Annotated in this window: 59 protein-coding genes, 1 tRNA gene and 1 pseudogene (1 of these 61 only partly in view); 34 read left to right on the top strand and 27 right to left on the bottom strand. The window is 63.3% G+C overall.

Annotated elements, in window-relative coordinates:
* Positions 1-901, top strand: the 3' portion of a protein-coding gene (locus tag NKJ91_RS16995; RefSeq protein ID WP_352456514.1) for a DegQ family serine endoprotease. Its footprint begins 617 nt before the window's first position; 901 of the gene's 1,518 nt are visible here — the last part of the coding sequence; its start codon lies off the left edge, out of view; the stop codon is at positions 899-901.
* 47 nt (positions 902-948) lie between these two features.
* Here NKJ91_RS16995 and NKJ91_RS16990 read toward each other — a convergent pair.
* Positions 949-1,520 (bottom strand): annotated as a pseudogene (locus tag NKJ91_RS16990) (GNAT family N-acetyltransferase).
* Positions 1,517-2,404 carry a phosphoserine phosphatase SerB gene (serB, locus tag NKJ91_RS16985; RefSeq protein WP_352456513.1) on the bottom strand — a complete coding sequence of 296 codons (888 nt, stop codon included), beginning with the start codon at positions 2,402-2,404 and terminating at the stop codon, positions 1,517-1,519. The pseudogene NKJ91_RS16990 and the gene serB overlap by 4 nt, the downstream one beginning before the upstream one ends.
* On the opposite strand from serB, the gene miaA reads away from it, so the two are divergent.
* The 3 genes from miaA to NKJ91_RS16970 all read left to right on the top strand — a co-directional run bounded on the left by miaA (position 2,394) and on the right by NKJ91_RS16970 (position 4,780).
* Positions 2,394-3,362, top strand: coding sequence for a tRNA (adenosine(37)-N6)-dimethylallyltransferase MiaA (miaA, locus tag NKJ91_RS16980; protein WP_352456562.1), 969 nt, complete (start codon positions 2,394-2,396; stop codon positions 3,360-3,362). The two genes, serB and miaA, sit on opposite strands and share 11 nt — an antisense overlap.
* A 104-nt stretch (positions 3,363-3,466) precedes the next feature.
* Positions 3,467-4,261, top strand: a complete 795-nt coding sequence (locus NKJ91_RS16975) for a GGDEF domain-containing protein (protein ID WP_023676688.1) — start codon at positions 3,467-3,469, stop codon at positions 4,259-4,261.
* Positions 4,262-4,393: 132 nt separating this feature from the next.
* Entirely contained in the window at positions 4,394-4,780 is a 387-nt protein-coding gene (locus tag NKJ91_RS16970; protein ID WP_352456512.1) for an ester cyclase, read from the top strand.
* 36 nt (positions 4,781-4,816) lie between these two features.
* Here NKJ91_RS16970 and NKJ91_RS16965 read toward each other — a convergent pair whose 3' ends face one another.
* Complete coding sequence (locus NKJ91_RS16965; protein ID WP_352456561.1) at positions 4,817-6,643, bottom strand: ATP-binding protein; 1,827 nt, start codon at positions 6,641-6,643, stop codon at positions 4,817-4,819.
* A 150-nt stretch (positions 6,644-6,793) separates the two neighbouring features.
* Between NKJ91_RS16965 and NKJ91_RS16960 the strand changes: the two genes are divergently transcribed.
* The 13 genes from NKJ91_RS16960 to NKJ91_RS16900 all read left to right on the top strand — a co-directional run bounded on the left by NKJ91_RS16960 (position 6,794) and on the right by NKJ91_RS16900 (position 20,519).
* On the top strand, positions 6,794-7,360 hold the full coding sequence (locus tag NKJ91_RS16960) for a helix-turn-helix domain-containing protein (protein ID WP_352456511.1): 567 nt from the start codon (positions 6,794-6,796) through the stop codon (positions 7,358-7,360).
* 1 nt (position 7,361) lies between these two features.
* Positions 7,362-7,673, top strand: a complete 312-nt coding sequence (locus NKJ91_RS16955; protein WP_352456510.1) for a hypothetical protein — start codon at positions 7,362-7,364, stop codon at positions 7,671-7,673.
* A gap of 21 nt (positions 7,674-7,694) precedes the next feature.
* Entirely contained in the window at positions 7,695-8,222 is a 528-nt protein-coding gene (locus tag NKJ91_RS16950; protein WP_352456509.1) for a GNAT family N-acetyltransferase, read from the top strand.
* 219 nt (positions 8,223-8,441) lie between these two features.
* Positions 8,442-9,602: a PcfJ domain-containing protein gene (locus NKJ91_RS16945; RefSeq protein ID WP_352456508.1), complete on the top strand. Its 1,161-nt coding sequence runs from the start codon at positions 8,442-8,444 to the stop codon at positions 9,600-9,602.
* Positions 9,603-9,954: 352 nt separating this feature from the next.
* Entirely contained in the window at positions 9,955-11,706 is a 1,752-nt protein-coding gene (locus NKJ91_RS16940) for an acetolactate synthase 3 large subunit (RefSeq protein WP_352456507.1), read from the top strand.
* Between the two features lie 66 nt (positions 11,707-11,772).
* Entirely contained in the window at positions 11,773-12,345 is a 573-nt protein-coding gene (ilvN, locus tag NKJ91_RS16935) for an acetolactate synthase small subunit (protein ID WP_023676680.1), read from the top strand.
* Positions 12,346-12,405: 60 nt separating this feature from the next.
* Complete coding sequence (locus NKJ91_RS16930) at positions 12,406-13,002, top strand: LysE family translocator (RefSeq protein ID WP_352456506.1); 597 nt, start codon at positions 12,406-12,408, stop codon at positions 13,000-13,002.
* 169 nt (positions 13,003-13,171) lie between these two features.
* Entirely contained in the window at positions 13,172-14,419 is a 1,248-nt protein-coding gene (locus tag NKJ91_RS16925) for an efflux RND transporter periplasmic adaptor subunit (RefSeq protein WP_352456505.1), read from the top strand.
* Positions 14,416-17,574, top strand: a complete 3,159-nt coding sequence (locus NKJ91_RS16920) for an efflux RND transporter permease subunit (protein ID WP_352456504.1) — start codon at positions 14,416-14,418, stop codon at positions 17,572-17,574. Before NKJ91_RS16925 ends, NKJ91_RS16920 begins: the two co-directional genes overlap by 4 nt.
* 56 nt (positions 17,575-17,630) lie before the next feature.
* On the top strand, positions 17,631-18,236 hold the full coding sequence (gene nthA, locus NKJ91_RS16915; protein WP_352456503.1) for a nitrile hydratase subunit alpha: 606 nt from the start codon (positions 17,631-17,633) through the stop codon (positions 18,234-18,236).
* Positions 18,233-18,892 carry a nitrile hydratase subunit beta gene (gene nthB / locus NKJ91_RS16910; RefSeq protein ID WP_352456502.1) on the top strand — a complete coding sequence of 220 codons (660 nt, stop codon included), beginning with the start codon at positions 18,233-18,235 and terminating at the stop codon, positions 18,890-18,892. Before nthA ends, nthB begins: the two co-directional genes overlap by 4 nt.
* A gap of 19 nt (positions 18,893-18,911) precedes the next feature.
* Entirely contained in the window at positions 18,912-19,244 is a 333-nt protein-coding gene (locus NKJ91_RS16905; protein WP_352456560.1) for a nitrile hydratase accessory protein, read from the top strand.
* A 147-nt stretch (positions 19,245-19,391) separates the two neighbouring features.
* Complete coding sequence (locus NKJ91_RS16900) at positions 19,392-20,519, top strand: ATP-dependent DNA helicase (protein WP_352456559.1); 1,128 nt, start codon at positions 19,392-19,394, stop codon at positions 20,517-20,519.
* Positions 20,520-20,529: 10 nt separating this feature from the next.
* On the opposite strand, the gene NKJ91_RS16895 is transcribed toward NKJ91_RS16900, so the two are convergent.
* On the bottom strand, positions 20,530-20,934 hold the full coding sequence (locus NKJ91_RS16895; protein ID WP_352456501.1) for a SpoIIAA family protein: 405 nt from the start codon (positions 20,932-20,934) through the stop codon (positions 20,530-20,532).
* Between the two features lie 115 nt (positions 20,935-21,049).
* On the opposite strand from NKJ91_RS16895, the gene NKJ91_RS16890 reads away from it, so the two are divergent.
* From NKJ91_RS16890 to NKJ91_RS16880, 3 genes are all read left to right on the top strand, one after another.
* A complete protein-coding gene (locus NKJ91_RS16890) occupies positions 21,050-21,790 on the top strand; it encodes a pyridoxine 5'-phosphate synthase (RefSeq protein ID WP_352456500.1) in 741 nt (246 codons plus the stop codon).
* 97 nt (positions 21,791-21,887) lie between these two features.
* Entirely contained in the window at positions 21,888-23,807 is a 1,920-nt protein-coding gene (locus tag NKJ91_RS16885; protein WP_352456499.1) for a potassium transporter Kup, read from the top strand.
* 158 nt (positions 23,808-23,965) lie between these two features.
* Positions 23,966-25,885: a potassium transporter Kup gene (locus NKJ91_RS16880; RefSeq protein WP_352456498.1), complete on the top strand. Its 1,920-nt coding sequence runs from the start codon at positions 23,966-23,968 to the stop codon at positions 25,883-25,885.
* A gap of 41 nt (positions 25,886-25,926) precedes the next feature.
* Here NKJ91_RS16880 and NKJ91_RS16875 read toward each other — a convergent pair whose 3' ends face one another.
* Positions 25,927-26,817 carry an SDR family oxidoreductase gene (locus NKJ91_RS16875; protein ID WP_352456497.1) on the bottom strand — a complete coding sequence of 297 codons (891 nt, stop codon included), beginning with the start codon at positions 26,815-26,817 and terminating at the stop codon, positions 25,927-25,929.
* A 136-nt stretch (positions 26,818-26,953) separates the two neighbouring features.
* Between NKJ91_RS16875 and NKJ91_RS16870 the strand changes: the two genes are divergently transcribed.
* A complete protein-coding gene (locus tag NKJ91_RS16870; RefSeq protein WP_352456496.1) occupies positions 26,954-27,364 on the top strand; it encodes a winged helix-turn-helix transcriptional regulator in 411 nt (136 codons plus the stop codon).
* A gap of 74 nt (positions 27,365-27,438) precedes the next feature.
* Positions 27,439-28,677 (top strand): FAD-dependent oxidoreductase, encoded by a 1,239-nt coding sequence (locus tag NKJ91_RS16865; protein WP_352456495.1) that lies wholly within the window; start codon positions 27,439-27,441, stop codon positions 28,675-28,677.
* Here the strand turns inward: NKJ91_RS16865 and NKJ91_RS16860 are convergent.
* Positions 28,625-29,350 carry a glutathione S-transferase family protein gene (locus tag NKJ91_RS16860; protein ID WP_352456494.1) on the bottom strand — a complete coding sequence of 242 codons (726 nt, stop codon included), beginning with the start codon at positions 29,348-29,350 and terminating at the stop codon, positions 28,625-28,627. The two genes, NKJ91_RS16865 and NKJ91_RS16860, sit on opposite strands and share 53 nt — an antisense overlap.
* A 1-nt stretch (position 29,351) precedes the next feature.
* Positions 29,352-29,657, bottom strand: a complete 306-nt coding sequence (locus NKJ91_RS16855; protein ID WP_352456493.1) for a Rieske (2Fe-2S) protein — start codon at positions 29,655-29,657, stop codon at positions 29,352-29,354.
* A 100-nt stretch (positions 29,658-29,757) separates the two neighbouring features.
* Here NKJ91_RS16855 and NKJ91_RS16850 point away from each other — a divergent pair, with 100 nt between their 5' ends.
* On the top strand, positions 29,758-30,210 hold the full coding sequence (locus tag NKJ91_RS16850; RefSeq protein ID WP_352456492.1) for a MarR family winged helix-turn-helix transcriptional regulator: 453 nt from the start codon (positions 29,758-29,760) through the stop codon (positions 30,208-30,210).
* Positions 30,211-30,247: 37 nt separating this feature from the next.
* Here the strand turns inward: NKJ91_RS16850 and NKJ91_RS16845 are convergent, their stop codons facing one another.
* On the bottom strand, positions 30,248-30,676 hold the full coding sequence (locus NKJ91_RS16845; RefSeq protein WP_023676664.1) for an anthrone oxygenase family protein: 429 nt from the start codon (positions 30,674-30,676) through the stop codon (positions 30,248-30,250).
* A 153-nt stretch (positions 30,677-30,829) separates the two neighbouring features.
* Here NKJ91_RS16845 and NKJ91_RS16840 point away from each other — a divergent pair, with 153 nt between their 5' ends.
* The 6 genes from NKJ91_RS16840 (at position 30,830) to NKJ91_RS16815 (ending at position 35,510) form a co-directional block, all read left to right on the top strand.
* Positions 30,830-31,483, top strand: a complete 654-nt coding sequence (locus tag NKJ91_RS16840; protein ID WP_352456491.1) for a TetR/AcrR family transcriptional regulator — start codon at positions 30,830-30,832, stop codon at positions 31,481-31,483.
* A 135-nt stretch (positions 31,484-31,618) separates the two neighbouring features.
* Positions 31,619-32,638 carry a ketol-acid reductoisomerase gene (gene ilvC / locus NKJ91_RS16835; protein WP_023676662.1) on the top strand — a complete coding sequence of 340 codons (1,020 nt, stop codon included), beginning with the start codon at positions 31,619-31,621 and terminating at the stop codon, positions 32,636-32,638.
* Positions 32,639-32,703: 65 nt separating this feature from the next.
* On the top strand, positions 32,704-32,850 hold the full coding sequence (locus tag NKJ91_RS16830; RefSeq protein WP_352456490.1) for a hypothetical protein: 147 nt from the start codon (positions 32,704-32,706) through the stop codon (positions 32,848-32,850).
* Positions 32,851-32,895: 45 nt separating this feature from the next.
* Positions 32,896-33,873 (top strand): DUF3592 domain-containing protein, encoded by a 978-nt coding sequence (locus tag NKJ91_RS16825; protein WP_352456489.1) that lies wholly within the window; start codon positions 32,896-32,898, stop codon positions 33,871-33,873.
* 499 nt (positions 33,874-34,372) lie between these two features.
* A complete protein-coding gene (locus NKJ91_RS16820; RefSeq protein WP_023676659.1) occupies positions 34,373-34,894 on the top strand; it encodes a hypothetical protein in 522 nt (173 codons plus the stop codon).
* The gene (locus NKJ91_RS16815; protein WP_352456488.1) at positions 34,887-35,510 is read left to right on the top strand and encodes a hypothetical protein; all 624 of its coding nucleotides are present in this window, start codon (positions 34,887-34,889) and stop codon (positions 35,508-35,510) included. The genes NKJ91_RS16820 and NKJ91_RS16815 overlap by 8 nt, the downstream gene beginning before the upstream one ends.
* A gap of 11 nt (positions 35,511-35,521) precedes the next feature.
* On the opposite strand, the gene NKJ91_RS16810 is transcribed toward NKJ91_RS16815, so the two are convergent.
* The 3 genes from NKJ91_RS16810 to NKJ91_RS16800 all read right to left on the bottom strand — a co-directional run bounded on the left by NKJ91_RS16810 (position 35,522) and on the right by NKJ91_RS16800 (position 36,756).
* Positions 35,522-35,806: a PilZ domain-containing protein gene (locus NKJ91_RS16810; protein WP_352456558.1), complete on the bottom strand. Its 285-nt coding sequence runs from the start codon at positions 35,804-35,806 to the stop codon at positions 35,522-35,524.
* A gap of 176 nt (positions 35,807-35,982) precedes the next feature.
* Positions 35,983-36,567, bottom strand: a complete 585-nt coding sequence (locus NKJ91_RS16805) for a BA14K family protein (RefSeq protein ID WP_352456487.1) — start codon at positions 36,565-36,567, stop codon at positions 35,983-35,985.
* A gap of 51 nt (positions 36,568-36,618) precedes the next feature.
* Positions 36,619-36,756 (bottom strand): hypothetical protein, encoded by a 138-nt coding sequence (locus NKJ91_RS16800; RefSeq protein ID WP_156937338.1) that lies wholly within the window; start codon positions 36,754-36,756, stop codon positions 36,619-36,621.
* Between NKJ91_RS16800 and NKJ91_RS16795 the strand changes: the two genes are divergently transcribed.
* Positions 36,755-37,867 carry an endonuclease/exonuclease/phosphatase family protein gene (locus NKJ91_RS16795; protein ID WP_352456486.1) on the top strand — a complete coding sequence of 371 codons (1,113 nt, stop codon included), beginning with the start codon at positions 36,755-36,757 and terminating at the stop codon, positions 37,865-37,867. The two genes, NKJ91_RS16800 and NKJ91_RS16795, sit on opposite strands and share 2 nt — an antisense overlap.
* 7 nt (positions 37,868-37,874) lie before the next feature.
* On the top strand, positions 37,875-38,603 hold the full coding sequence (locus tag NKJ91_RS16790; RefSeq protein ID WP_352456485.1) for a hypothetical protein: 729 nt from the start codon (positions 37,875-37,877) through the stop codon (positions 38,601-38,603).
* Here the strand turns inward: NKJ91_RS16790 and NKJ91_RS16785 are convergent.
* From NKJ91_RS16785 to NKJ91_RS16770, 4 genes are all read right to left on the bottom strand, one after another.
* Positions 38,600-38,842 carry a hypothetical protein gene (locus tag NKJ91_RS16785; RefSeq protein WP_023720771.1) on the bottom strand — a complete coding sequence of 81 codons (243 nt, stop codon included), beginning with the start codon at positions 38,840-38,842 and terminating at the stop codon, positions 38,600-38,602. The genes NKJ91_RS16790 and NKJ91_RS16785 overlap by 4 nt on opposite strands.
* A 114-nt stretch (positions 38,843-38,956) precedes the next feature.
* Positions 38,957-40,174, bottom strand: a complete 1,218-nt coding sequence (locus NKJ91_RS16780; RefSeq protein ID WP_352456484.1) for an ABC transporter permease — start codon at positions 40,172-40,174, stop codon at positions 38,957-38,959.
* 2 nt (positions 40,175-40,176) lie between these two features.
* Positions 40,177-40,884: an ABC transporter ATP-binding protein gene (locus NKJ91_RS16775; protein WP_352456483.1), complete on the bottom strand. Its 708-nt coding sequence runs from the start codon at positions 40,882-40,884 to the stop codon at positions 40,177-40,179.
* A gap of 2 nt (positions 40,885-40,886) precedes the next feature.
* Positions 40,887-42,176, bottom strand: a complete 1,290-nt coding sequence (locus tag NKJ91_RS16770) for an efflux RND transporter periplasmic adaptor subunit (RefSeq protein WP_352456482.1) — start codon at positions 42,174-42,176, stop codon at positions 40,887-40,889.
* 111 nt (positions 42,177-42,287) lie between these two features.
* Between NKJ91_RS16770 and NKJ91_RS16765 the strand changes: the two genes are divergently transcribed.
* Entirely contained in the window at positions 42,288-43,193 is a 906-nt protein-coding gene (locus NKJ91_RS16765; protein WP_352456481.1) for a PhzF family phenazine biosynthesis protein, read from the top strand.
* 105 nt (positions 43,194-43,298) lie between these two features.
* Positions 43,299-43,374: transfer RNA gene (locus tag NKJ91_RS16760), tRNA-Lys, on the top strand.
* A gap of 94 nt (positions 43,375-43,468) precedes the next feature.
* Here NKJ91_RS16760 and NKJ91_RS16755 read toward each other — a convergent pair.
* From NKJ91_RS16755 to cbiE, 8 genes are read right to left on the bottom strand one after another with little or no spacing between them, the layout of a single operon-like run.
* Entirely contained in the window at positions 43,469-44,209 is a 741-nt protein-coding gene (locus tag NKJ91_RS16755) for a hypothetical protein (RefSeq protein ID WP_352456480.1), read from the bottom strand.
* A 26-nt stretch (positions 44,210-44,235) separates the two neighbouring features.
* Positions 44,236-45,246: a nicotinate-nucleotide--dimethylbenzimidazole phosphoribosyltransferase gene (gene cobT, locus NKJ91_RS16750; protein ID WP_352456479.1), complete on the bottom strand. Its 1,011-nt coding sequence runs from the start codon at positions 45,244-45,246 to the stop codon at positions 44,236-44,238.
* 24 nt (positions 45,247-45,270) lie between these two features.
* Positions 45,271-46,032, bottom strand: coding sequence for an adenosylcobinamide-GDP ribazoletransferase (locus NKJ91_RS16745; RefSeq protein ID WP_352456478.1), 762 nt, complete (start codon positions 46,030-46,032; stop codon positions 45,271-45,273).
* Positions 46,029-47,342, bottom strand: coding sequence for a cobyrinic acid a,c-diamide synthase CobB (locus NKJ91_RS16740; RefSeq protein ID WP_352456477.1), 1,314 nt, complete (start codon positions 47,340-47,342; stop codon positions 46,029-46,031). Before NKJ91_RS16740 ends, NKJ91_RS16745 begins: the two co-directional genes overlap by 4 nt.
* Positions 47,339-48,145, bottom strand: coding sequence for a uroporphyrinogen-III C-methyltransferase (gene cobA / locus NKJ91_RS16735; RefSeq protein ID WP_352456476.1), 807 nt, complete (start codon positions 48,143-48,145; stop codon positions 47,339-47,341). The genes NKJ91_RS16740 and cobA overlap by 4 nt, the downstream gene beginning before the upstream one ends.
* Positions 48,142-48,906: a precorrin-4 C(11)-methyltransferase gene (gene cobM, locus NKJ91_RS16730; protein ID WP_352456475.1), complete on the bottom strand. Its 765-nt coding sequence runs from the start codon at positions 48,904-48,906 to the stop codon at positions 48,142-48,144. The genes cobA and cobM overlap by 4 nt, the downstream gene beginning before the upstream one ends.
* Positions 48,903-49,283: a cobalamin biosynthesis protein gene (locus NKJ91_RS16725; RefSeq protein WP_023676642.1), complete on the bottom strand. Its 381-nt coding sequence runs from the start codon at positions 49,281-49,283 to the stop codon at positions 48,903-48,905. The genes cobM and NKJ91_RS16725 overlap by 4 nt, the downstream gene beginning before the upstream one ends.
* Positions 49,280-50,521 (bottom strand): precorrin-6y C5,15-methyltransferase (decarboxylating) subunit CbiE, encoded by a 1,242-nt coding sequence (gene cbiE, locus NKJ91_RS16720; RefSeq protein ID WP_352456474.1) that lies wholly within the window; start codon positions 50,519-50,521, stop codon positions 49,280-49,282. The genes NKJ91_RS16725 and cbiE overlap by 4 nt, the downstream gene beginning before the upstream one ends.
* 1 nt (position 50,522) lies before the next feature.
* Here cbiE and NKJ91_RS16715 point away from each other — a divergent pair, with 1 nt between their 5' ends.
* A complete protein-coding gene (locus tag NKJ91_RS16715; protein WP_352456473.1) occupies positions 50,523-51,305 on the top strand; it encodes a cobalt-precorrin-6A reductase in 783 nt (260 codons plus the stop codon).
* Here the strand turns inward: NKJ91_RS16715 and NKJ91_RS16710 are convergent.
* The 4 genes from NKJ91_RS16710 to cobG are packed head-to-tail and all read right to left on the bottom strand — an operon-like array spanning position 51,269 to position 54,583.
* Positions 51,269-52,033, bottom strand: a complete 765-nt coding sequence (locus NKJ91_RS16710) for a precorrin-3B C(17)-methyltransferase (protein WP_352456472.1) — start codon at positions 52,031-52,033, stop codon at positions 51,269-51,271. The two genes, NKJ91_RS16715 and NKJ91_RS16710, sit on opposite strands and share 37 nt — an antisense overlap.
* Positions 52,030-52,788 (bottom strand): precorrin-2 C(20)-methyltransferase, encoded by a 759-nt coding sequence (locus NKJ91_RS16705; protein ID WP_352456471.1) that lies wholly within the window; start codon positions 52,786-52,788, stop codon positions 52,030-52,032. Before NKJ91_RS16705 ends, NKJ91_RS16710 begins: the two co-directional genes overlap by 4 nt.
* Complete coding sequence (locus NKJ91_RS16700) at positions 52,785-53,432, bottom strand: precorrin-8X methylmutase (protein ID WP_502903603.1); 648 nt, start codon at positions 53,430-53,432, stop codon at positions 52,785-52,787. The genes NKJ91_RS16705 and NKJ91_RS16700 overlap by 4 nt, the downstream gene beginning before the upstream one ends.
* Positions 53,429-54,583: a precorrin-3B synthase gene (gene cobG / locus NKJ91_RS16695; RefSeq protein WP_352456469.1), complete on the bottom strand. Its 1,155-nt coding sequence runs from the start codon at positions 54,581-54,583 to the stop codon at positions 53,429-53,431. Before cobG ends, NKJ91_RS16700 begins: the two co-directional genes overlap by 4 nt.
* Between the last annotated feature and the right edge of the window lie 143 nt (positions 54,584-54,726).

Below are 54,726 nucleotides of genomic sequence, written 5' to 3'. Positions count from 1 at the left end.
GGCACGCAATCGCGACATCAATTCCGGCCCGTATGACGACTTCATCCAGACCGATGCCGCGATCAACCGCGGCAATTCCGGCGGACCGCTGTTCAACAGCAGCGGCGAGGTCATCGGCATCAACACGGCAATCATCTCGCCATCGGGCGGCTCGATCGGCATCGGCTTCTCGATCCCGTCGCAGCTTGCCTCGGGCGTCGTCGACCAGCTTCGCCAGTTCGGCGAGACGCGGCGCGGCTGGCTCGGCGTGCGCATCCAGCCGGTGACCGACGACATTGCCGAAAGCCTGGGCATGGCGACCGCCAAGGGCGCGCTGGTCGCCGGCGTCATCAAGGGCGGGCCGGTCGACAACGGCACAATCCAGGCCGGCGACGTCATCATCAAATTCGACGGCAAGGACATCCATGAAATGCGCGACCTGCCGCGCGTCGTGGCGGAGAGCCCGGTCGGCAAGGCGGTCGACGTGATCATCGTGCGCAAAGGGGTCGAGCAGACCGTCAAGGTGACGCTCGGCCGGCTCGAGGACGGCGAAAAGCTTGCCAGCGGCGGTGAAAACGGCAACACCGACCAGGACGATGCCGACAAGGCGCCTGCGGTTTCGACGGCTGCCGTGCTCGGCATGACGATCGGCGAGCTCAATGAGGAGACGCGCACGAAGTTCGGCATTGCCGCCGACGTCTCCGGCGTCGTCGTGACCGACGTCTCCAAGGATTCGGCGGCTGCCGAACGCGGCATCCAGCCGGGCGAAGTGATCACCGAGATTGCGCAGGAATCGGTCGCAACGCCCAAGGACGTCATGGACCGGATCGGCGCGCTGAAGGAGCAGGGGCGCAAGAACGCGCTTTTGATGCTGGCGTCGAAGACCGGCGAGCTGAGGTTTGTGACAATCCGGATGGATTGAGTCCGGAAGAGCCTGCAACACTCTGATCTTGAAACGAAAAAGGGCGGCTAGCGGGCCGCCCTTTTTCTTGCCTGCCAGTCTGTGCGTGGCAGCCTGTAGAAGACATGTCGCCTGAGTGCGGTGTGGCTGTCCGGAACACCGGGATGGTCGAAGTCGGAGGCCGGGTCGGCGATCATGCCCAGGCGCTCCATGACGGCAGTGGACCGGCTGTTATCCTTGACTGCGAAGGACACGATTTCGTCGAGGCCAAGTCTTTCAAAGCCATAGGTGAGCCAGGCTTCGGCTGCTTCGGTGACATAGCCGCGGCCCCAGAATTCGGGTGCCAGCCGCCAGCCGATCTCGATCGTGCCGGGCGGCAGGAATGGCAAATGATCGGTTCGGTTATGCCGACGAAGCCGATGCATTCACCTGTGGCTGCGATCTCAGCGGCCGCGAAGCCGAAGCCGTCGCGATCGATAGCCGCGCGCAACTCCTCCATCTTGGCGTCCGACTGGGCACGGTCGCGCCGAAACGGAAAGAATTCCATGACGCGCTCGTCGGAATTGATGCGATGGAAGAGCTCGCGGTGACGATCTCCCCAGTTGCGCAGGATCAGGCGCTCGGTGCGGATCGGCGTCATTCGAAAAATTCCTCCCGGCGATAACCCTGCAGATAAAGCAAGGCGGTGAGGTCGCCGTGGTCGATGCGGATCTTTGCCTCGGCTGCCACGGCCGGCTTGGCGTGCAAGGCGACGCCGATGCCGGCAAGACGGATCATGTCGAGATCGTTGGCGCCGTCGCCGACGGCAATGGCATCGGCAGGCGTCAGGCCGAGGCGGGCGGAAATCTCGATAAGGGCTTCGGCCTTGGCGGCGCGGCCGAGGATCGGTTCGGCGACCAAGCCGGTGAAGCGGCGATCCTGCTCGATCAGGCGGTTGGCGCGATTTTCGTGAAAGCCGAGCAATGCTGCGATGCGGGTGGTGAAGATGTCGAAACCACCGGAGATCAGCGCCGTCCAGGCGCCATTGGCCGCCATTGTCTGGACGAGCGTGCGGCCGCCGGAGGCTAGCGTCAGGCGATTGTCGATGATGCGGTCGATGATTGCGGCATCGAGATCCTTGAGCAGCGCCACACGCTCGCGCAAGGCCGGCTCGAATGCGATCTCGCCGTTCATCGATCGCGCCGTGATGGCGGCGACGCGATCCTTGACGCCGATCTCGTCGGCAAGCTCGTCGATGCATTCCTGGTCGATCATTGTCGAATCCATGTCGGCGATCAGGATCTTCTTGCGCCTGTTCTCAGCCGGCTGGACGGCCACGTCGATCGGTTCGGAAGCAAGCGCGGCCTGCAGGCGCGCCGTTATTTCGGAAGCGTCGGCGGTCTCCGGCAAGTCGAGTTCGCAGGCGATGCCTTCGGCCAGCCAGCGAACAGCGCTTGCGCCGACCGACCGCGAGGCCATATTCGCTAGCGTCGGCGTCAATGCGCGGCCGGCGGGATGGGATAGAAGCGTGGCGATCAGCGGCATCGAAAATTCCAGCGGACAGGCGGGCGAAGGCCGCGTGAAGAACGCGATCCTGATAGCCGGGCCGACCGCCAGCGGCAAGTCGGCGCTCGCACTCGACCTCGCCGAGCGCAATGGCGGTGTCATCGTCAACACCGATTCTATGCAAGGCTATTCGGTGCTCGACGTGCTGACGGCGCGGCCTGGTCCTGCCGAACTCGCCCGCGTCCCCCACTTTCTTTATGGACACGTCGATCCGTCCACCGCCTATTCCACCGGCGCCTGGTTGCGTGATGTCACGAAGCTCATCGACGACGGCACGCTCTCGGAGCGGCCAGTGATTTTCGTCGGCGGTACCGGGCTTTATTTCCGGGCGCTCACGGAAGGTATCTCGGAGATGCCCGACATTCCGAAGTCGATCCGCGATCGCTGGCGCTACGAGCTCCAGGAACAGGGCGCAGTGAGATTGCACCGCATCCTGTTGCGCGAGGATTCTGCGGCCGGCATGATGCTTAAGCCGACGGATGGCCAGCGCATCGTGCGGGCGCTGGAGGTGCTCGACGCGTCGGGGCGTTCCATCCTGGACTGGCAGGCCGCGCGTGGCCGGCCGTTGATCGACAGGAGCAGCGCGCGCTTTTTCGTCATCGAGCCGGAGCGAGCGGCGCTGGTGGAGCGGATCGATGCTCGCTTCGACCGCATGCTGGACAAGGGGGCACTGGACGAGGTGAAACAGCTTTCAGCGCTCGGCCTCGATCCCGACCTGCCGGCGATGAAAGCAATCGGTGTTCGCGAGCTTCAGGCCGCGCTGGCCGGCGCCTTCAGTTTTCCCGAGGCCATCGAGCGCGCGAAAATCGCGACGCGGCAATATGCCAAACGGCAGGCGACCTGGTTCAGGCACCAATTGGGCCCGGAATGGCAGAGATTGCGTCCTGGTGAGGGGATCGACTCGATGCTCTCACTCCCTCATTCGAGCGCAACCTGAAAAGTCGACACCGAGGGGACATTTCGCGTTGAAGTTGTCCAGGTTAACTGTCCGTAAGTTCCCGCATGCCATAAGATCGTTACGAACTTTCCAACGGGGAGCAGATGCGTTTCCACAAGGCGGAATCAGCCTTTTTCGTCTTTATTTTTGTGATCCTGGCCGCCGGCCTGGTGACGCTTTACGCCTATGGGCTCCTGCAAACCCTGGCCGCCGACATTAGCAATACGCCTTCGGAACTCGATGAAATCGTCTATCTCAACAAGCTGCTGTTTGCGACGGGCGTGCTGCTGGCGACTGCGCTGTTCTTCGGCATTTTCTTCATCTACCCGCTGATCCGAAAGCAGGCGACGGAAGAAGGCAAGCTGCGCGCCATGACCGTTTCGCTCAGCGCGCGTTCGGAGACGCTAGAGCATGCGGCGCTCACCGACAGCCTCACCGGCATGCAGAACCGGCGTTATTTCGACGATGCGCTGAAGGAATATCTCGAAGAGTTCCGTCGCATCGAGAAACCAGTAGGGCTGATGATCCTCGACCTCGACCATTTCAAGCAGGTCAACGACAGCCACGGCCACGATGTCGGCGACGAGGTGTTGCGGGCGGTCGCCAACTGTCTCAAGGACATGACACGCTATCACGACGTGGTGGCGCGCCTGGGCGGCGAGGAGTTCGCGGTGGTCACGCCCAATATGGACGCCGAGCTGCTATCCAAATTCGCGGAGCGCATCCGCAAGGCGATCGCCAACATGTCGGTGCTGACGGGCAATGTCCGACTGAAAATCACCACCAGCGTCGGGCTTGCCGTCTGGGATCGCAAGGAAACCGCCGAGGAGTTCTATCGCCGCGCCGATCGCCAGCTCTATGAGGCGAAGAGGCAAGGGCGCAACCGCGTCTGTGCCTGAAATTCCGTCATTGAATTCGTGATGCCGGCCGTCTGGTATCGTTTTCTGCGTTTCCGGTGCACGCAGACCGACGTCACCCAGTCAAGCTGAGATGCTGCTTTTGCGGGGCTTGCCGGAAATAGAGGTGTTGCCGTGACTAAATCCGATCTCTCCGGTCTTTACCGAGGCTATATTGCATGCCTGAACAAGCAGGATTGGCCAAATCTGGGGCGGTTTGTTCATGATGAAGTGACCCACAACGATCGCAAGCTCGGATTGTCCGGCTATCTCGAAATGTTGGTGAGAGACTTCGACGAAATTCCGGACCTTTACTTCGACATTCAGCTATTGGTTGCCGATCCGCCTTATATAGCGAGCCGGCTAAGCTTCGACTGCGCGCCAAGGGGAACGTTCCTTGGGCTCGATGTAAGCGGGAAGAGAATTTCGTTTGCCGAGAACGTATTCTATGAGTTTCAGAGAGGGAAAATTCGCCAAGTGTGGTCAATCATAGACAAGACAGCCATCGAAACTCAGCTTTGATATCTGCGAGCGCTGCCTAAAAGTCGCTCGGCTCAATCATTCTGGGGGACGCAGGCCGAAGGTCGCCGGCTTGAGGCCGTAGCGCAAGTCGAAATCGTCGTTCCGCTGGGTGCGTGCGGCCGACGGCTTGCGATAGTCCGAATCGCCGGCCTGCCGGCCCGGATCGACGACTTCCGCGAAAGGCATTGCCTGCTGTGATTTCGGCACGTTGCGGAGCCGTTCGACGATCGCCACGAGGTCGACCTCGTCGCCGGTTTCGGACCGCAAGGCGTCCGCGCGCTTGGCGGTGCCGGGGATCAAATCCTCGGAGAGCTTTTCGAACTTCATCCGCATCGTCGTCGCCACGCCTTCCCCGAAGGCAATGGCCTCGCGCTGGCCCATGGAAGACAGGAACGCCAGCGTCGAAGCCGAGGAGTCGGCGATCGCCGAGCGGATGATCGCCTGGTCCTGCTCGTTGGCGAGCCGCATGGCAAAGAACGTCGAGCACTGCGACAGGATGGTCGGGTCGAGTTCGCCCGGGCGCTGGGTGACGACGCCGAGATAACAGCCATATTTGCGGCCTTCCTTGGCGATGCGCGACAGCGCGTGCCGCGTCGGCGCGAAACCGAGGCGCGGATCGGCCGGCATATAGCGATGCGCTTCCTCGCACAGGAAGAGCAGCCGCAGGCGGCCTTCGCTCCACAACGCCAGGTCGAAGGCCAGCCGCGCCAGCACCGAGCATACGGAATTGACCACCTCGGACGGCATGCCGGCCATTTCGAAGCAGGTCACAGGGCGGCCGTGATGCGGCACGCGGAAGATGTTGCCGATCGTCTCGTGGATGGTGTCCTCGATCAGGCGCGAGTTGAACATGAAACGGTAGCGCGGATCGGATGCCGCCGATTCGATACGTGTCTTCAGTGACCTGAGGGTCGGGCGATCGTTCTTGCTTTCCAGCAATCCCATGCGTTCGTCGACCAGCTTGATGAGGTCGGCAATGCGATAGGGCACCGGCGCGTCGGCGGTCAGCGCATCGGTGCTGCGCCGTAGATAGTTGCCGGAGTTCGGATTGCGGTAGAGGTTCTTGGCCGCGGGAATGAGATCGCGCAAGGCGTCGACCTCTTCCGGAACCGTCTCGCGGCCGCGAAACAGCACCTCGGCAAACTCCTCTAGCTTGAACATCCAGAAGGGCAGGTCGAGCGTCGTCGAATCGACCCTGACGCAATATTCGGGCAACGACGCGGCGAACTCGTTGTGTGGATCGAGGATGAGCACGCGCAGGTCGGGCCGGGCGGCGATCGACTTGCGCAAGAGCAGCGAGACGGCGGTCGATTTGCCGACCCCGGTGGTGCCGACAATGGCGAAATGCCGCGCCAGCGTATCGTCGATGGCGATATTGGCGTCGATGGCCTCGTCCTGCGACAGCGTGCCGATGGTGATCGAATGACGACCGGCGAGATCGTAGACGGCCTGCAGGTCGCGGCTGCGGATACGATGGGCAATGGCGCCGATATGCGGGTAGGTTGTGATGCCACGGTCGAAGATCGGCTTCGCGCCGGGTTCGGCACCGTCGCGCACCTCGCCGATCAATTCGATGCTGACCTCGATCGGATTCTGGCCCTCGCTGCTCCAGGCACGATCCGACTTGGCGATTTCATAGACCAGGCCGACGGTTCGTGATGTACCGAGATTGATCGAGATCATCTTGCCGACGCTCCACAGGCCGGTGACCGTGCCTTCGATATCGTCGGCATAGGCGCTGATGGTGGCGCGCGCGCCGTCGCATTGCACGACATTGCCCAGAATGCGCTTGTCGTTCTGCTCGGCCCTGCGGCGCTCCAGCAAAGTCGGTTCCCCAATGGAGGCTTCGCGTTCAACGAGCATGGACACGCCGATCCCTTTTCCCAAGCGATGAGCCTAGGCGAACGGGGTTAAGGTGGGATGAGGCCGGATGGTTTAGCGGACATTAAGGAGTTTGCGAAAAATGGATGAAACGGCCGTTGCTCCGTAGAAAAATTTCGATATATTGGATTAATGGATGATATAGCGAACGACATCTCCTCGACCATCGGCAGAAGAATACATGCCGAAAGAGTGGCTCGAGGCTGGTCCCTGGCAGAGCTGGCGGAGCGGTCCGATGTTTCGAAAGCCATGCTGAGCACGGTAGAACGCGGCATGACCAGCCCGACGGCGGCACTCCTTGTGCGCATTGCGGCCGCCTTCGGCATGACGCTGTCCACATTGATCGCAAGGGCGGAATTGCAGGGCGGTGGCCTGCTTCGCGAACGTGACCAGCCGCTCTGGCGCGATCCGGCTACGGGTTATGTGCGGCGGCATCTTTCGCCGGTCTCCGACATGCCCCTCGAACTGATCCGGATCCAGTTGCCGGCCGGCGCCAAGGTAAGTTTCCCGGCGGCGTCCTATGCCTTCATTAGGCAACAGATATGGCTGATCTCCGGGCGGCTGGAATTCACCGAGGGGGACATCGTTCACCGGCTCGAACCCGGCGACTGCCTGGCGCTCGGCGCGCCATCCGATTGCGTCTTTCACGCTCCGGGGCCGGACGCCGCCGAGTATCTGGTTGCGTTGGCCAGGAGCTGAGGTGAAGGCGCGCCGTCCGAAACGCTCCGACAATGGCGGTCCGCCGCTCCACGACTATAACGGTCCGCCCTGGGGCAAGGGCGACCCCTATGTCTTTCTTGCCTGGCGGACCGCCCATGCCCAGGCATGGAAAGTGCCGAGCCGCGAGATCATGCTGATGCGGCTGGACAAGGCCGAGCGGCTGGGCCTGACCTATGAGGAATACACGCTCGAACTGCTGGAACGCGGGCGACATCTGCAATTGGAAGACGCCGATCGCATCGCGGAAATCCGGCGGGCCAGGAAGCGGAAGCGGATCAGTCATTTCGATTGACGGACGGCGCAGGGGAACCACATGAGTTCGATCGAAATCAGGCCACTCACCAGGACTGACGGAACGCAAAAAATGCTGGCGGATCTGCTGATCGTGACAGTCGCTGCCGGCGGCTCGGTCAGCTTCATGCATCCGCTGGCGCCGGAGATGGCCGCGGCCTTCTGGAACAGGTCGCTTCATGCGGCCGCCAGAGGCGAAAGGGCGGTGCTTGGGGCCTGGAACGGCGAGGCTCTGGTCGGCACCGTCACCTTGCTGCTCGACTGCCCTCCCAACCAGCCGCACCGGGCCGAGATCGCCAAGCTGATGACCCGCCTCGATTATCGCGGCAAGGGCATCGCAACCCGCCTGATGGAGGCGGCGGAAGCCGTTGCCGTGGAGAAAGGCCGCACGCTGTTGGTCCTCGACACGGCAAAAGAGGAGGGGGCTTCCGGCCTCTATGAAAAGCTCGGCTTCACGCTGGCCGGCGAAATACCGGATTATGCGCTGAAGCCGCATGGCGGGCTGACAGGCACCCTCATCTACTGGAAACGCGTCGGCCGGACACGGTGATGGCGACAACGATGCACCTTTGCAACACCCGTCAGACCATCGCGGGCATGGAAAGAATAGCTCTTGCGTCAAATTGGCGGCGAGCTTAGAGAAGCCGCCCATTCTGATCCGTCGTCCTGAAAGGAGACCTGTCAATGACCCGGCGATCCAGATCGACACATTCCGTGCCGACGCTGGAATTGCGTGCGGCCGACAGGGTTCCAATCAGGAAGAACGGCCATGGCAAAGTCCATGATCCAGCGCAGGCAGGATGCCGAGCGCGAACGCATTGAAGCATATGCCGTAACGCTGCGGCGGGTTTTTCCCGTCCCGCGTCCCGCTCCGGATTTCGAGCGGGCGCTCGACGAGGCACGTCGGGGCTTTGCCGGCATGGCGATCCGCGACGGCGCGCTGTGGCGTCCAAAGCTGAAGACGCGCGACCCCGCGCGGCTGCGGCTGGCCGCGGCGCGTCATCTCTATGCGCGCTACCCGGTTACAGCCGCGCTCGAGGGGACCTGGCTGGACAGCTCGGGGTTGAATGCCGGCGAGATTGCGCTTCGCAAGGCTTGGCATATCGCAGTGGCGCGTGGTGACTCGCTTTACAAGGCGGGCGCCTGTGCGTGGCTGTCTCGCAAGGAGGTGCATTGCTTCTTGAACTTGCCCGGCGATTTCACGTTCGACGAGGCATTTTGGGTGGCGATCGTCCGGTCCTACACGGATGATTCCGGGTTGGCGGCCCGACTTGCCAAGTCGAAAATCGCGCGCACGCCACGTAACGATCTGGCCTTCTGGCGCGAGGTGACACGGTTCTTCTGCGGGCAACCCGCGTCGAAGGAGGAGATCGACGATCTATGCGACTATATCGGCGCCGTGCACCAGCGCGATGCGGCGTACAGCCTGAAGGGTCGCACGCTCGCCTCGCTGCGTCGGCAGATGCTGGAATGGCATCGAGACATTGCCGCGATCGAACGCATCGAGGCAATGCGCCGCCGCGCTGCCGGGCGGGCCACGCATACTGCCGGGACGCAGTCGCAGGGTCGCGCCTGGGACGGCTCGCGCCTCGACGATTGGGACTGGCAGCCGTCGACCAAGGAGGCAAAGGCGCATGGCGAGCGTTTCTTCATCCGTCAGTTGAAAACAGCCGAGGATCTGGTCGCCGAGAGCCGGGCGATGCATCATTGCGTCTCGATATACGCGGCCAAATGCATCGCCGGCAATGCCTCGATCTGGGTGCTGCGGCGCTCGGCGCTCGGCAAGATCGAGCGGTTGCTGACGATCGAACTCGACCCGCAAAACCGTGCGGTGCAGGTGCGCGGTTTCGGCAATCGTCTCGCCTCGCTCGAGGAGCGCAAGATCATCGAGCGCTGGGCCAAGGCGAGGGGTGTGGTGCTCTGCGCCTGAAACGGAAGACCCGCGCGGCGGAAAGGCGGCGCGGGTGCACAATGGGCGGATGTGCCGACGTCAGGCCAAGTGCACATTCGCCGTTGACAGCGGCGTCAAACCAATTCTATTGTCCGCCACCATGAAAAAGGCACTCATTCTCGTAGGAAAGCGCGTGGGCGAGGCGGTGTAACCGCCGGGCGATGACCTCCCATGCGCAAGACACAGGCTCCCTCGGGGGCCTTTTTTATTGCCCGAAACACGACTAAACGACGAGCAATCGCCAGATGGCGAACAGTACGGGACCAGACCGATGAGCAGTGGACAGAATGAGCGGCGCGAAATGCCAAGAACCGAAATGCCAAGGAGCGAAATGACGGGCGCCGAAATGGTGGTGCAGGCGCTGAAGGACAACGGCGTCAAGCATGTTTTCGGCTATCCGGGCGGCGCGGTTCTGCCAATCTACGATGAAATCTTCCAGCAGGACGAGGTCGAGCACATCCTCGTCCGCCACGAGCAGGGCGCGGGCCACGCGGCGGAAGGCTATGCGCGCTCGACCGGCAAGGCCGGCGTCATGCTGGTGACCTCAGGGCCGGGCGCCACCAATGCGGTGACGCCATTGCAGGACGCGCTGATGGACTCGATCCCGCTGGTCTGCCTGACCGGCCAGGTGCCGACTTCGCTGATCGGCTCGGATGCGTTCCAGGAGTGCGACACGGTCGGCATCACGCGGCCCTGCACCAAGCACAACTGGCTGGTGAAGGACGTCAACGAGCTCGCGGCAACGATCCACGAGGCCTTCCATGTGGCAACCACAGGGCGCCCCGGTCCGGTCGTCGTCGACATTCCGAAGGACGTGCAGTTCGCCAAGGGTATCTATGTCCCGCCGCAGACGGCGCCGCGCACCAGCTACCAACCGAAGGTCCAGGGCGATCTGGAAAAGATCAAGGCGGCGGTCGAGCTGATGGCCGGCGCCAGGAAGCCGATCATCTATTCGGGCGGCGGCGTCATCAATTCCGGCCCGGAGGCGAGCCATCTGCTGCGCGAGCTGGTCGACCTCACCGGCTTTCCCATCACCTCGACGCTGATGGGCCTCGGCGCCTATCCGGCGTCGGGCAAGAACTGGATGGGCATGCTCGGCATGCACGGCACGTATGAAGCGAACATGGCGATGCACGATTGCGACGTCATGCTCTGCATCGGCGCGCGCTTCGACGACCGCATCACCGGGCGGCTGACGGCGTTTTCGCCGAATTCGAAGAAGATCCACATCGACATCGACCCGTCGTCGATCAACAAGAACGTCCACACCGACGTGCCGATCATCGGCGATGTCGGGCATGTGCTGGAGGATCTGGTGCGGCTGTGGCGGGCAACCGCCAAGGCCGACAAGAAAGCGCTTCACCCTTGGTGGGAGCAGATTGCCAAATGGCGCGCGCGCGATTCGCTCGCCTACAAGATGAACCACGAGGTGATCATGCCGCAATATGCCGTCCAGCGGCTCTATGCGCTGACCAAGGACCTCGACACCTACATCACCACCGAGGTCGGCCAGCATCAGATGTGGGCGGCGCAGCACTATCATTTCGAGAAGCCGAACCGCTGGATGACCTCTGGCGGACTGGGCACGATGGGCTACGGCCTGCCGGCCGCGCTCGGCGTGCAGATCGCGCACCCGGATGCGCTGGTCATCGATATCGCCGGCGACGCTTCGGTGCAGATGACGATGCAGGAGATGAGCGCCGCGGTGCAGCACGAGGCGCCGATCAAGATCTTCATCCTCAACAACCAATATATGGGCATGGTGCGGCAGTGGCAGCAGCTGCTGCACGGCAACCGGCTGTCGCACTCCTACACCGAGGCGATGCCGGATTTCGTCAAGCTCGCCGAAGCCTATGGCGGCCACGGCATTCGCTGCGACAAGCCGGACGAGCTCGATGACGCTATCAAGGAGATGATCGGGGTCAAGAAGCCCGTCCTGTTCGACTGCCGCGTGGCGACGCTCGCCAACTGCTTCCCGATGATCCCGTCCGGCAAGGCGCATAACGAGATGCTGTTGCCGGACGAGGCGACGGACGAAGCTGTGGCCAACGCTATCGACGCCAAGGGCAGGGAACTGGTGTAGCCTGGTTCAAGGAAGCTGTGCGAAAACAGCAGATTAGCGCAAAAGTTTGAAATCGAGATTGATGTCATGAACGCACAGTTGCAACCGACCGGCTCCGCCTATTTCATCGCCAAGGAGACGGAAAAACCAGAGAACCACACGCTTTCGGTCCTGGTCGACAACGAGCCGGGCGTGCTTGCGCGGGTCATCGGCCTGTTTTCCGGACGTGGCTACAACATCGAGAGCCTGACGGTCTCGGAAACCGAGCACGAAAAGCACCTGTCGCGCATCACCATCGTGACGCGCGGCACGCCGCACGTGCTGGAGCAGATCAAGCACCAACTCGAGCGCATCGTGCCGGTGCACCGCGTCGTCGATCTCACCGTGCGGTCGCAGGAATTCGGACAGGAGCGGCCATTGGAGCGGGAACTCGCGCTGGTCAAGGTCGCCGGCACCGGCGAAGCCCGCGTCGAGGCGCTCCGGCTCGCCGATGCATTCCGCGCCAGCGTCATCGATGCCAACACCGAGCATTTCATCTTCGAGATCACCGGCAAGGGCTCCAAGCTCGATCAGTTCATCGCCATCATGAAACCGCTCGGGCTGGTCGAGATCTGCCGTACCGGGGTGGCGGCGATGAACCGCGGCCCGCAAGGGATGTAGTCATCCAGCTTGGCTCTATCTCGTCGCTTTGCCACCGATCGCATTGATTAGGGGAACGGCATGACATTCGACGCATTCTTCGCCTTACTGGTCTATGCCTTCGTGACCTCGATCACGCCGGGCCCGAACAACTTCATGCTTCTGGCCTCGGGCGTGAATTTCGGCTTGGTCAAGACCGTGCCACACATGCTCGGCATCGACTTCGGCTTCCTCGTGCTGTTGCTTGCCGTAGGCTTCGGGCTTGGCGCCGTGTTGACGGCCTTTCCGGTGCTGCACACCGGGTTGAAGATCGCCGGCGGCCTCTACCTGCTTTATCTCGCCTGGAAGATCGCCATGTCGCGCTCGCTCGGCGGCGAAGGCGAGGCGAAGGGCCAGCCGATGCGGTTCATCGAGGCTGCGGCTTTCCAGTGGGTCAATCCCAAAGCCTGGGTGATGGCGATTACAGCCATGGCCGTCTATACGAACCCGGAACGCCGGTTTGTGTCGGTGGTGCTGATCGCGGCCGCGTTCGCCGTCGTTATGCTGCCGAGCATTTCGACCTGGGCCGGTTTCGGCATGGCGCTGCGCGGTTTTCTGGCGGATGCGGTGCGGCTCAAATGGTTCAACATCGCCATGGGCGTGATGCTTGCGGCGACGCTGTGGCCGATGCTGCGTTAGCTGCCGTTCTATTGTGCACTGCACATTAAATCTTCGTAATGACGGGTTTTGGCCCTTTTTCGCCTTCGGCATCCTCTATTATCTGGCAAAATCGCGGCAAGAGGCTGCGAGTTGAGCTAGAGTGCGACCAGCGGAAATCGGCGTGTCGCGTTGAGAAGGCCTTTTGTCGATGCGCGGAAAGATCGTATTAGCGGTGATCGCTGCAGCCTGCGTTGCCGCGGCGTGGCTCTATCTTTCGCCCAGCGCAATGAGCGGTCTTCAGCAGATGCTGTCGGCGAATCAGACGGCGACGGCGGACAAGCCCGCTGCAGCAGCAAATGCCGCGCGTACGACTTCGGTGGTTGCCGCCACCGCTACGACGGCCGATTTCCCGGTCCGGCGCTATGCCATCGGCTTTGTGTCCTCTCCTGCCGTGGTCAGCATCAACGCGCGGGTCTCGAGCCAGATCGTCGCAATCGCGGTCAAGGACGGACAGATGGTGAAGGCCGGCGACCTTCTTTTCTCGCTGGACGATCGCTCGTTGAAGGCGCAACTGGCACGCGATCAGGCGACGCTCGCAAAAGACCAGGCGCTGCTTGCCAGCGCCACGGCCGATCTTCAGCGCGCCAAAAATCTCGTCGCCAGGCAGGCCGGAACACAGCAGACCTACGATCAGGCCGTCGCGGCGCAGAAATCCGCCGCGGCCACCGTCGACGCCGACAAGGCAACGATCGATGCGGACCAAATCCAGCTTGGCTTCGCCACGATCAGGGCGCCGATCTCCGGCAGGCTTGGCGCAGTCAGCGTCGCCGTCGGCGATCTCGTCACCACCAGCAACGGCAGCAGCACGTCGACTCCACTGGTGACGATCACGCAGGTCGACCCGCTGCAGGTGAACTTCAATCTCCCCGAAAGCGATCTTGCCTTGCTGCACAAGGCGCTGGCAGCGCCGCAGCAAGGTGCGGTGACGCTGACCAAGGACGGCGACCCGAAGCCGATCGGCAAGGGAACGCTGGATTTCGTCGATTCCAGCGTAGACACGGCGTCCGGCACGATCGCAACGCGGGCCAGTGTGCCCAACGCCGATCTTTCGCTATGGCCGGGCCAATACGTCAACGTCGTGCTCGATGCCGGCATCATGCCACAAATGACGTCCGTTCCGACGGTCGCCGTCCAGCCCAGCCAGAAGGGCCCGTTCGTCTATGTAATCAAGCCGGACAACACCGTTGAAATGCGGCCCGTGCAGATCGCGCTGACAGAAGGCACCAACACCGCAATCAGCCAAGGATTGAAAAGCGGCGAGCGTGTCGTCGTCGAGGGTCAGACCAAACTGAAGAACGGCGCGGCGGTGCGCGAAGGCAAGGCTTCGACCGGCACAGGCGATCGGGCGGCTCCGAAGGTTGCCGAGGCTGACCGGACGGGCGGAACACAGCCATGATTTCCGAATTCTGCATCCGCAGGCCCGTCGCCACGCTGCTCATGTCGTTCGCCCTGGTTCTGGGCGGACTATTTGCTTACAAATTCCTGCCGGTCGCGGCGCTGCCAAGCGCCGAATTTCCGGTTGTCAACGTCTCGGCCTCGCTGCCCGGGGCTTCGCCGGAAACCATGGCGACCTCGGTGGCAACGCCTCTGATCAAGCAGTTTGCCACTATCGCTGGCATCGATTCGATCTCGACGACCAACTCGCTCGGCTCGACCTCGATCGCCATTCAGTTCGTACTCAACCGCGACATCGATGCAGCCGCCGCCGACGTGCAGGCAGCGATCGCACGTACGCAACGACAATTGCCGCCGGAGATGACCAGCCCGCCGAGCTACCGCAAGGTCAATCCAGCCGACGCGCCGATCCTGCTGATGTCGCTGGTCAGCGACACAATTCCGCTGACCGATCTCGACGCGTTTGCCGAGAATGTGATTTCGCCGTCGCTGTCGACGATCGACGGCGTTGCGCAGGTGTCGATCTACGGGCAGCAGAAATATGCCGTGCGCGTCCAGATCGATCCGACGGCGCTCGCCGCACGCGGCATCTCGATCGACCAGCTGCAGACGGCCATTGCCTCGGCCAACAGCAACACGCCGCTCGGCGTGCTCAAGAACAACAAACAGCAGCTGACGATCACCGCGAACACGCAGCTGACCGATGCGGCGGGATTCTCGAACATCATCATCGCCACCAAGAACGGCCATCCGGTGCGGCTCGGCGAGGTGACCCGCGTCATCGATTCGGTCGAGACCACGACGACGGCAAGCTGGTATGACGGCACCCGCGCCATCATTATGGCGGTGCAGCGCCAGCCGGATGCCAATACCGTCGACGTCGTCGACCGCGTCAAGGCGATGCTGCCTTCCTTCGATGATCAGATGCCGGCAGCGGCGAGCATCCAGTTGCTAAACGACCGCTCGACATCGGTCCGCGAGGCGGTCGATGACGTGCAGTTCACGCTCTTGCTCACCATCGCGCTGGTGGTGATGGTGATCTTCCTGTTCCTGCGCCGGGTAACGGCGACGGTCATCCCGGCCGTGGCGGTGCCGATTTCGCTCATCGCCACGCTGGGCGTGATGTACCTGTTCGGCTTTTCCATCGACAACGTCTCATTGATGGGGCTGACGCTGGCGGTCGGTCTTGTCGTCGACGATGCAATCGTCATGCTCGAAAACATTTTCCGCCATATGGAGGAGGACGGGCTCTCTGCCCTCGAGGCGTCGCTCAAGGGCGCGCGCGAGATCGGCTTCACCATCATCTCGATCTCGATCTCGCTGGTTGCCGTGTTCATTCCGGTGCTTTTGATGGGCGGCGTGATCGGGCGCATCTTCAACGAATTCGCGGTGGTGGTGACGGTCGCCATCCTGGCGTCGATGTTCGTCTCGCTGACGCTGACGCCGATGCTGTGCTCGCGGCTGTTGTCATTATCGAAAGCCGAGCAGAAAGCAGCGCACGGTGAAGGCCATAGACAAAACGTCTTCATGCAGGGCTATGACAGGCTGCTGACATTCTGCCTGCGCCACAATTTCCTTGTCTTCCTTGTCTTCCTGGTGACCGCCGGGCTGTCGGTGTGGCTGATCCAGATTTCGCCGAAGGGCTTCTTCCCGCAGGAGGATATCGGCCAGGTCTCGGTGACGACCATCGCGCGCCAGGACATTTCGTTTGACGCGATGGTGAAGCTGCAGGGGCAAGTGGCGGATGTCTTCACCCATTCGCCCTACGTCGCGCATGTCGGCTGGTCGGCGGGCAGTGGAAACAATGCGCTCAACCAGGGCCAGCTGTTTGTGCAGCTGAAAGACAAGGACCAGCGACCGAACATCGACAAGGTGCTTACGGACCTGCGGCGCCAGCTGGCCAATGTGCCCGGCATCGAAACCTACATGCAGCCGGTGCAGAACCTGCGGCTCGGCGCGCGTTCTTCGGCGAGTGCCTACCAGCTTGCCGTTCAGGGCCTCGATACCGGCCTGACGAACGTCTGGGCGCAGAGGCTGACGGACGCGATGGCTGCCGATCATGCCGCCTTCACCGACGTCACCAATGACCTGCAGAACAACGCGCTACAGGCGACGCTGGTGATCGACCGCGACAAGGCGGCGAACCTCGGCGTCGATACCGACACGCTGCGCTCCAGCCTCTATGGCGGTTTCGGCACCCAGCAGGTGTCGACCATCTTCGGTTCGGCCGACAGCTACGACGTGATCATGGAGCTCGATCCGAAGATCGAGTGGTCGCCCGAGCGGATGCTGGCCATCAAGGTGAGAACGGCGAGCGGCAGCCTGGTGCCGCTCGGTGCGTTCGCCCGCGTCGATCGGACCGCCGGTGCTTTGACCGTCAACCAGCTCGGCCAGCTTCCGGCAGTGACCATCTCCTACAATCTGCCGCAAGGCGTGGCCCTCGGCGACAGCGTGAGCCACATCAACGCGCTGAAGGACAAGATCGGCATGCCGCCGACGATCTCGACCGCCTTCTCGGGCACGGCCAAGACGTTCCAGGATTCGCTTTCCAACCAGGGGCTGCTGATCGGCGGCGCGATTCTGACCATCTATATCGTTCTCGGCATGCTCTATGAGAGCTTCATCCACCCGCTCACCATCCTGACCGGGCTTCCATCGGCGGTGCTCGGCGCGCTGGTGGCACTGCGGCTGGCGGGGATGGATCTTTCGGTGATCGCGGTGATCGGCATCCTGATGCTGATCGGCATCGTCAAGAAGAACGGCATCATGATGATCGACGTGGCGCTGGAACTCAGGCGCGAGGGGATGTCGCCTGTCGAATCCATCCACAAGGCCTGCCTGATGCGCTTCCGGCCGATCATGATGACCACGCTTGCCGCGCTGATGGGCACCATCCCGATCGCGCTCGGCACCGGCGCCAGCGCGGAATTGCGCCAGCCTCTCGGCGTGGCGGTGGTCGGCGGTCTTGTCGCCTCGCAGGCACTGACGCTGTTCGTCACGCCCGTCATTTACGTCTACATGGAGCATTTTTCCGGCTGGCTGGTCAGGCTGTGGGCACGGCGCCGGGGCGAGCCGAGCCCGGTCGAAGCGGTCGACCAGCCGTCACTGTTCGACGAGGAGGAAGAACCGGTGCCGCAGAAGGCGGCAGCCGAATAGCGCTGGCCCAAGCCGTGGTGCTTGCGGCCGGGGGTCCGCGATCGTAATTTGACGCCATGCCGCACAATCACGACCACGACAACGAGCTTCATCCTTTTGCGGCGCGGGTGCGCGCGCTGGAGACGATTCTCACCCGCAAAGGCCTGATCGATCCGGCGGCGATCGATGTTATCGTCGACACCTATGAGACCAAGATCGGGCCGCGCAACGGCGCAAAGGTGGTGGCGAAGGCCTGGGTTGATCCCGGGTTTGCCGCATGGCTGAAGCGTGATGCGACGGCGGCCATCGAATCGCTCGGCTACACCGGCCGGCAAGGCGAGCACATGCAGGCGGTGTTCAATACGGCCGACACGCACAACCTCGTCGTCTGCACGCTGTGCTCCTGCTATCCGTGGTCGGTTCTCGGCCTGCCGCCGGTCTGGTACAAGGCGCCGCCCTACCGTTCGCGCGCAGTGATCGATCCGCGCGGCGTGCTCGAGGAATTCGGTCTGACCTTGCCGGCGAGGACGACAATCCGGGTGTGGGATTCGACCGCCGAGCTGCGCTATCTGGTGGTGCCGATGCGTCCCCGGGGTACGGAGGGCTGGGATGAGGCACGGCTCGCCGATCTGGTGACGCGCGATGCCATGATCGGCACGGCGTTGGCGCGGGAGCCGGCATGAACGGGCCGCAGGATCTCGGCGGCCAGATGGGTTTCGGGCCGGTCGCGCCCGAACCGGACGAACCCTATTTCCATGCCGATTGGGAAAGGCGGGCGCTGGGCGTGACGCTGTGCGCCGGCGCCATGGGGGCCTGGACCATCGACGAGAGCCGGCACGCGCGGGAATCGCTGCATCCAGCGGATTATTATGCCTCCAGCTACTACCAGATATGGATCAAGGCGCTGGAGGTGCTGCTCAAACGCCATGGTTTCGTCAGCGACCGCGACCTGGCTACGGGCGACGCAGTCGACCCGGCAGCGACACCCAAGCGGGTGCTGAAGGCTAAGGACGTTCCGGCGGTGCTGGCCAAGGGCGGGCCCTGCGACCGGCCTGTCGCCGCGCCTGCGCGGTTCAAGGCGGGCGACCCCGTGCGAACCAGGAACTTTCATCCGACCGGCCACACCAGACTGCCGCGCTATGCACGCGGCAAGCGAGGCGTCGTCGAGGCTGTGCGCGACGGCTTTGTCTTTCCCGACACCAATGCACACGGCCAGGGCGAAAACCCGCAATGGGTCTATACGGTGGCCTTCACCGGCGGCGAAATCTGGGGCGAGGGCGCCGATCCGACACTTGTCGTGTCGATCGATGCCTGGGAGAGCTACCTTGAGCCGGCGTGAGACGGGCTCAGTCGCCGCCATGCTGCCCGCCGGTGTCGAGGCGCCTGTGTTTGCCGAGCCGTGGCAAGCAGAGGCCTTTGCCATGACGGTAGCACTGCACGACAACGGGCTGTTTTCGTGGAGCGAATGGGCGGATGCTTTGTCGGCAGAGTTGAAGCGGCCGGGCGCCGCGCGCGACGGTCACGATTACTACGAGCACTGGCTGGCAGCGCTGGAAAAGCTGCTTTTGGCCAAGGGCGTTGCCGGAAAGCGCGACGTCGATGCGCTCGCCGCTGCCTGGGAACGTGCCGCGCACGCAACGCCGCATGGCAAGCCGATCCAGCTGGAGAACGATCCACAGCGGGCCGGGTAAGCTGCGGTCGCCTGGCCTTGTTCTCTTTACGTTCCTGTTCGTCACTGATAGCCTGACCCTGTCGCAGCGGCGTGATTGCCGGCGATGAAAATTGATGGTGACGGCAGTCACCTTGTCTTTCCCTCGCGAATCCGGTCTGTCGCGCTGATGGAATTCTCTCCTCAACAGGACGAGGCGCTGAAGGCGGTGGCCGGCTGGCTGAAAACCGGCAAGCCGCAGCTGTTCCGGCTGTTCGGCTATGCCGGCACCGGCAAGACGACGCTGGCGCGCTATTTCGCCGAGCATGTCGACGGCCAGGTGCAGTTCGCCGCCTTTACGGGTAAGGCGGCGCAGGTGCTGCGTTCCAAGGGCGCGGTCAATGCCCGCACCATCCATTCGCTGATTTACCGGCCGAAGGGCGAAGAATCGGTAGCGGACGAGGTGACCGGCAAGACATCGATGTCGCCGACATTTTCGCTCAACCGGCAGAGCCCGATCTCGCGCGCCAAGCTCGTCGTCATCGACGAATGCTCAATGGTCGACGAGCAACTCGGCCGTGACCTGATGAGCTTCGGCACGCCGATCCTGGTGCTCGGCGATCCCGGCCAGTTGCCGCCAATCTCCGGCGGCGGCTTCTTCACGGACCATGAGCCGGACATTCTGCTCACCGAAATCCATCGCCAGGCGCGAGACAACCCGATCATCCGGCTTGCGCTTGACGTGCGCGAGGGCCGCGAGTTCATGCGCGGCGACTATGGCGCGGCGCAAGTGATCGGCAAGGAAGACGTCACCCAGGAATTGGTGCTGAAGGCGGACCAGGTGCTGGTCGGCACCAACCGCACGCGCCGCCGTTACAACCAGCGGCTGCGCGAGCTGAAGGGGTTCAACGCCGATTATCCGCAAGCCGGCGACAAGCTGGTGTGCCTGCGCAACGATCCGGCCAAGGGACTGCTCAACGGGTCGCTGTGGAAGGTGATGACCTCGTCGCGCGAGACCGTCAAGCCTGGCATCAATCTGCTGGTTTCGCCGGAGGAAGACGACCCGGATCGCGGCGTCGCCAAGATCAAGCTGCTCAAGGCGGCATTCGAAGATCCGGACGCCGACATCCCCTGGCAGCAGAAGAAACGTTTCGACGATTTCGACTATGGCTATGCGCTGACCGTGCACAAGGCGCAGGGCTCGCAGTGGAACGAGATCGTGCTTTTCGACGAAAGCTGGGCGTTCAAGGAAACCCGGCAGCGTTGGCTCTACACCGCTATCACGCGCGCGGCCGAACGGCTGACGATCGTCCGATAGGGCGGTCGTATCAGCGCTGGGCGATCGGGTTGGCGCCAAGCCATTCCCAGGCGGCGGCCTCGTCCTCGGCCTCGAAATGCCGGAGTTCGATAGGCAAGGAGGCAGGCAAAAAGGCTCTTGCCTCCGGTATCCAGTTCGGCTCACCGATCGCCGCGCAGCGGCCGATATGCTCCACGGCATGAGCTATGCCCTGTTCGATCGTCTCGTCCGATACGTCGGCCCAGTCGACACCCTCATGGTCGATCAGGCGCACCAGCACGTCGATCTTCGGATGCAGCGCATAGGCCGCCTCCAGCAATCCGAACAGGTTTTCGGCGTCAGCCGCTGCGACATGGCCGACAACATCGATGGCGAAAAGATCTTCGCGATCGGTGTCGATGCGGCGAACCGCCGGCACGGCCTCGAGAAAATTCAACAGGGAACTCCTTGCGCTCGATTTTCTTCGCACACCTTGGAACACCTGAAACCCTCTGTCTGTTCCCGTTAAAGGCGGTATAGATGCGCGCCAAGATCAGCCTGGAGCCGTGCAAATGCCTGCAAAGCTTTCCGTCAACCTCAATGCCATCGCCATGCTGCGCAACCGACGCGACCTGCCGTGGCCAAGCGTGACCGGGCTTGGACGCATTGCGCTTGCCGCCGGCGCGCATGGGCTGACGGTGCACCCGCGACCCGACGAGCGGCACACCAGGCATTCCGATCTGCCGCAGATCAGGGCGCTGATCGACGACGAGTTCCCGAATGCGGAATTCAACATCGAGGGCTATCCGACCGAGGATTTCCTGGCGCTTGTGGAAAAGCACCAGCCGGAGCAGGTGACGTTGGTGCCCGACGACCCGGCGCAGGCGACTTCCGACCATGGCTGGAACTTCGCCGCCGAGGCTGCGTTCCTGACACCGGTTGTCAAGCGCCTGAAGAAGGGAGGCTTTCGCGTATCGCTGTTTTCCGATCCGGATCCCGCTGGCATGAAAGCCGCTCGCGACACCGGCGCCGATCGGATCGAACTCTATACGGGTCCATACGGCAGCTATCATTCCGATTCGGCAAAAGCGGTGAAGGAATTGGAGAAATTGGGAAAGACGGCGGATGCCGCATTGGCTGCAGGGCTCCAGGTCAATGCCGGGCACGACCTTGTGGTGACCAATTTGCCGGCGCTGGCCAGGCGCATCCCGGCATTGGCCGAAGTGTCGATCGGACATGGGTTGACAGCCGATGCGTTGGAGTATGGCATGGCCGCAACGGTCAGGCGGTTTCTGAAGGCTTGTGGCTGGTAGAGAAAGGCGAGCCGATAGGCCGTGCGTTCCCGGCACGGCAGCGCGTCCTTTCCATCCCCGCAGCATAGAGCGCCGCACGTCTATGGGAGTGTCGTCCATGGCCCTTGCCAACGCTGGTAGCGAGGCGGAACCCATCGAACAATCCAGCCACTCCAAGGCCGAGCAGCACAGCACCAAGATCCTGATGCTCGGCGCGCTCGGCGTGGTCTATGGCGACATCGGCACCAGCCCGATCTATGCGTTCCGTGAGGCGTTGCATGCTTCGGCTGGCGGCAATGTCGCCAACCGCGGCGACATCCTCGGGGTGCTGTCGCTGATCATCTGGGCGCTGACCATCACTGTCACCGTCAAATACATCATGTTCGTGCTGCGCGCCGACAACCGGGGCGAGGGTGGCACGCTGTCGTTGATGGCATTGGCACGCGGCAGCTTCCCGAAGCGGTCGGCGGTGATCCTCGGCATAGGCATCGTCGGCTCGGCGCTTTTTTTCGGTGACGCAGTCATCACGCCGGCAATTTCGGTGCTATCGGCGGTCGAAGGCATGAACGTCGTCACGCCGGCGTTCCAGCCCTATGTGGTGCCGCTGACGCTGGTCATCCTGGCGATGCTGTTCGCGGTGCAACGGTTCGGCACGGGCGGCGTCGGACTGGTGTTCGGGCCCGTCACCGCGGTGTGGTTCCTGGCCATCGGACTGTCCGGCCTCAACCATATCATCGACGACCCGGAAATCCTGCTGGCAATCAGCCCACATTACATCGTTTCGTTCTTGGTCAACTCGCCTGACGTCGCCTTCGTCACGGTTGGCGCGGTCTTTCTCGCCGTTACCGGCGCCGAGGCGCTCTATGCCGATCTCGGCCATTTCGGGCGCAAGCCCATTGTACTCGCCTGGCTGGCGATCGTATTCCCTTGCTTGCTGCTCAACTATGTCGGGCAGGGGGCCTTCGTGCTGGCCAATGGCGGCGTTGTCGGTCATCCCTTTTTCGAGATGAACGAAGGCTGGACGCTCATTCCCATGGTCGTGCTGGCGACCGCCGCGACCGTGATCGCCAGCCAGGCGGTGATCTCCGGCGCTTTCTCGCTGACCAGGCAAGCGGTGCAGCTCAACATGCTGCCGCGTTTCGAGATCCAGCATACGTCGGAGAAACAGTCCGGCCAGATCTACCTGCCACGCGTCAACATGCTGCTGGCGCTGGTGGTGATGCTGCTGGTGGTCGGCTTCGGCGAATCCAGCAGGCTTGCCTCGGCCTACGGCATTTCAGTGACCGGCAACATGCTGGTGACCAACATACTGCTTTTTGTCGTCATGACCCGCATCTGGAAATGGCCGCTCGGCGTTGCAGTGGCCTTGACGGCGTTGTTCGCCTCCGTCGATACCGGCTTCTTTGCCGCCAACATTGTCAAGGTGTTCGAAGGCGGCTGGTCCTCGCTGGCGGTGGCCGCAGTGATTGTCATGACCATGTGGACCTGGATAAGAGGCACCAGATACCTGTTCGAAAAAACTCGAAGGAACGAGGTCCCGCTCGATTTCCTCGCCGGCAATCTGCTGAAGAAGAAGCCGCATCTGGTGTCGGGCACCGCGGTGTTCCTGACCAGCGACCCGCTGAGTGCGCCGACCGCGCTGATGCACAGCCTGAAGCATTACAAGGTGCTGCACGAGCAGAACGTCATCCTTTCGGTGGTGACGGCACCGCAGCCTGTCGTGCCCGACAGCGAGCGCGTCAAGATGGAGCAAATCAACGAGCTGTTCATGCGGGTGACGCTGACCTTCGGCTATATGGAGCAGCCCAACATTCCGCGCGCGCTGGCGATCTGCCGCAAGCAAGGCTGGAAGTTCGACATCATGACGACATCGTTCTTCCTGTCGCGGCGCTCTCTCAAGGCCTCGCCCAATTCCGGCATGCCGGTCTGGCAGGACAAGCTGTTCATCGGGCTGGCGCGCACGGCGGCCGATGCGACGGAGTATTTCCAGATCCCGACCGGACGGGTAGTCGAGATCGGGACGCAGGTGGCTATTTAAAAACGTGTCCGTTGCGACATTCCAGGTGGTCTGCCGATCGGACTGAGTCTGCCAAGTCGTGGAGGACTCGCAATATCGGGACGGAGCCATTACGTGACGGCACTTGATATTGCAGCGCAGCAAGCGTAGAGCACCGCCCGCTTACCGGAGTGTCGTCCATGGCCCTTACCAATGCTGGTAACGAGGCAGAACCTGTCGAACAATCCAGCCATTCTGAGGTCGAGCAGCACAGCACCAAGGTGCTGATGCTGGGCGCGCTCGGCGTGGTTTACGGCGATATCGGTACCAGCCCGATCTATGCATTTCGCGAGGCGTTGCATGCATCGGCCGGTGGCAACGTCGCCAACCGTGGCGACATCCTCGGCGTGTTGTCGCTGATCATCTGGTCGCTGACGATCACCGTCACCATCAAATACATCATGTTCGTGCTCCGCGCCGACAATCGAGGCGAGGGCGGGGTGCTGTCGCTGATGGCGCTGGCGCGCAACAGTTTCCCGACGCGCTCGGCGGTGATCCTCGGCATCGGCATCGTCGGCGCGGCGCTTTTTTTCGGCGACGCAGTCATTACGCCGGCGATCTCGGTGCTATCGGCGGTCGAAGGTATGAATGTCGTCACGCCGACATTCCAGCCCTATGTGGTGCCGCTGACACTGGTCATCCTGGCGATCCTGTTTGCGGTACAGCGTTTCGGCACCGGCGGCGTAGGTTTGGTGTTCGGGCCAGTCACGGCGCTGTGGTTCCTGGCCATCGGCCTTTCCGGCATTAACCACATCATCGCCGATCCGGAAATCCTGCTGGCGATCAGCCCGCATTACATCGTGTCGTTCCTGGTCAACTCGCCCGATGTCGCCTTCGTCACGGTTGGTGCGGTCTTCCTCGCCGTCACCGGCGCCGAGGCGCTCTATGCCGACCTCGGCCATTTCGGCCGCAAGCCGATCGTACTCGCCTGGCTGGCAATCGTGTTCCCTTGTCTGTTGCTCAACTATGTCGGGCAAGGCGCCTTCGTGCTGGCAAATGGCGGCGTTGTCGGTCATCCATTCTTCGAGATGAACCAGGGCTGGACGCTTATTCCGATGGTCGTGCTGGCGACGGCGGCGACCGTCATCGCCAGCCAGGCGGTGATCTCCGGCGCTTTTTCGCTGACCAGACAGGCGGTGCAGCTCAATATGCTGCCGCGTTTCGTTATCCAGCATACGTCGGAAAAACAGTCGGGCCAGATCTATCTGCCGCGCATCAACCTGATGCTGGCGCTGGTGGTGATGTTGCTGGTGGTCGGCTTCGGCGAATCCAGCCGCCTGGCCTCGGCCTACGGTATTTCGGTGACCGGCAACATGCTGGTGACGAATGTGCTGCTTTTTGTTGTGATGACGCGCATCTGGAAATGGCCGCTCGGCGTCGCGATCGCCTTGATGGCCGTGTTCGCCTTCGTCGATACCGGCTTCTTTGCCGCCAATATAGTCAAGGTGTTTGAAGGTGGCTGGGCATCGCTTGCCATCGCCGCAGTTATCGTGATGACTATGTGGACCTGGATCCGCGGCAGCCGCTATTTGTTCGACAAGACGCGCCGGAACGAGATCCCGCTCGATTTCCTTGCCGGCAATCTGCTGAAGAAGAAGCCGCATCTGGTGTCGGGCACCGCGGTGTTCCTGACCAGCGATCCGCTGAGCGCGCCGACCGCGCTGATGCACAGCCTGAAGCACTATAAGGTGCTGCACGAGCAGAACGTCATCCTATCGGTGGTGACGGCACCGCAGCCGGTTGTGCCCGACAGCGAGCGCGTCAAGATGGAAATGGTCAACGAGCTGTTCATGCGGGTGACGCTGACCTTCGGCTACATGGAGCAGCCCAACATCCCGCGTGCGCTGGCGATCTGCCGCAAACAGGGCTGGAAGTTCGACATCATGACGACGTCCTTCTTCCTGTCGCGGCGCTCTCTCAAGGCCTCGCCCAATTCCGGCATGCCGGTCTGGCAGGACAAGCTGTTCATCGGGCTGGCGCGCACGGCGGCCGATGCAACGGAATATTTCCAGATCCCGACCGGACGGGTGGTCGAGATCGGGACGCAGGTGGCTATCTGAACAAATGGCCGTGCCCTTTGAGGGCACGGCCGTTGTGAGGCTCAGCTCACCAGAGCCGCCTTGTTTGCTTCAAGAAATTGCTTCAGCGGCTGCGGCTTCCTGCCGGACAGCGTCTCGATCGCGTCCGTCACCATGCCGATCCGGCCGGAGCGTGTGTTGGTGTCGAAGGAAACGATGACAGGCGCAAAAGCTTCGGGAACGCCGGCTGCCTTCAATCCTCCGGTCAGCGCTTCGTCCGAAAGCTGGACGACCTCGATCGGCTTGCCGGTAACTTCGGTGACGAGGGCTGCAATCTCGGCCATCGTGTGGGCCTTGGGGCCGGTCAGCGTGTATGTCGTGCTTTCGGTTGCGCTCGAAGCAAGGCCGGCGGCGATCGCGGCTGCCATATCGTCGCGCGCGCCATGGGCAATGTGGCCGTCTCCAGCGGATGTGTACCAGTGCCCCGAGGCGATGGCGTGCGGCAGCGCCATGAACAGGTTCTCCTGATACCAGCCGTTGCGGAAGATGGTGTAGGGGATACCGCTCGCCTTGATCGCCTGCTCGGTGCCGTGGTGATCGGGCGCAAACAGTACCGGCGATCCTGGCTCCGGATTGGGCATCGACGTGTAGAGCAGATGCGAAACGCCGGCGCTTTTTGCGGCGGCGACCGCGGCCTCATGTTGCTTCAGGCGCTTGCCCGGAACGGCGAGCTCGTTTGTCGAAATGATCAGAACCCTGTCGGCGCCGGTGAATGCACTGGCCAACGACGCGGTGTCGTCGAAGTCAACTGCCCGGATGGTGACGCCTCGGGCTGCCAGATCGGCCAGATTTTCCGGATTGCGGGTGGCGGCGATGATGCGCTGAGGGGAGACCTTGAGCGTGTCAAGCAGATGATTGATGACGCCGCGGCCAAGCTGGCCGGAGGCGCCGGTGACGAGAAGGGTGTCGGTCATGAGATGTCCTGACGTTGCGCCGGAGCGGCGGGTGCATATGTTAGTCTCAAAAAGAGACCAGCACTAAAATAGGAATTGACCCATCCTCGTAAAGAAGGCAGTTTTGCGGGAGGTAGGCACATCCAGGGAACCAGCCATGGACGGCAAGATCGTCAATCTGAGATCGAAGCTCGAGATATACAAAGCAGGCAGCGGTGGCGGAAACCTTGCGGATTGCCCGGTTCGCGACGTGATCCAGGGCATAAGCAATAAATGGAGTTCACTGCTGATGGAGGCCTTGGCCGAGAAGCCGTACCGCTTCGGCGAATTGCGGCGGCTGGTGCCCGATATTTCACAGCGCATGCTCACCCAGACGCTGCACGATCTGCAGCGCGACGGCTATGTGCATCGCCAGGTGTTTCCGACCAAACCGCCGAGCGTCGAATACAGCCTCACCGATCTCGGGCGCTCGATGTTTGGACCCTTGCATCAGCTGATCCAATGGGCCGAGCTCAATCACGGCGCTGTACGCGAGGCGCGGAAGGTTTTCGATACTGCCGAAGGGTGAGCCTCCAGGCCGAGACGGCGGCTTGATTTAGCGACAGCGCTGAAGGATTGTCCGGCCTGGGTTGGGTCGGGCAGATGGGCAATTCTCTGGACATCGCGATTGCCGGCGCCGGGCCGGCTGGACTTGCCGCCGCGCTCTATCTCACGCGCGCCGAACATAGGGTCACCATCTTCGAGCGCTTCGACCAGCCAAAGCCGGTCGGGTCCGGGCTGATCCTGCAGCCGACCGGGCTGACGGTGCTTGCCGATCTCGGCCTGCTCGACGACATTCTGGCGCTGGGCAGCCGCATAGACCGCCTGCATGGTGCAGACGCCAGAACTGGCCGCACCGTGCTCGATGTCCGTTATGATGCCCAGCGCGGCGGTCGCTTCGGGCTGGCGGTGCACCGCGCGGCTCTGTTCGGCGTGCTTTTCCGCGCCGCCCGGCGCCAGGCGATCACCATCGAGACAGGTATCGAGCTCGAGACGCTGGAAACCGGCGAGCGGGCAACATTGATCTGCGGCAACGGACGACGGATAGGGTCGTTCGACCTGGTAGTGGATGCCAGCGGTTCGCGCTCCAAACTGCGGCGGTGCGTAACCAATCCGGGCGAACCGCGATCGCTCGCCTATGGCGCGTTCTGGGCATCGCTCGGCTGGCGCGGCGAGGGTTTCGACGAGCACGCCCTGCTGCAGCGCTACGACAAAGCGAGCGTGATGATCGGCGTGCTGCCGATCGGCCGGCCTGAGCCCGGTGCCCAGAAGATGGCGGCATTCTTCTGGAGCCTCAAGCCGGCGGATGCCGAGTACGTCTGGGCGGCAGGTCTCGAGGCATGGAAGGCGAGATTGGCCGGGCTGTGGCCTGAATGCGCGGCCTTCATCGACCAGATCGACAGTTTCGAGCAGCTCTCGCTGGCGCGCTATGGCCATCACACGATGAAGACGCCAGCCGGACGGCGATTGGCCGTTATCGGCGACGCGGCCCATTCGACAAGCCCGCAGCTCGGGCAGGGCGCGAACATGGCGCTGCTCGATGCAGCCGCGCTCAACTACGCGCTCATAGGAACGGACCGTATCGATACTGCGCTGGGGGCCTATGTCCGGGCGCGGCGATGGCATGTGCGGGTCTTCCAGGCGCTGTCGCTGGTGCTGACGCCGTTTTATCAATCGGATTCGATTGTGATGCCGTTCGTCCGCGACAGGCTGGTGGCGACACTGGCAAAAGTCCCGCCGGCGCCGCAGTTTCTTGCTTCCATGGTTACAGGAACGGTGCTCAATCCATTCAAGCCGATCGGGCTTGCGGAAGCGGTGTGGCCGGATCGTTTTGGCGGATGATTTCCGAAAGGTGCGAACCCTTAGCCTGCAAGAATGCATGGAGGCGTTGCGGATAATCGGGAGCGACCGCGTCCTTCACGGATGGGCGTTCGTGCAATGCCTTGCGCCAGGCCGAGACAAACGGCTTTCGGTCCAGGATGCCGAAATCGCCGATCCGGTCGAAGATGTCGAAATAGCGGAAGATCGGCCCGTAGACCGCGTCGACCAGTGAAAAACGCTCGCGGTCGAACCATGGTCCAGCCGCGCCATTCGCCAGTTCCACTTCCAGGCGATCGAACATTGCCGATAGCGCCTCGCTTTCAGCGAGCAGCGCGGCTTCCGTAGGCGCTGAATAGAAGCGGCCGATGCCGCTCAGGATTGCCGAGCCGAACTCGATCCAGGCGCGATGCCGGGCACGGGCATAGGGGGCGGTGGGATGCAGCGAATTGGGCTGGGTTTCCTCGAGGAATTCGAGGATGACGAGCGATTCGAAGATCACCGTTTCCTGGCCGTCATGCTCAACGCGGAGCAGCGGCACCTTGCCGAGCGGTGATATCGCCTTGAACCAGGCAGGTTTGTTGGCGAGATCGACCGTGATGCGTTCGAACGGCACGCCCTTTTCGCGAAGCCAAATCGCCGCGCGCTGCACATAGGGGCAAAGATGATGGCTGACGAGAGTGAGCTTGTCGGTCATCTCACTCCCCCCAGACATAGTTCAAAGCACCGTCCTCGACGCGGGTGGAGAGGAACATCAGGCGGGAGCCCTTCGGCGTCGGGCCTTCGAGGCGATCACCGTTAGCCATGTCGAACGAGGCGCCGTGCCACTGGCAGACGAGCTTGCCGTCCTTGCAGCCGAGCGGGCCACCGAAATGCAGGCAGACGTTGGCGGCGGCGCGGATACGCTCACCGCTGCGGTAGACATGGACCTCGCGGCCGAAGAACGGAGCGATCAGGCTGCCTGTTTCCGGAATGTCGGCGATCTTGCAGATTTCATGCTTCATCGGAATTGCCTCTCATGATTGGTGCGATCGCATCTATATAGATGCATTTGCATCGATCGTCAAGCTTGATGCAATTGCATCTATCGCCTAGGATGCAATCATGACCGGGATTCCTTCACCTCCAGCCATCAAGGCCTGGGCCCGCCTGATGCGGGTTTCGCATCAGTTGTTGGAACGAGCCGAGGACGCGCTGAAGGACAGTGGCCTGCCGCCGCTTGCCTGGTACGACGTCCTGCATGAGCTTGCCGAGGCGGGCGAGGGCGGATTGCGGCCGTTCCAACTCACCGAGCGCACCCTGTTTGCGCAGTACAACATCTCCCGGCTGCTGGCGCGGCTCGAAGCCGACGGGCAGGTCGAGAAGCTTCCAGTTGCCGATGACGGCCGCGGGCAAACAGTCCGCGTCACAGAAAAGGGACGCGAGACGCGCCGCCGCATGTGGGCTGTCTACGGCCGGTCGATCGCGGAGTTGGTCGGCTCCCGGCTTTCCAATGATGAGCTCGACGCGCTGTCAGCTCTGCTTGGGCGCCTGCGAGATCCGCCCGCCCTGGAGTGACACGCCTTCATGACGAAGATGGCACCGATTGGCGAGGTCAGGCACTGCCCAACAGGAATGCCAACGTCGCCAGAACGCCAAGCCCGACGCGGACCAGATGCAGATTGCCCCATTTGGCGATCAATGTCCGAGCTTCAGGATTGACGGAGTTCGCGTCCATCGCCTCCAGCAACCTATTTGCCGGCATCATCACCAGCAGCGTCCATGGCCAAGGCAGGATGATCAGCAAGGCACCGACCAGATAAGCGAGATTGCCGGTCAGCCACCAGGCGACGAGGCCCAGAATACAGGCGATGACGGCGATCGAGGCCTGCATGGCGGCGCCGCGCTTGTACGAAGGCTGCCATTCCTGCAGCAATGCCTTGTCATCGAGGCGAAGCCGCGCCGGCTGCTCGGCGACGCTGACGTAGATAGCCGCGCCGGCGAACACTGCGGCAACGGTCAAGGCAAGCAATCCGGCGAGCATGATCCGTGTCTCCCGTGATGCCCCGCATGGAGCAAACAGAAATAAAGGCTTGCGTCGGGTCGGGCAATACGCCATAAAGCCGAACCGTAACGTACGGTACGCCATCGAGCTCGTATCTGAACTGCGGGTGAGGTTGCCTCCTGAGGAAAAACTGTGTTGCACGCTGTGACCGACATCGACACCAGCGAGGCGCTGACGGAGCGGCAGAAGGACGTGCTCGACGCCGCCCTTCGCCTGCTGGTCGAAGAGGGCGATCAGTTGACCATGACCGCTGTGGCGCGGCGGGCGAGCTGCTCGAAGGAGACGCTCTACAAATGGTTCGGCGATCGCGACGGGCTGTTGACGGCAACGGTACAATGGCAGGCGTCCAAGGTGCGGGTAGTGCCGGTCGACCGCAAGGGGCTCGACCTCCCTTCGCTGACGGCGAGCCTCGAACGCTTCGCTTCGGACTGGCTCAAGGTAATTTCGAGCGACACCTCGATCGCGCTGAACAGGGTGGCGGTCGGCCATGCTAGTTCGGGGAAGGACGATCTCGGCGCCATCGTGCTGGAGAACGGCCGCTTCGCACTGGCCAAGCGCCTCAAGCCGGTGCTGGAGGCCGGGAGACAGGCCGGGTTCCTTGAATTTTCGGACGCGGAGACGGCGTTCCGCACCTTTTTCGGGCTGGTCGCCCGTGACGTGCAGATCCGCTTGCTGCTTGGCGACCGGCTGGAATTGACTGATGTGGCGATCGGCGGCGATGCCGTCCGGGCGACGCAGCAGTTTCTCGCTCTTTTCGGGGCAAAAACCGGGCCGCAGGGCCCATAGAGCCGGATGATTTCAGGTCAAATCGACCTGAAATCTGAATCCGGCTCTACACTAAAAGATGGAGCATGATGTCGTCCGAAAACCGCTTCACACTTTTCGGCATCATGCTCTGGTTCAAAACGGGAAGGAAGAAAAATGCGTGTCTATTACGATCGCGACGCCGATCTCAACCTGATCAAGGGCAAGAAGGTCGCTATCATCGGCTATGGCAGCCAAGGCAGGGCGCATGCGCTCAACCTCAAGGATTCCGGCGTCAAGGACATCGCCATCGGCCTCAAGGCCGGCTCGGCGACCGCCAAGAAGGTCGAGGCCGACGGGCTCAAGGTGATGAGCGTAGCCGATGCCGCCAAATGGGCCGACCTGATGATGATGGCGACGCCGGATGAGCTGCAGGCCGACATCTACAAATCCGAGATCGCGCCAAACATCCGCGATGGCGCGGCAATCGCCTTCGCCCACGGCCTCAACGTGCATTTTGGCCTGATCGAGCCTAAAGCTTCGGTCGACGTCGTGATGATCGCGCCGAAGGGGCCTGGCCATACGGTGCGCGGCGAATACCAGAAGGGCGGTGGCGTGCCGTGCCTGGTCGCGGTCAACCAGGACGCTTCGGGCAATGCGCTCGACCTGGCGCTCTCCTACGCCTGCGGCGTGGGCGGCGGCCGCTCGGGCATTATCGAGACCAATTTCCGCGAGGAGTGCGAGACCGACCTGTTCGGCGAGCAGGTGGTGCTGTGCGGCGGCCTGGTCGAATTGATCCGCGCCGGCTTCGAGACACTGGTGGAAGCCGGCTACGCGCCGGAAATGGCCTATTTCGAGTGCCTGCACGAGGTCAAATTGATCGTCGATCTGATCTATGAAGGCGGCATCGCCAACATGAATTACTCGATCTCGAACACCGCCGAATGGGGCGAATATGTCTCGGGCCCGCGCATCATCACTGCCGAGACCAAGGCCGAGATGAAGCGCGTGCTGAAGGATATCCAGACCGGCAAGTTCACCTCGGAATGGATGCAGGAATACCGCGCCGGCATGTCGCGCTTCAAGGGCATCCGCCGCAACAACGACAGCCACCAGATCGAGGAAGTCGGCGCCAAGCTGCGCGCGATGATGCCGTGGATATCGAAGAACAAGCTGGTTGATAAGGCCAAGAACTGAAGGAAATCCACGTTCGTTTCGTTACCCGTACTCGGGCTTCGCCCTGCGGGCGCGTGGGAATTTCCATGAACAAGCTGGTCGACAAGGCCAAGAACCGATCGCAATTTCATTGCCGATCAAGAAAGGCCGGCGGAGCGATCCGCCGGCCCTTTCGCATCAAGATTGTGTGGTTTCCAGGCTTCTGGACAGGCGCACTATCCTCATCACCGTGATATGCCTGTGCGGGGCATGGCACAAAAGTGCCAAGGGGGTGAGAGTTGGAACTCAAATTTCTGTTGGTCGGGTTTGCCTGCGCGGTTGCCGGCATGCTCTCCCTCGTCACCTTGCTGAAGTGGTGGGAGGTGAGGGCGGTCAGCCGCTGGTCTCCGACGCCGGGAAAGATCATCTCGTCGCGGGTCGAGGCTCGCGAGGTGACCAGTTCGGGATCCGGTTCGGACAGCAGAGGGTCGACCGAAATCCGCAACTTCCCGGCAATCACCTTCGAATACAAGGTGAACGGCAAGACATTTCGCAGTTCGCACTACAGCGTGCAGGAGAACCTTGGAAACTTTGCCGTGGCGGAAACCCTTGCGAAATTTCCAAACGGGGCCGGCGTAACCGTCTTCTACAATCCGGCCGATCCAGCCAAGGCCGTGATCGAACGCACCATGCCCGACGGCTCCTTCAAGTTCATGGTCCAGCTTTCGGCCGGGCTGGTGGTCGGCGCGCTTGTATTGGTCTTCTCCGTCGGCGGCGTCCTCGAAGCGATCCGGCCGTTTTTGCCCAGGCCGCAGAACCTCGGCGCCGCTGCCCTGCTGCTTTTCATGGGATTGTTTGTCCTGCGCATGGGCTTTGCCCAGAAGTCACTTGCGGAACAGGCGGCCAAATGGCCGATCACGGCAGGACGCATCGATGCTTCGGGCCTGCAGAAATTCGAGACCCGCGACAGGTCCGGAGGCGGCTATCGGCCCTGGCGAACAGTCTTCAAATCCCGCATCGTCTACAGCTATAGCGTCGCCGGCCAGCGCTACGCCGCCGATCGCATCGCTTTCGGCGCAAACGTGACGGCTTCGCTGCCGAGCCTCGTCAGCGGTCGATCGCAGCGCTACCTCCAGGGCGACAAGGTCGGGGTCCACTACGACCCCGACAACCCAGTTGCAGCGGTTCTCGAATGCAGGGTGAGCGGGCTTTGGCTCCTGTGGGTCTGCGCCGTTGGCTTGATAGGTGGAGCCGCGCTGCTTGTCGGGGTGATCTAATGCTGAAGCTGCCGTCCTAGACGCTGTAGATCCAGAGGAAGGCACTTGTCTTCAGCATCTGACAAGAACTCCGCTGTCGAAGCCAGGCCATGTCAATCTCACCGTCGCCCCGTCGACCACAATATGGATGACACGGGAGAACGGCTCTTTGGCCGACGGGTCGGATCCGTAGCATTGGCTGGCCCGCGCCACCCAGCCCGTGGGCGTCTTGAGGAACGTTGCGTGTTCGCAGCCGAGAGCAGGGACCGACAGCGCGTCGCGGTATAATGTGTAGACAGTCTGGCGTTGAACATCCGCAACGGCGGTACAGTTCGATCTGTTCCCGGACCATATGCCCACATAGGGTTCCGCGGCGAAGGCGTGGCCGCACGAAAATGCTAGGATCGAAATGAGCATCAAGAGATTTCGCATCATCGATTCTTTCTTTTCGACGCGGCCTTGGGCCATGCTAAAGCATCGATGCTCAGACTTCACAATGATGCTGCTCCAAGGGACTTAAATGATCATCCACAAAGCAGCAGCTATTTTTCTGAGCATGCTGAGCCTGTTGCAAGCAGCGAACGCAACAGAATGTTCGCTCAGCCATGCGACCTATCGCGAGCCGCGTTCGGGAGCGACGATACAGTTCCGGCCAACCAACAACGAGCCGGCCGCGCTGACGACCGAGGTCTTTTCGTTGATCGTGCCCAACACCGACATTCGTCTGCCGTCGGACATTACCTGGACCAATGGCAAGTACTCGTTTCCTGTGGGCACGATCCGGCACACCTGCACCGACGACGATCGTGAGGCTGGTCTCGAGGACGGCACCGGGCTGTGCAGAGTGTGGGATGGGCAGGTCTATGCGTTCAATGCAGGCGGTGCCGAGCAGTTGAGTTCCCGCGAAGCCTCGCCGGCACCGGCAGGGTTGCTGTTGCCTGACTTCGGCGCGATTTTTACCGAATGGCCCGATTTCGCCAAAGCCAATCCCGACGGTTCAGCCTGGGACGCCTTTAGCTTGACGGGTTGTAGCGATGAATAGCAAGAGACTGCCGGCCTGCATCTTCGCCCTGCCGGTCCTTATGGCCATGGCAACCGGCGCTCGTGCCGACCAAAGCAAACCGTCGCGTCCGCCTGTCGACAAATGCGGTTGGGAACGGCTGGCGGACAAGGATGTCGGGCTGGCTGCCTGGGTGCAGCGCTGCGATTTCGGTTTTCGCCGGATTCATTTCGAGCTTGGCGGCAATGCTCTTGCCATCGAATACAGCGACGGCGGGCCGGCCGATCCCGTCGTCGAAGTCTTCGATATGCTGCCTGGCGAGGCCGCCGATGCTGCGTTGCAGCGCATTTTTACGCAGAAGACCGAGAAAGCCATCAGCACACGTTGCGTACTCATGCCTTACACCGAAGGGGCGACGCCCGCGCGCACCCTCCGGTATGTTTTCAGTCCCGATGCCGCCTATCGTGAGGAATTGAAGACCGTCGCCGACCCTGACGAGGTCGGCGAACCGCCGTGCGGCGAATGGGGTGAAGCTCCGGACGGCATTCAGTATTTCGAGGTACAATCACCCGAGCGGCGAAAGCTTTTATTCGTTCGCGTTGGCCAGGAAGAGCCGCTGTTTGACGAGCAGACACTGCAACTCCTGCCACCCGGATAGGGCCGGGAACCTCAGCCGTAGTGCCAGCTGGGCTTTGGTTCGGTGCCGGCGAACATCACCCCAATTCGGTCCTCGCGGCGCCAGCGGACCACCGCCTTGTAGGCAATGCCGTCGGTCGGAACATAGAGCAGGAACTCATCGGGCACGCGCGCGTCGATCGAGACCTTCAATTCGGCGCCGCCGGCATGCATGTTGCGCAGCGTGCATGTCACCTCGGAATTGCTCACGCCGGTCAGGATCGTCGCGCCCTTCAAGACGCGCTGCCGGTGTTTGTCCCTCTGTTCGTCCTCGGCCATCGCACGCAATCCAGCCATCTTCGCGTCTCGGGCGTTCTGATCGGGAGGATTATTAGACCTGCCTGATAAAAATAGCGTTATCAGCAGTGGAGGCTGGCGATTTTTCGCGGTTGCTGGCCGTAAGAAAAAATCGGCGCCGCAACGCGCGGCGCCAGACGATATTATTACCGGCCTGCTCAGCTATAGGGCGAGTAGCATTGCTGGCGCGGCCCGTTATAGGGCTGGAACGTGTTGTCCCAGGCGCGGTACGACCGGTAGCGATTGTAGCACCATTGGACATGCGCGCTGGAAAGCCGCTGTGTCCGGTAGTAGCGCCGCGGTGCGGGCGCATCGTAGTAGTTGTAATTGTTGTATAGGCTGCCGAGGCCAAACCCCAGGCCCAGCCCAAGAATCGCGGCGCCGGCACCATCATCGTAGTAACCGCCGCGGTAATGGCGGCGGTGATGGCGCCAACGCCAGTTGTCATTCCAGTCGCCATTGTCCCAGTGTCTCGAGAAATGACGGCCGCGGAAATTGTTGGACCGCCATCTCCAACCATCGTCGCCGCGCCATTGCCGAAAGCCGTGATTGCGCCAACGCCAGATCTGCCTGTCGTTGCCGCCTGCCCAATCTTCACGAATTTGCACGATGTCGGCGGCATTGCCCGCCACCGGCAGCAGGGGTTTGGGTATCGGCCCGGCAAGCGAGGGGGCCGAGAGGCCGGCGATCAGACCGAGGGCCATCAGCCCGGATCTGACAGAAGATAAAAAGAGCGGTTTCATCGCACTCTCCGAAGATTCAGGCCCCACGCCCAGAATACCCCGGGGAAGGGCCTATTGATGGAACTTTCCATCTGAACGGAAGATGAACAAAAAGGTTCCGTCAACCATGGCGAGCGCGCGATCAATCAGAGCCGCCTGGTTTCTGCGCCCTTGTTTTCGGGCGCGCTTGCGGGCAAAGGTCAAAGCCATGTCGCTGCGCCTTGCCACCTTCAACGTCGAAAACCTGATGAACAGGTTTGATTATTCCGGCTACCGCAACCAACTCAACGAAGACCGCACACTGGCGCTTTTCGACATTCAGAGCGAGGCCGAATACAAGATGCTCGAGCAGGCGCGGGCCATCGCCCAATCCGACGACACGCGGCAGCTGACGGCATTGGCGATCGCGGCCACCCGCGCCGACATCATCTGCATGCAGGAGGTCGACAATATCGAGGCGCTGAGGGCCTTCGAATATGGCTATCTGTTCAAGATGGTGGGGCAAGGCTACCGGCAGAAATACACCACCGCCGGCAATGATTCGCGCGGCATCGACGTCGCCGTGATGATGCGCAACGAGACCGCGCAGGGCCAGCCGATCGAATTCGTGCGCATGACCAGCTACGCCTATGTCACGTTCGAGCAATTCGGGCTGCACACGGCGGAATTGGCAGCGCTTGGTTACCAGGCCAATGAACGCATCTTCCGGCGCGACTGCCTGGAAATCGATCTGACGGTGGCTGGCGCGCCGTTGACGCTCTACCTCGTTCATTTCAAGTCGATGGGCTCGCCCCGCAACGGCCTTGACGGCCGTGAAGCGACAATGCCGCTGCGCATCGCCGAAGCTCAAGCAGTGCGCCGGATCATCGAGGAGCGCTTCGGCAAGGACCATGCCGCCGACAAGCGCTGGGCAATCTGCGGCGATATGAACGACTACCGGCAGCGCGTGAAGATTACCGGCGATGCCGTCGACGGCTACCGTTTCGAGGTCATCGACGAGAGCCGGTCCTGCATCGATGTGCTCACTGCCGGCGGCTTTTGTGAAAACGCGGTCGAGCGGCGGCCGGAAATGGACCGCTGGACTTTCTATCACACACGCGGACCGGAAGAGCGGCATCTCTGCCAGCTCGACTACATCCTTTTGTCGAGCGCGCTGGCCAGGCAGAACGCCACCGCGGTTCCCGATATCATCCGCAACGGCCAGCCTTGGCGCACCATATTTCCAGCGGGCCAGGAGGTCGAGCGCTTCCCGCGTGCCGGGTGGGACCGGCCGAAGGCATCCGACCATTGCCCGGTAGCAATTGCCCTCGACATGGTGTGAGACAGGCGTGAGTTTCGATCTGCCGCGCAACGTCATCCTGCCGGTCGATGCCATCGACGTCAGGCTCGATTCCGGCCCGCATCCGTTCGAGCGCGATCATGCCGACGCGATCGCCGAGAACTGGCGGCGTGAGACCGCGGCCAAGCCGGCGCTTTTCGACGGCACCGTGGTGCTGCTTTCTGCTCTCAGCTATCGCGACAATCGCCTCGTTGGCCGCTGCCATGCGGTGCGATATTCGACCTTCATGCTTTGGCGCGGCAATCGACAGGTGGCCGGGGCCGAGCACGCCTATGCCCATGCCATGCTGGTCGCCGGCGACAATGCGCTTGTGGCGATCCGCATGGCGCCGCATACGGTCAATGCCGGCCGCATCTACTTCGCCGCCGGTTCGTTCGAGCCAACCGATTTCCGCGACGGCCTTGTCGACGTCGACTTCAACATGATCCGCGAGGTGCGCGAAGAGACCGGTCTCGACCTGTCAGGCGCGACACGCGGCAGGCGCCATTACGCCCTGTCGACGGCAAGCGGCACGGTGATCTTTCGCCGCTACCGCGAGACGGCCTCCGCCGACGACCTGGCACAGCGGATCAGCGCTTTCGTCGCGGCCGAGTCAGAGCCTGAAATCGAAGGCCCCGTAATCATCCGCAATGCAGCCGACCTGCCGGACGGGCTGATGCCGCATATGGGACCGCTGATCGAATGGCACTTTGCGAGCGAGCAAGGTTTCCAACTCTAACGTCGTAGCCTACCTTCAATAGCCTTGCGGTCGTTGCGGGCGGCAACAAAATACAACAGCACGCCGAGACCCAGGAGCGCGCCCATCGCCGTTCCCATCGTCTGCCCAATTACCTGCTGGAAGTCAGCGGTGACGCGATCGGGATTCTCCATCCCATAAAGGATCAAATTCCACCAAAGCCCTGCCAAGGCGGCTTCGACGATCACAATCGCCAAAGCCAGTCGCGCTTTCTTGCTCATCCATTGTTCCCCCCTTAGTCCCCAACAGCATTGTTATCATTGCAGAATGTGCTGCGACAAGGGCAGGTTGCATAAAAAATTGGCAGCGTCTGGAGGCGACACTTGCTGCAATGCCTATTCATGCCTCAGCGCGTCGATCGGGTTAAGCCGCGCGCCGCGCAGCGCCGGGAAGAAGCCGAACACCATGCCGATCAGCGCGGAAAAGCCGACCGCAAGCAGGATGACCGCCGGGCTTGGCGCAAACGGGATCGTCAGCGCTAGCGAGGCGAGGCCGGCCAGCGCCAGGCCGATCAGGATGCCGATGATGCCGCCAAGCAGCGACAGCACGGTTGCCTCGACCAGAAACTGGATGAGGATATGCTTTTCGTGGGCGCCGATGGCGAGCCTGATGCCGATCTCGCGCGTGCGCTCGGTTACCGACACCAGCATGATGTTCATAATGCCGATGCCGCCGACGAGCAGGCTGACGCCGGCGACGGCGCCGAGCATGCCAGTCATGGTGGTGGTGGCGCTGGCCATGGCATCGGCGATCTGGGTCATGTCGCGGATCGAGAAATCATCGTCACGGTCGGGCGTGATGCGGCGTGTGTCGCGCAAGATGTCCTCGACGCGCTGCTGCAGCACCGTGGTTGGCGTACCGTCGTCGGCGGCGACATAGATCGATTCGATGTCGCGATTGCCGGCAATGCGACGCTGATAGGCCGCAAGCGGCATCAGCACGACATTGTCCTGGTCCTGGCCGAAACCGGCATAGCCCTTCGGTTCGAGCAGGCCGATGATCTTGCAGGAAGTGCGGTTGACGCGGATGATCTCGCCTTCGGGGTCGCCGGCGCCGAAGAACTGCTGGCGCACCGTCTCGCCGATGAGGCAGACGCCGGTGCCCGAGCGAGTTTCCGAATCGCTGAACGGGCGGCCCGAAACCAGCTTCCAGTCGCGGGCATCGAGATAGGCGCTGTCGGTGCCGGTGACGCCCGAGGTCAGGCTTTCGGTGCCGAAAATGACGCGCACCTGCTTTTGCGACGCCGGCGAGATGGCGCGCGAGCCGTCCAGATGCGCGGCAAGCGCTGCAAGATCTTTGTCGCCCAGCGGTCGGACCACCTGGTCGAGCCCTCCAGGTCCGCCAGGCCCGGCCGGACGGCCGGAACGGATGACAAGCAGATTGCTGCCGAGCTTGGAAATATCGGACTTGACCTTTTCGGTGGTGCCCGAGCCGATGGTCAGCATGGCGATGACGGCGGCAACGCCGATGACGATGCCGAGCAGCGTCAGGAACGAGCGCAGCACGTTGCGGCGGATGGAGCGGAGCGAGAGGCGAACGGTTTCCCAGATCATGGCTAGGCCATCTCGAGATTGGCTGTGTCCAAGGCGACATGGCCATCGAGGAAACGGATCGTGCGCTGCGCATAGCCGGCAACATCGGCTTCGTGCGTGACCATGGCGATAGTCAGCCCGAGCTCGCTGTTCAGCTGCGTCAGGAGTTCCATGATCTCGTGCGTGCGGGCGGTGTCGAGATTGCCGGTCGGTTCGTCGGCGACGAGCAGCGTCGGCCTGGTGACGATGGCGCGCGCGATCGCCACGCGCTGCTGCTGGCCGCCGGACAGCTCGGCCGGCGTATGATGCTCGCGGCCGACAAGGCCGACCTCGGCAAGTGCCTGCATGGCAAGGCCGCGACGCTCGCGGGCACCAACGCCGCGATAGATCAGCGGCAGTTCGACATTCTCCGCCGCCGTGGTGCGCGGCAAGAGATTATAGCCTTGGAAGACAAAGCCGACATAGAGGTTGCGCAGCACAGCGCGGCGGTTGCGGTCGAGACGGCCGGCGTCGATGCCTTCGAAGCTGTAAGTCCCAGCGGTCGGCGTGTCGAGGCAGCCAATGATGTTCATCGCCGTCGATTTGCCTGAGCCAGACGGGCCCATGATGGCGACGAATTCGCCGCGTCTGATGGCGAGGTCGACGCCGGCCAGCGCATGCACCCGGGCCTCGCCCTGGCCATAGCTTTTCCAGACCTTGTCGAAGCCGATGAGGGTCGCGCCCGATGCCACGATCAGCTCCGCTGCGAGGCGGTAATGACTTGCGCGCCTTCCTCCAGGCCGGAAACGATCTCGGTCAGTTCGCCATCCGTCGAGCCGACCCTGACGTTGACCGGATGCGGCCGGCCATTCTCCAGCACGTAAAGCGTGCGCGAGCCGTCGCTGGGCTTCGTCGCCGCCTGCCGCTGGCGGTTGCCGCCGGGGCGCCCCATGCGGCCGGTGAACAGGTCGGTGAGGCTCCAGCCGCGCTCCGCCGTCTGCGCCGGCCGGTAGCGGAAGGCGATCGATGGCACGGTGAGCACGTTTTTGGCCTGCTTGGTGACGACCGAGACGGTGGCAGTCATGCCGGGCCGTAACAGAAGCTCGCTATTGTCGACATCCAGCCTTGCATCGTAAGTGACGACGCCGTCGGTGGTGACCGAGGCATAGGAAATGTCCCGGATCTCGGCGTCGAATGGCCGTTCAGGAAAAGCGTCGACGGTGAAGCGCGCATGCTGGCCAGGTTTTACTGCGCCGATATCAGCCTCGTCGACCGCAGCTTTCAGTTCCATGTTCTTCAAATCCGCGGCGATGACGAACAGCACCGGCGCCTGCAGCGAGGAGGCGACCGTCTGGCCGGGGTCGACCGAGCGCGTCAATATGATGCCATCGATCGGAGCGTAGATGGTACTCTTGGCAAGATCCGTCTGCTGCGCCTTGAGATCGGCATTGGCCATGGCGAGGTTGGCTTTGGCGATATCAAGCGCCGCCTTCGAGCGGTCGCGGGTGGCGGTTGCCGCTTCAAGCGACTGGTCCGTCGCCATGCCGCGCTTGGTGAGTTGTACCGCGCGCACCAGGCCCTTTTCGTTTTCGGCCACGGTCACGGTGGCGTCCTCGACGCTCGCCGCCGCCGCCTTGGCCGAGGCCTGGGCGCGCTCGATCTGCACCTCCAGCTTGGCGGTGTCGAGCGCGGCCAGCACATCGCCCTTCTTCACCAGCTGGTTCTCGTTGACCGAAACCGAGCGGACGACGCCGGAGAGTTCGCTGGAAATATCGACCTGGGTGAGGGGCTGCAGCGTGCCGGTAGCCGAAACCGCGACGGTAAGATCGGCCATGGTAGCCAGTGTCGTGGTATACTCGATCTTGGCGGGCGAGCCCGCATACCACGGGTAGCCGACGACACCCGCGGCCACTGCGAGTAGCGCAAGCAGTGCGTAAAGCCAACCGCGACGGCGTTTTGTCTTCAGGCTCTGGTGGTCAAGCCCGAGCGCCGTCTCGATGGCGGAAGCGGATTCCGTCTTTGGCAGATTGACAATCTGGTCCACGCCGGACCCCTATGTTCAGTGATATCCCATCAGTGCACAAATCAGGCCTTATGGTTCAAAATTCAAATTAAATTTCGCTCATGTTGGGAATGAGGCAGAGGACTTACTGAGATGCAGCCGCGGAATTACTTGCTTTACGACGTATTCACCACCAACCGGCTGGCGGGCAATCCGCTGGCCGTGGTGCTCGACTGTGACGGGCTGGACCTTGCGGCGATGCAGGCGGTGGCGCGCGAGTTCAACCTGTCCGAAACCGTCTTCGTGCTGCCGCCTGATAATCCCAAGCATCGGGCCCGCATCCGTATCTTCACACCCGACTATGAAATGCCGTTCGCCGGCCACCCGACCGTCGGCTCGGCGATAGCGCTCGCCGAAATGGCGGGAGAGGCCGCCGGCATCTTCGTGCTCGAGGAGAATATCGGCCCGGTGCGCTGCGCTGTCAGCAAGCACGACGGTTCGACCTTTGCCGAGTTCGACCTGGCGAAACTGCCGGCGCAGCTGGAATTGTCGGCCGATCCCGAGGCGATCGGCGCGGCCCTTGGCCTTGGGCCGCATGAGATCGGCTTCGAGAACCACCGCGTCTCGTTCTGGTCGGCTGGAGTGCCTTACGTGACCATCCCCGTCGCCAATCTGGAGGCGGCCGCCCGGATCAGGCTGGACAACCAAGCTTGGTCGGAGCTCGCACCACGCAAGAGCGATTGGGCCTTCGCCAGCCCCTATGTCTATTGTCGCGAGACGGTGCACCACGACAGTGCCTTCCATGTCCGCATGATCGTGCCCGGCAATCCGTCCTACGAAGACCCGGCGACCGGCTCAGCGGCCGCCGCCTTCGCCGGCGCGATCATGCATTTCGACGGCCCGACGGACGGCGTTTCACAACTGTGGATCGAGCAGGGGCTGGAGATGGGCCGGCCTTCGCGCATTCGCCTCGAACTGAATGTCGAAGGCGGCAAACTGGCGGCCGCCCGCATCGGCGGCCATGCGGTCAAGGTGGCCGAAGGCAGGCTTTTTGTTTGACGACCTCGGCACTTCGGCGATTTGTCGGGAAATGAATCCCACGGGGCTGGACATGGCGGATGTCGGCGGCTATATGCCCGCCAACGCCGGTTTTGCCGGCCGAGTGGGTGCGTAGCTCAGTTGGTAGAGCAGCTGACTCTTAATCAGCGGGTCCACAGTTCAATCCTGTGCGCACCCACCAAAAATCTCTGGGATTTGGTGGAAAGACCTTAACGCGGCGCGAGACAGCTTTTGCCCGTCGCACATGTCGGCAAGCGGCTAGCTGACTCGCCCGACTATTGGATAGTGGGCTTCAGATAGGTCAGGATTGCTCGCGTTATGGCTATCACGCCGTCGACGGCATCGAAGTTTGTTTTGCTCTTGCTTGCGATCCATTCGAGTGCAGGATGCCTGGGCAGTCGAAGTGCATGGAATAGCGCCTCGCCCGAGAGACCGCCCAGTTCAAAGGATGTAGGTTCATCGTCTGCGTAGTAAGGAAAGTGAAAATCCAGCCGGATAGGCCCACCATATCCAAGCTTAAAGGTCATTCTGACTGTAACATTGTGATCAAATCTGTCCTCAAAAATTCCGCAGAACCTAAGGTCCTTGGCATCATAGCTATGCCATTGCCTCGCCAATCCCAAAGAACTCCATACCTTCAGGGTATGGGCTTTCAGTTCTTTGCGATTAGGGAATTTCGTCAATTCCGGGGTCAGATGGATGGGCGGATCACTGTAACCTGTCTCTGTTCTCCACTCTTCCGCAGCACTGCGAAGATCTTCAAAAATTTGGATGATTGGCGGATTCGTCGGATTCCCAGAGTGAACCGAAATCCGGCATTGAGAAATCATCTCGCATAGCTCTTCGACCGTATGGCCCGATCGCTCTGCCCAATCCTCGGTGGCGAGTATCCACGGCGAATTGTATTTCAGCCCGGCAAAAGCGCCGCTCTTGCTGTCGAAATCCCTGATGATCCGAGCAAGAATATCGCGAAGCCCCTGTTTGGGGTCTCCGAAAATCTGTGAGGGTTTGTTCATCAACGCGATCCGCGCTTGGCTCCGCCTTACTTCTCCGAAACCCCAGCCTCCGCAAAGCTTGCCATGCGGGCGTGGCATTCGAGTGCCGAGCGGACGATGTTGACGGCGAGGCAGGCGCCGGAGCCTTCCCCGAGCCGCATGCCGAGGTCGAGCAAGGGTGGCAGGCCGAGCGCTTCGAGCAGGCGGCGGTGGCCGGATTCGGCTGAGACGTGAGCGGCCATGGTGTGAGCGAGGCCAGCAGGGTGCAGCGCTGCCAAAGGTGCGGCGGCGGCGGTGCAGACGAAGCCGTCGAGCAGCACCGGGACGCCTAGGTGGCGCGCAGCTAGCGTCGCACCAAGGATCGCCGCGAGCTCGCGGCCGCCGAGGGCTGCCGCTACCTTCAGGGGGTCGGCTAGCGCCGGGGCGTGGCGCTTCAGGCCGGCCTCGATGGCGACGATCTTGCGCACGAGGCCGGCGTCGTCGACGCCGGTGCCACGCCCTGTCCATCGCTCCGCGCCGCCGCCGAACAGCGCGGTCGAGATGGCCGCCGCCGGCGTGGTGTTGCCGATGCCCATTTCGCCGAAACATACAAGGTCGAGATCCCTGCTGATCGCGTCGTAGCCTGCCGAGACGGCGGCGAGGAAGGCTTCGTCGTCCATCGCCGGCTCTTGCGTGAAGTCGCCGGTCGGACGGTCGAGGTCGAGCGGGATGACGTCCAGCTCCGCGCCGGCAATGCGGGCAAGCTGGTTGATGGCGGCGCCGCCGCCGGCGAAATTCGCCACCATCTGCACGGTGACCTCCGACGGGAAGGCCGACACGCCTTGCGCGGTGACGCCGTGGTTGCCGGCAAAGACGAAAACCTTGACGCGGTCGAGCTTTGGTATGTCGCGGCCCTGCCAGCGCGCCAGCCAGGCGGCTACTGTCTCCAGCCGGCCGAGGCTGCCTTGCGGCTTGGTCAGCGTGTCCTGGCGCCGGGCGACGGCATTTGCGGCGGCATCGCTGCCAGTGGGCAGGTCGAGGCAGGCGGCGCGCAGTTCATCGAGCGATTTGAAAGGCATGGGGGCAAAATCTCCGAAACAGAGTCAAGACAGGGAAACGGAAGCGACGAGCAGGATTGCGATCTCGCCGAGCTGCTGCAGGGCGCCGACGGTGTCGCCGGTCTGGCCGCCGATCTGGTTGAGGCAAAGCGCTCGAAACGCGGCAAACAAGAACGCAAGCAGGATGAGCGCGAACATGGCAGCACTGAACCCAAGCGCCAGCAGCGCGACCGCACCGAGTACGGCACCGATACCGGCGGTTTCGGCCGTGACTGCGCCTGCATCAGCCGAGAGGCCGTCGCTGCGGGCCGGTGGCAGCAGGTGCATGAAGGCGCCGGGCAGGCCGCGCGAGGCCGCATGCGCGGCAATGAGGGCCCAGAAGACATGAGTCGGGCCGGCGAATCCAGAGAGTACGCTCCAGCGGATCAGCAGCGAGATGCCGAGCGCGCAGGCGCCGTAGGCACCGATGCGGCTGTCGCGCATGATCTCGAGTTTCCTGCCGCGCGTCTTGCCGCCGCCAAAGCCGTCGGCGACGTCCGAAAGCCCGTCCTCATGCAGGCAGCCGGTAGCGAGCAAGATCGCGGCAAGGGCCAACGCGGCAACAGGACCTGCGGCTAGGCCGAGCCTTGTGCCGATGGCGTAGACCAGCGCACCGACCAGAGCGACGGCGAGACCGGCAACGGGTGCAGCCCAGATCGCAGCGGCAAGGCTGCGGCCACGGAAGTCGGCTCTCGGCAGCGGCAGCCGGGTGAAGAAGACGAAGCAAAGCGCGATGTCCTCGAAAATCTGCCGCTGCGAGGCCTTCATGCGCCCCTCGCAATGGCATGGAAGAAGGTGCCGCTGACATTGCCGCCCCGGTAGCCGGAGGCGCCGAGCGGATTGCCTTGCCCATCGGCGAGGTCGGCCAGCGGCTCGTCATTGCCGGTCGCGATCATCTGCGCATAATGGAATTCGTGGCCGCGGATCAGCGTGCCTTGGCTGCCGAGCGGACAGCCGGACCGCAGCCGCGCCTCGCGGTAGCCGAGATTCATCTTGCGCTTGGCGAAGCTGGTCGAATGGCCGAGGAGGCCAAGCATCCGATGCGTCTCGCCCGACGCATCCTCGAGCGCTTCGCCCAACACCATGAAGCCGCCGCACTCGCCGTGCACCGACCGCGTGGCGGCGAACCTCGCCATGCCCGCCCTGAAATTCGCAGCGGCCGCGAGGCGGCCGGCATGAAGCTCGGGATAGCCGCCGGGCAGCCAGCAGACATCGCAATTGTCGCCAGGCGCTTCATCGGCGAGCGGCGAGAACGGAACGATCTCGGCGCCGGCCTTGCGCCAATGCGCGGCAACGTGCGGATAGAGGAAGGTAAAGGCGGCGTCCTCGGCGAGTGCAATGCGCTGGCCGGGCGGCGGCAGCGCGTCGCCGAAATTGCCCGGTGCGGGCGTGAATGGCGCCGCCAGCGCCATGATGGCGTCGAGGTCGAGCGAGCGCTCGACCATGTCGGCCAGCCGGTCGAGATGCGCCATCAGATTCTCATATTCGCCGGCCTGGACGAGGCCGAGATGGCGCTCGGGCAGGTTGAGCGAGGGATCGCGCAGGATGGCACCGACGACAGGCAGGCCGAGTGCTTCGATGGCATCGCTGCAAAGCCGGCGGTGGCGCTCGCTGCCCAGCCGGTTGAGCACGACCCCGGCCATGCGCACATCCGGATCGTAGGTGGCAAAACCCTTGGCGACGGCTGCTGCCGTGGTCGATTGACCGGAGACATCGAGTACCAGCAGCACCGGCAGACCATAGAGTCGGGCGAGATCGGCGGCCGAACCGGTGCGCCCTTGAGCAGCAGGAATCCCGTCGAACAGGCCCATGGCGCTTTCGAGGAAGATAAAATCGGCATCTTCGGTCGCTTCACCGGCCAGTGCGTTGAGCAGGGCGGGCGGCATTGCCCAGCTGTCGAGATTGACGCCGGACAAGCCGGTGGCGGCGGTGTGGAAGCCAGGATCGATATAGTCCGGGCCGGATTTGGCGCCGCGCACTTTCAGGCCGCGCCGGGCAAGTGCGCGCAAAATGCCGATGGTGACGCTGGTCTTGCCCGAGCCCGAGCGCGGCGCGCCGATGATGATGGCGCGGGTCATGGCTCACCCGCCAGTGCCGCGCGCATCCCGACGATGCCGCCGACGACGATCAGCGCCGGCGAGGTCAAGCCGGCTGCGGCCGTTTCCTCGGCAATCGTGGCGAGCGTGGCGACGACGATACGCTCCTGCGGCGTCGTCGCGGCAACGATGACCGCGGCGGGCGTCGAAGACGGCAGGCCGCCCTCTAGCAACGAAGCGGCGATCAGCGGCAGGTTGGCCATACCCATATAGACGACCACCGGCTGGCCGGTGCGGGCGATTGCCGCCCAGTCGAGATCATCATCGGTGCCGGCGGCATGGCCGGTCGCCAGGATCAGCGCCTTGTTGATGCCGCGCATGGTGCCGGGAATGCCGGTCGCGGCCAGCGCGCTGAGGCCGGACGTCAGGCCAGGCAGGATGCGGAACGGGATAGTTTCCCCGGCCAGTGCCAGCGCCTCTTCGCCGCCACGCCCGAAAATATAGGGGTCGCCGCCCTTCAGCCTGACGACGCGCCGGCCCTCGCGCGCCAGCCGGACCAGCAAGGCGGTAATGTCGTCCTGCTTCATCGACGGCTTGCCGCCGCGTTTGCCGGCATAGAACAGTTCCGCGCCCTCGGCGACAGCGACGACTTCTGGCGAGACCAGCGCGTCATAAACCAGCGCGTCGCACTGTCCGAGGGCGGCTAGCACTTCCAGCGTCAGGCAGCCGGGATCGCCAGGGCCGGCGCCGGCCAGCCAGACATGCCCGGGCTCAAGCTGGCGCGGCTTGAAGTTGAGCCGGGTGAGCGCCTGCTCGACCGTAGTGTTTCTGTTGCTGCCGCTCACAATCCGTCCCGTCCGCGAAAGCGTCGCTGGTAGTGCGCGTCGTACAGTGAACTTTCGCCAAAGCCCTCCGCCTCCAGCGAGCGGCCGACGAAGATGATTGCCGTGCGTTCCATCGGATCGGCGGCCAGTTGCGCCTCGATGGTGGCCAGCGTGCCGGTCAGCACGCGCTCGTCCGGCCAGGAAGCACGGAAGACGACCGCCACCGGGCAATCGGCGCCATAGAACGGCGTCAGTTCGGCGACGATCCGGTCGATAGCGTGGATGGCAAGGTGGATGGCCAGCGTGGCGCCGGTGCGGCCGAAGCCGGCCAGCGTTTCGCCGGGCGGCATTTTCGAGGCGCGGCCGGAGATGCGGGTCAGCACCAGGCTTTGCGCGACTTCTGGAATGGTCAGCTCGCGGCGCAGCGCTGCCGCCGCAGCGGCGAAGGACGGCACGCCCGGCGTCAGCGTGTAAGGAATGCCGTGCTTTTCCAGCCGGCGGATCTGCTCGGCAACGGCGCTCCACACCGAAAGATCGCCGGAATGCAGGCGGGCGACATCATTGCCGGCCGCGTGGGCGGCCAGATATTCGGCCTCGATCTCGTCGAGCGCCATCGGCGCGGTGTCGATCAACCTCGTTCCGGGCGCGCAGTGCTGCAACAGCTCCGGCGCGACGATCGATCCGGCATAGAGGCAGACGGGACAACTGCCGAGCAGGCGGCTGCCGCGCAAGGTGATGAGGTCGGCAGCACCCGGGCCGGCACCGATGAAGTGAACGGTCATGCCGCATCTCCGCTGATGGCGATGGCGCAAGTGACAGCACCGAGCACGGTGCGCGGCCCGAGCAGTTTTGCGCCTTTGCCGGCGGCGGCAAGCGCCGAGGCTTCGGAAACCGACGGCGTGCCGGCATGCTCCTGCGATAGGTCGGAACGGCTGGTCGTAGATGCGGCTTTGAGTTCATCCTGCTCGACGACGATCACCGGAAGGCGGAGTTCGCGTCCGGCGGCGAAGATTGCCGCTTCATCCTGCTTGAGAGACGCGGTCGCGAGGGCTGAAAGCGCGGGCAGGGCAAGCCCGTGCGCTTCCAGTGCGGTTTCTACCGCGGCAAGCACGTCGCGCGCGCTGACGCCTTTGCGGCTGCCGATGCCCGCGACCATCATGGCTTCACCCAGCTCCATTGAGTGACCGGCATAGCCGGCCGCCAGGCCTGCATCGAACCAACCGGCGAAGCACGGGATATAGCAATGCGGGTGAGCTGGCCGCCGTGCGCGGCGTGACGGGAAAGCAGCAGCGCCTCCATCTCCAGGGTCACCGCATTAGCGACGAGGCGGCCGCCGGCAGACAAGGCATGGATGGCTCCTTCCAGCACGCCGGCATCGCTGCCGCCGCCGCCGATGAAGATCGCCGCGGGCGTCTCCAGCCCGGCAAGCGCTTGCGGTGCCGAACCTTCAACGACGGCAAGACCGGGAACGCCGCAAGCCGCGGCGTTGCGTCGGATGCGCGCGGCGCGGGCCGGATCGGCCTCAACGGCGATCGCACGCATGGAAGGATGGGCCAGCATCCATTCGATGCCGATGGAGCCCGATCCGGCGCCGATGTCCCACAGCAGTTCGCCGCGTCTTGGCGCGAGAGCGGACAGGGTGACGGCGCGCATTTCGCGCTTGGTGATCTGGCCGTCATGCTCGAACAAATGATCGGCAAGTCCCGCTGTCAGCGGCAGGATGCGTGCTTGCGAAGTCGATTCAACTTCGATCGCGAGCACGTTGAGTGGGTTGATCTTTTCGAGATCGAAGGTGCCGGCGCTCGCCGAGCGCAGCCTTTCGTTCGGACCGCCGAGCGCCTCCAGAACGGTCAGCTGCGAGGCGCCGAAGCCGAGCTCTGTCAGCAGACCGGCAATCGCTCCCGGTGCATCGCTGTCCGAGGTCAGCGCGAGAATGCGGGTGCAAGGATGCAGCAACGGCCGGATCAGGTCGAGCGAGCGACCATGCAGCGAGGCGGTCTCGATATCCTGCAGCGGCCAGCCAAGGCGGGCGGCGGCCAGCGAGAAGGCCGAGGGCGCAGGGATCACCCGCATATCCTCCGCCGCCAGCTTGCGGCCGAGGGTGGCGCCGACACCATGGAAAAACGGGTCGCCGGAGGCCAGCACACAGACGCGTCGGCCGGCCAGTGCCAGCACGTCGCGCATTTCGGCATCGAAAGGGGCCGGCCAGGCGCGCACTTCACCTTTGGCGAGCGACGCGACGAGGGCAAGGTGGCGCTTGCCGCCGAAGACGAATTCGGCCTCCGCGATCAACCGCTTGGCCTCGTCGCCGAGACCCGCTACACCGTCCTCGCCGATGCCGATGATCGTGAGCCACTTTGAGGTGAGCTTGGCGCCGCGCGGAGGTTCAGCAGGCATGATGACCCACCGCATTCTGATCCTCGGCGGAACCACCGAAGCCCGGCAACTGGCCGGAAAGCTGGCCGCGCGCGCGGATATTTCGGTCATACTGTCGCTGGCCGGCCGCACCGAAAACCCGGCCGCGCAGGGGGTGCCGGTGCGGGTCGGCGGCTTCGGCGGTGCCGGCGGGCTGGCGGCGTATCTCCGCCAGAACAAGATCGACCTGCTGATCGACGCCACGCATCCCTATGCGGCGCGAATCTCCGCCAATGCGGCGGAAGCAGCGCGCATGACCGGCGTGCCTATCGTTGCGCTCAGGCGTCCCGGATGGGAGGCGGTCGAAGGTGATCGCTGGATGTTGGTCGACACCGTTGCCAGCGCGGTGACGGCTCTGGGATCGGTGCCGCGCCGCGTGTTCCTGGCGCTCGGGCGACAGGAGGTCGCTGCCTTCAAGGCCGCTCCCCAGCATCATTATCTCATCCGCAGTGTCGACCCGGTCGAGCCCAGGCTCGCTGTGCCCGACGCGACCTATCTCTTGGCGCGCGGGCCGTTTCATGAGGTCGATGAGCGCGCGCTGCTCGGAAGCCGTGGCATCGAAGTCGTTGTTTCCAAAAACAGCGGCGGCGAGGCGACCTACGGCAAGATCGCGGCGGCGCGAGCGCTGGGAATCGAGGTGGTGATGATCCGCAGGCCGGCGCTGCCGGACGTCACGTCGGCTGAGACCGTCGAATCTCTTGCCGCGATGGTCGATCATTTTCTGGTCGGTCATGTTCTTGGGCCCGCTGCCGAACGCGGCGTGTAGACCAGCGCGGCCTTGTCACCCCGCTTGATGATCCTGGTTTCCGGCGAGCCGATGATGATGCAGGTCGACATGTCGGCCTTCGCGGCATCGGCGTCGGCCAGCAGAAAAACCTCGATGCGCTCGTCGGGACGGCCGGCGGCACGGCCGAAGATCACCGGCGTGGTGCCGGGCAGGATCGCCGTCAGGCATTCGAAGGCGCGGCCTAGCTGCCATGGGCGCGCCTTACTGATCGGGTTGTAGAGCGCGATGACGAAGCCGGCGCCGGCTGCCGCCAGCAGGCGTAGCTCGATCAGGTCCCACGGCTTCAGATTGTCGGACAGCGAGATGGCGCAGAAATCATGGCCGAGCGGCGCGCCGATGCGGGCGGCGACGGCGAGCATGGCGGTGATACCGGGCACGATGGCGATGTCGACCGCGCGCCATTCGGGTGGGCCCGCCTCTATCGCCTCGCAGACGGCCGCGGCCATGGCGAAGACGCCCGGATCGCCGCCCGACACGACGGCGACATCGTGGCCTTCCACAGCCTTGAGCAGCGCGTCCCTGGAGCGCGCGAGTTCCTCGCGATTGTCGGAAGCGACGCGAATCTGGTCGGGGCGCAGATCGAGCCGGTCGAGATAAGGCTTGTAGCCGTAGAAGAATTTTGCCTCGGCAACGGCGCGGCTTGCCTCCGGCGTCACCTGGTCGGCGTTGCCGGGCCCGAGGCCGATGACAGTGAGGCGGCCGCTCATGCTTCGGCTTTCAATGCGCTTGGCCGGCCCGACCAGCCGGCCACCAGCACGATGGCGAAATAAGGCGCCTGGTCGTCCTTTTTATCGGCCAGCCGCATCGAGACGCCGCCCGGCATGGTGCCGCGCTCGACATAGATGGCCCGCGCCAGCTTGTCGGTTGCCTCCAGCCCGCGCCTGATCTTGGGCAGGTTGCGGCCGACCTTCATGATCACCGCAGCGTCGGTGTCGGCGAGGCGCCGCGTCAGCTCGAATTCGCTCATGGTGCCCGGCAGCACCGTCAGCACGTCGTCGCCCTGGACGATCGGCAGGCCGGTCGCCGACCAGCAGCCGGACATGGCGGTGACGCCAGGAATGACTTCGGTCGGAAAACGGTGCGCCAGCCGGACATGAAGATGCATGTAGGAGCCGTAGAAAAGCGGATCGCCTTCCGAAAGCACCGCGACCATCCTGCCGGCGCTGAGGTGCGCGGCGACCTTTTCGGCCGATTCCTCGTAGAAATCGGTGATCTGCGAGCGGTAATCGCTGTGATCCTTATTAATTTCGGTCGTCACCGGATAAAGCAGCGGCAACTCTATCAAATCAGGGCGAAAATGGGCGCCGACGATGGCGCGCGCATTGCTGTTGTTGCCGCGCTTGGCGAAATGCGCGACGACATCGGCCTCAGCCAGCGCGCGCACTGCCTTCAGCGTCAAGAGTTCCGGGTCGCCGGGTCCGGTGCCGACGCCGACAAGCCTGCCTTTTGCAATCGCATTCATAGGCCCGGCCTCGCCAATGCATTGAGGGCGGCGGCGGTCATGGCGCTGCCGCCCAGCCGGCCGCGCACGATGGCGTAAGGCACGCCATAGGAATTTTCGGCCAGCGCATCTTTCGATTCAGCGGCGCCGACAAACCCGACCGGCATGCCGATGATCGCCGCCGGCTTCGGCGCGCCGTCGCGCAGTTTTTCCAGCAGATAGAAAAGGGCTGTCGGCGCATTGCCGATGGCGACGACCGAACCGGCCATGCGCTCGCCCCACAGGTCGATCGCGGCGGCCGAGCGGGTGTTGCCAATCTTTTTCGCGATGTCGGCGGTCCGCGGATCGCGCAGCGTGCAGATCACATCGTTGCCGGCCGGCAGCCGGGCGCGCGTGACGCCGTGCGAGACCATCTGCGCGTCGCAGAAGATCGGCGCGCCGGCGCCCAGGGCCGTGCGCGCGGCGGCGACGAAATCGCTCGAGAAAACGAAGTGCCTGCAAGCGTCGACCTGGCCGCAGGCATGGATCATGCGAATGGCGACGTCGGCCTCGGCTTCGGAAAAGCGCGACAGGTCGGCCTCGGCGCGGATGATGGCGAAGGAGCGCTCGTAGATCGCCGTGCCGTCACGGATGTAGTCGTAGGCGTTCTGGGCGGGCATGCTCATTCCTGTCGATAGATTTCGGTGATGCCGGCCGCGCCGAGCCTCGCCAGGCAGGCGGCAGCGGTTTCGCCGGGATGTCGTGCGCTGCGGATCACCGCTGCAACGCGGCCGATGCCGTGCGCGGCGTCGTAGCCCGGCCTGTATCCGGCGGGCAATGCCTTTGCCGTCCCGTCCACGACAAGTCCGGCTCCGTTTTCGCCACCGACCAGGGTCAGCGCCGCCGGACCGGGATGGGCGCAGCCCTTGGCGCAGCCGGAGATGTGCAGCGTTAAGGAGGAATCGAGGATGTCGCGGTTTTCTGTAGCGATGATCTCGGCGATGTCGCGGGTGGCGATCCGGCCGGAGGCGCAGGCGGGTGCGCCGGGGCAGGTGGCGATCCTGGTGCGCGAATCGGCTGCGTCGGTGACGAAGCCGAGGGTTGCGGCGGTTTTCTGGAGTGAAAGACATGCGGCTGGGGAGAGGCCAAGCAAAAGCAGCGCGCGACCCGGCGCCAGGCGGATTTCGGTGGTGCCGAGGGTGAGGGCGTATTGGGTGAGATCGATAAGTTTTTGCGCTGGTATGCTGCCGAACGGCAGGCCGATGCCGAGGGCGATTGCGGCGGCTAGGTTAAAAACTCCGATGGGCTGGCGTTCCGTCGCGCCCCCCTCTGTCCTGCCGGACATCTCCCCCACAAGGGGGGAGATCGGCAGCTTCAGCGGCGGCTCAGGACCTCGGGTGATAGGCGAAAGCCGAGATGAGGGCGCAATCTCCCCCCTTGTGGGGGAGATGTCCGGCAGGACAGAGGGGGGCGCGACGGATCGCCAACTTGCGAGAGATCTCAGCTGCCTCGCCGTCAAATCCCGCGCATGGGCATCGCGGCCCTTTTCGGCAACCATCCTGAGAATGGCGACGGCGATGTCACAAGCCGCATCTTCCTCGGACATCGCCAGCGGCGTGGCACCCTGCGCATCTCCGGCGAGCGATACCCGCCACTTAATTCCGTCGGCGGCCCGCACCCCGACCAGCCTGACATCGGCCGTAACCGCATCCATTGTCAGCTGCCCGCCGCCGTCAACAATCACCGACACCTTCGGGCCAAGGCGTTGCGTAACACCGGCGTCCTCAATTGCCGCCCGAATCCGCCGCGCCATTGGGCGCGGGGCGGCGATGTCCACCAGGGGGCGCCCCCGCCGCCGGCCGGGCAGGACCCGCCCCCCCGGGGGCCCCCCGCAGGCCCGCGCAAAGGCCCACCAAACCCCCCCCCCCCCGCGTTGCCGCGGCACGCCCCGGCTAAGCGGGGAGCCGCCGGGGGGGCAGT

Origin of the sequence: Mesorhizobium sp. M0040, assembly GCF_040323505.1 — a bacterium.
In the GTDB taxonomy this organism is placed as follows: Bacteria; Pseudomonadota; Alphaproteobacteria; order Rhizobiales; family Rhizobiaceae; genus Mesorhizobium.
Note: the sequence above shows the minus strand (reverse complement) of the source record. Positions and strands in the feature narration are given on the sequence as shown.

Coding starts and splice junctions, on each gene's coding strand:
- NKJ91_RS16705 (WP_352456471.1), bottom strand. CDS start 52,788: ATGAATGCGATTGCAAAAGGCAGGCTTGTCGGCGTCGGCACCGGACCC.
- NKJ91_RS16745 (WP_352456478.1), bottom strand. CDS start 46,032: ATGAAGGCCTCGCAGCGGCAGATTTTCGAGGACATCGCGCTTTGCTTC.
- NKJ91_RS16700 (WP_502903603.1), bottom strand. CDS start 53,432: ATGAGCATGCCCGCCCAGAACGCCTACGACTACATCCGTGACGGCACG.
- NKJ91_RS16820 (WP_023676659.1), top strand. CDS start 34,373: ATGATCATCCACAAAGCAGCAGCTATTTTTCTGAGCATGCTGAGCCTG.
- NKJ91_RS16810 (WP_352456558.1), bottom strand. CDS start 35,806: ATGGCCGAGGACGAACAGAGGGACAAACACCGGCAGCGCGTCTTGAAG.
- NKJ91_RS16905 (WP_352456560.1), top strand. CDS start 18,912: ATGCTGCCCGCCGGTGTCGAGGCGCCTGTGTTTGCCGAGCCGTGGCAA.
- NKJ91_RS16725 (WP_023676642.1), bottom strand. CDS start 49,283: ATGATGGTCGCGGGCATCGGCAGCCGCAAAGGCGTCAGCGCGCGCGAC.
- NKJ91_RS16855 (WP_352456493.1), bottom strand. CDS start 29,657: ATGAAGCATGAAATCTGCAAGATCGCCGACATTCCGGAAACAGGCAGC.
- NKJ91_RS16960 (WP_352456511.1), top strand. CDS start 6,794: ATGGATGATATAGCGAACGACATCTCCTCGACCATCGGCAGAAGAATA.
- NKJ91_RS16755 (WP_352456480.1), bottom strand. CDS start 44,209: ATGAACAAACCCTCACAGATTTTCGGAGACCCCAAACAGGGGCTTCGC.
- NKJ91_RS16930 (WP_352456506.1), top strand. CDS start 12,406: ATGACATTCGACGCATTCTTCGCCTTACTGGTCTATGCCTTCGTGACC.
- nthA (WP_352456503.1), top strand. CDS start 17,631: ATGCCGCACAATCACGACCACGACAACGAGCTTCATCCTTTTGCGGCG.
- NKJ91_RS16845 (WP_023676664.1), bottom strand. CDS start 30,676: ATGCTCGCCGGATTGCTTGCCTTGACCGTTGCCGCAGTGTTCGCCGGC.
- NKJ91_RS16800 (WP_156937338.1), bottom strand. CDS start 36,756: ATGGCTTTGACCTTTGCCCGCAAGCGCGCCCGAAAACAAGGGCGCAGA.
- NKJ91_RS16925 (WP_352456505.1), top strand. CDS start 13,172: ATGCGCGGAAAGATCGTATTAGCGGTGATCGCTGCAGCCTGCGTTGCC.
- NKJ91_RS16850 (WP_352456492.1), top strand. CDS start 29,758: ATGACCGGGATTCCTTCACCTCCAGCCATCAAGGCCTGGGCCCGCCTG.
- NKJ91_RS16975 (WP_023676688.1), top strand. CDS start 3,467: ATGCGTTTCCACAAGGCGGAATCAGCCTTTTTCGTCTTTATTTTTGTG.
- NKJ91_RS16870 (WP_352456496.1), top strand. CDS start 26,954: ATGGACGGCAAGATCGTCAATCTGAGATCGAAGCTCGAGATATACAAA.
- NKJ91_RS16710 (WP_352456472.1), bottom strand. CDS start 52,033: ATGAGCGGCCGCCTCACTGTCATCGGCCTCGGGCCCGGCAACGCCGAC.
- NKJ91_RS16950 (WP_352456509.1), top strand. CDS start 7,695: ATGAGTTCGATCGAAATCAGGCCACTCACCAGGACTGACGGAACGCAA.
- NKJ91_RS16940 (WP_352456507.1), top strand. CDS start 9,955: ATGACGGGCGCCGAAATGGTGGTGCAGGCGCTGAAGGACAACGGCGTC.
- NKJ91_RS16830 (WP_352456490.1), top strand. CDS start 32,704: ATGAACAAGCTGGTCGACAAGGCCAAGAACCGATCGCAATTTCATTGC.
- serB (WP_352456513.1), bottom strand. CDS start 2,404: ATGCCGCTGATCGCCACGCTTCTATCCCATCCCGCCGGCCGCGCATTG.
- ilvN (WP_023676680.1), top strand. CDS start 11,773: ATGAACGCACAGTTGCAACCGACCGGCTCCGCCTATTTCATCGCCAAG.
- NKJ91_RS16890 (WP_352456500.1), top strand. CDS start 21,050: ATGCCTGCAAAGCTTTCCGTCAACCTCAATGCCATCGCCATGCTGCGC.
- nthB (WP_352456502.1), top strand. CDS start 18,233: ATGAACGGGCCGCAGGATCTCGGCGGCCAGATGGGTTTCGGGCCGGTC.
- NKJ91_RS16945 (WP_352456508.1), top strand. CDS start 8,442: ATGGCAAAGTCCATGATCCAGCGCAGGCAGGATGCCGAGCGCGAACGC.
- ilvC (WP_023676662.1), top strand. CDS start 31,619: ATGCGTGTCTATTACGATCGCGACGCCGATCTCAACCTGATCAAGGGC.
- cobM (WP_352456475.1), bottom strand. CDS start 48,906: ATGACCGTTCACTTCATCGGTGCCGGCCCGGGTGCTGCCGACCTCATC.
- NKJ91_RS16815 (WP_352456488.1), top strand. CDS start 34,887: ATGAATAGCAAGAGACTGCCGGCCTGCATCTTCGCCCTGCCGGTCCTT.
- NKJ91_RS16875 (WP_352456497.1), bottom strand. CDS start 26,817: ATGACCGACACCCTTCTCGTCACCGGCGCCTCCGGCCAGCTTGGCCGC.
- NKJ91_RS16740 (WP_352456477.1), bottom strand. CDS start 47,342: ATGACCCGCGCCATCATCATCGGCGCGCCGCGCTCGGGCTCGGGCAAG.
- NKJ91_RS16885 (WP_352456499.1), top strand. CDS start 21,888: ATGGCCCTTGCCAACGCTGGTAGCGAGGCGGAACCCATCGAACAATCC.
- NKJ91_RS16965 (WP_352456561.1), bottom strand. CDS start 6,643: ATGCTCGTTGAACGCGAAGCCTCCATTGGGGAACCGACTTTGCTGGAG.
- NKJ91_RS16780 (WP_352456484.1), bottom strand. CDS start 40,174: ATGATCTGGGAAACCGTTCGCCTCTCGCTCCGCTCCATCCGCCGCAAC.
- NKJ91_RS16900 (WP_352456559.1), top strand. CDS start 19,392: ATGGAATTCTCTCCTCAACAGGACGAGGCGCTGAAGGCGGTGGCCGGC.
- NKJ91_RS16785 (WP_023720771.1), bottom strand. CDS start 38,842: ATGAGCAAGAAAGCGCGACTGGCTTTGGCGATTGTGATCGTCGAAGCC.
- NKJ91_RS16920 (WP_352456504.1), top strand. CDS start 14,416: ATGATTTCCGAATTCTGCATCCGCAGGCCCGTCGCCACGCTGCTCATG.
- cbiE (WP_352456474.1), bottom strand. CDS start 50,521: ATGCCTGCTGAACCTCCGCGCGGCGCCAAGCTCACCTCAAAGTGGCTC.
- cobT (WP_352456479.1), bottom strand. CDS start 45,246: ATGCCTTTCAAATCGCTCGATGAACTGCGCGCCGCCTGCCTCGACCTG.
- NKJ91_RS16880 (WP_352456498.1), top strand. CDS start 23,966: ATGGCCCTTACCAATGCTGGTAACGAGGCAGAACCTGTCGAACAATCC.
- NKJ91_RS16795 (WP_352456486.1), top strand. CDS start 36,755: ATGTCGCTGCGCCTTGCCACCTTCAACGTCGAAAACCTGATGAACAGG.
- NKJ91_RS16805 (WP_352456487.1), bottom strand. CDS start 36,567: ATGAAACCGCTCTTTTTATCTTCTGTCAGATCCGGGCTGATGGCCCTC.
- NKJ91_RS16865 (WP_352456495.1), top strand. CDS start 27,439: ATGGGCAATTCTCTGGACATCGCGATTGCCGGCGCCGGGCCGGCTGGA.
- NKJ91_RS16860 (WP_352456494.1), bottom strand. CDS start 29,350: ATGACCGACAAGCTCACTCTCGTCAGCCATCATCTTTGCCCCTATGTG.
- NKJ91_RS16765 (WP_352456481.1), top strand. CDS start 42,288: ATGCAGCCGCGGAATTACTTGCTTTACGACGTATTCACCACCAACCGG.
- NKJ91_RS16715 (WP_352456473.1), top strand. CDS start 50,523: ATGACCCACCGCATTCTGATCCTCGGCGGAACCACCGAAGCCCGGCAA.